This window comes from Corynebacterium macginleyi, assembly GCF_003688935.1.
Classification (GTDB): Bacteria; Actinomycetota; Actinomycetes; order Mycobacteriales; family Mycobacteriaceae; genus Corynebacterium; species Corynebacterium macginleyi.
The window spans coordinates 115,344-173,014 of record NZ_REGE01000002.1; the positions used below are offsets into that span (position 1 = coordinate 115,344).

Consider the following 57,671-nt stretch of genomic DNA (forward strand, 5'->3'; position numbering starts at 1 on the left):
GCAGGCAGCAAATGCCTTCCTGGCAGAAGGCTCTGCAAAAATTCCAGCGCGCGACAGCGTCAGCGTATCGGTCAATAAGCCTACCTTGGTAATCGTCTCGAAACCTGTACTGTCGGCGCCCGCGGCGGCGTCCCTTTTGGGGCCGCCTTGGTCACCCGCACCAGCGCCGTTGTCGGATTCTGAAGCGCCGTTGCCCTCTCCGGATTTTGCTTCCCCGCCCGCGTTTCCAGAGAGCCAGCCGGGACGAGCGGTCGCGGAATCTGCCACCTTGAGAACCCCCTTATCCGCAAGTCTGTGGGCATCGGCAGTATTCGGCCAAATGACGACGTGCTCCAAGGCAGGCTGGTCACCGCTATATTGCTCGTTGGCTTTTAAAAAAACCTCGCCGGAATCGCCGACCTTATCCGCGGTGAAAGGCCCATAAGAGACCTGTAGCTCGGGGTCAAATTCATCCTTGGCGGTGGAGAAGCCATAGCGCCACAATTCAGCTACTGGCTGCAGCGTCGCCATATCTTCCGCGTGCAAGGCAGCGTTGAGTTCTTCCATGCTCATTTCAGTCTTCTGCGCGAGCGCATGCGCAGGCATAACGGTGCCAGGGCCGAACATATGACGCCATCGATGTCCCTGGTCCTTGTGGAAAATCAGTGTAAAGGCCTTGCTGTGCGGTGCGCATTCGATATCGGCGATATCCTCCATCAGCGGCATATGCGAGCCAAATTCGACCGGATGCGTCCCGGCCGTATAAGCAAGCAGATAATCATCGCAGGTAACGGGAGCGCCGTCAGAGAAGGTGGCGTCATCAGAAAGCGTTAAACGCACACTTTCCTGCTCACTATCTGCCGCAGGCGGGAGCTGTTCAGTTTCTACCAAATCTGCATTGGGAATAAGCTGTCCGGAAGGCCCCGGCACAAATAGGCCGGGATAAAGGCGCGTCGAGAGTTGCGCCGCCGAGGTGGCGCTACCAAAAGCGGTGCCGGCATTCGTCGTCACCAGCTGGGAGTTGACCATATAACCGGTGTAGTTATAGGACTCCGGATCACCGGGCACTGCTTGGCCACCGCTTTCAGCTTCCTCACTACTGCATGAGGCCGCTACGAGCGCGAGAGCAGAAAGCCCAGCCGCGACCGCCGCGATTTTGGGGCGAAAACCCCACCACCGTGTGGTGTCTAGTTTACGTTCCACGGTACGCACAACCCCCTTGTTCCTTGACAGACCGAGCCTTACGCTGCCTGATTATGGCATGTTTAGGACTCTCAGCGGCCCGGGCGCCACGTGGGACCGGTAGGGCCAGAGGCACTCCTGCCGTAATCAGATTGTCCTTTTGCTACTTCGTTGCGCGTCTTAACCCCGGCTTCGGAGGCCGAAACCACCTTACGTTTTGCAAACTCACCTTCCGTGGATTCACTATCCTCGGACTTGCCCGCACGGTAATCCAGTACACGCTGCGTGTGCTGGCGGACTTTCTTGGTTTTATTGGCAAACGTTACAACCAGCGGGGTAGCTAGGAAGATCGAGGAGAAAATTCCCTCGACGACGCCGATAAGCTGAATCAGGGCCAGATCGCGTAGCGTGCCGATCCCCATGAGCCATACGGCAATGACGAACAACGCGATAATAGGCAACGCGGAAATAATGGACGTAGAAATAGAGCGCATGACAGTCTGGTTAATCGCCAGGTTGGCCAGCTCCCCGTAGGTCTTCGAACGCTGGCCTTCCAGCCCCGCCGTATTCTCGTTGACCTTGTCAAAGACAATGACGGAGTCATAGATAGAGAAAGTCAAGACGGTAAGCAAACCGATGATGACTGCAGGGGAAACCTCAAAGCCAAAAAGCGCGTAGATACCGGCGATGACGATGCCATCGATAATAAGCGCCAAGATAGCAGCAAAAGCCATAATCTTCTGCAAGCGCAACGCCACATAGATGGTCGCTGCAACGAGGAATACAACCATTGCCAGAATCATGCGCTGCGTAATGGAAGAGCCCCAGGATTCGGACACGGTAGAGGAACCGATGGCATCTGGGGTGGCCTTACCGTTTTCATCCTTCGGTTGGAATTTCTCGTAGATGGCAGACCGGGCGCTATCTACTTCTTTTTGGCTCAAGCGCTGCGAGGTAATCTCAAGCGTTTCAGAATCGCCGGCCCCCACGATGCGCACCTGCTCAGCTTCAACGCCAGTAGAATCCTCAAAAACGGCGGCTACCTCGTCTTCTTTCAAATCCCCAGCGGGCATGGACAAGGTGGTACCTCCCTCAAAGTCAAGAGAGAGTGTGAAACCACGAATCAAGATGGCAGCGATAGCACCGAGGAGAAGCGCGGCGGTAACCGCGTACCACCTTTTGGTGTGGCCAATGAAATCATAGCCACGCTCGTCTTCATAGAGGCGATCTAAACGCGAAATCTTATATTTAGTCGATAGGGCCATGGTTATTTCTCCTCATCTTCCGCAGCCGCTGAGGCGGAAGGACTCTCAGACGAACCGGCGCCAACGGATGCCGAATTTTCACCAGTGCGCGCCCGCACCCCAGCACCGGCAGGGCGGGACTGACTGTAGTAACCACGCTCGCGCCGCTCCTCGATCAGCGCGTAAATTCCGCCTAAACCATTCATCGGCGGCTTGGCTGCCGCGGGTCGGCGGCCAATGATCTGCATTAGCGGCGCCATGACCAAGAAGGACACGACCAAGTCGAAGATGGTGGTCAGGCCTAAGGTAAACGCGAAGCCCTTCACTTCGCCGATGGCGAGGAAGTAAACAATGACAGAACCGATCAATGTCACCGCGTTACCGGTCACGATGGTGCTACGCGAGCGTTCCCAGGCCTTCTGGGTTGCTGACCTAAAGGTTCTTCCCTCTAGGAGCTCATCCTTGATGCGTTCATAGTAGACCACGAACGAGTCCGCGGTCGCACCAACGCCGATGACCAAACCTGCAATACCGGAAAGGTCAAGCGAGTAACCAATCCAGCGTCCCAGCAGCACAATCGCGCCGTACGTCAACAGGCCGGAGCCGAGCAGGAAGATAATAGCCACACCACTTAGCGCACGGAAGTAGTACAACGAGTAGAGGATGACCAAAGTCAAGCCCGCTAAGCCTGCCCACAGGCCGGCCTCCAGTGCTGCCTTACCCAATGTCGGAGGTATGGACTCCACCGTGCCGCCGGGTTCACCGTTTTCGCCGGCAAAGGACAGAGGCAATGCGCCATAGCGGAGGTTATTGGCCAAGTTATTGGCTTCTTCTTGGCTAAAATCTCCGGTAATGGAGGTAGCGGAACCATACGGGGTAGCGCCCTGAATAACCGGTGCTGAAATAACGGCAGAGTCAAGCGTGATAGCAATCTGATCTTTGAGGTGCTCGCGGGTTAGGTCAGCCCAAGTCTGGGAACCATTCGGTCCGCTGCCAGTCTTGAAGGAGAAGTTAATCTCCATCTGGCCGGTCTGCGGATTCAGGCCGCCGTTAATTGGGGAATTGGTATCAATCTCATTACCCGTCAAACGGGTACCATCTTCGTCCTCGATGCCGCTGAGCAACGGCACCGGCTCTAGGACATAGGGAGTCCCACTGTCATAGTCGCACGTAACGAAAGGCTTGGACGGATCATCCGCGCCCGCTAACAGCGAATTGGTGCCCTGGCAGGTTAAGAGCGAAGAGGCCGCGGCTTGCGTCGTCGGATCAGTCGATTGCCGGTCCTTCAACAACATCGCGATAGTTTCTTCGCGGCGCTCGGTGCGCTCAATGGAGTTGGAAGGCTCGTCCAAAGGCTTAGCGGAGACCTTCGGTGCCTTAACGTCCTTCGCTTCCTTGCCCTCAGCCTGCGCTTCTTGCTGGGCAATGGCTTTGGTAACATCCTCCAACTTCTGGTTGGCCTCGTCTTTATCGAGGACGCCATATTTGACCCAGCGGTTGGCCATGTCCTCCAGCTCTTTAGCGAGCTTATCCATATCTGGAGCGGCGGGTTGTGCCACCGGGCGGAAGTACAACTGTGAGGTCTGCCCCACTGCCTGGGCCTGTGAGGCATCCTCGCCCGGGACGGTAATGACGAGGGTATTACCATTGATGACGACCTCGGACCCTGAAACACCCATACCGTTCACGCGCTGTTCCAAAATGTTGCGTGCTTGCCGTAGCTGGTCCTGGGTGGGTTGTTCACCTTGTGGCGCCAAGGTAACTCGGGTGCCGCCCTGCAGGTCGATGCCTAGCTTAGGGGCGGGTTCACGGTTTCCGGTAAAAAAGACCAGCGCATAGATAACGACCACGATGAGCCCGAAAAGCGCGAGGGCGCGTTTGGGCCATTGTCGGTTGCTATTTTTCATAGCGCCTCGAGATGATGCGGACAACGATATTCTCCTGTGCACTGCAAAACAGGGTGATTAGACAATGAATACGGCCCGACCAATTCGGCGCGGGCACGTTAACAAAGCACAATCGTACGTCATGGAACCAGATTTTCCGTAACGGGGTCCTCGTTTCAGCGAAAATACGCTCAGTTCGATGTTTTTCACAAGCCAAGTGCGGGCTCATAAACGCTCCTAGTATGCACAACGATGCGCCCTGCCGTGCCTCCCCTGAGGGCGCGGGCGGTAACGAGGATCTAACGGTCGGAGGACTGCTCGCCTTCTCCGCCGTTGAATCCCTCATGATTATTGTGCTCACCGTTTCCGTGCTGCGGCTCTACGCCATCGTCTGTACTAGCCGCTGCACTGCCTCGGTCGAGGTTCCGAGCATCACTTTCGGTGCGAACCACCGCCATCTTGTCAAAGGTGAGGATAACTCCCGGGGAAACCTCGAGGTCCACACTATTATCAGTCGTCCCTCGCACCACGCCATGGACACCCCCAGCGGTCACGATGCGGTCGCCATTCTGCAGGGAGTTTTGCAGCGATAGCATTTCATTCTGGCGTTGGCGTTGCTTACGCATCGCCATCATGGACGGAATGATGAACAAAGTGACAATGATGATGAGAAAGATGATTTCCATAACGTTCCAGTATGCCAGACCGCTTGGTGCACAAAAACCATAGGCTGGTTCCACCTCTCCGGCCCCACCGGCGAGTTACCCAGGCTGTCTTAAAACAAACCAATTGCTCCATCGGGAGGCGTTAGGCCCAGGTGCTGCCAGGCGGCTGCGGTAGCTACCCTGCCCCGTCCGGTGCGCGAAATCATGCCAGCTCGAACCAAGTATGGCTCGCAGACCTCTTCCACAGTGGAAGGTTCCTCGCCCACGGCAATGGCCAGCGTGTTAACCCCCACCGGCCCACCACCATGCCCATTAATTAGGGAATTGAGGACGGCGCGGTCCAGCCGGTCCAGACCCATTTCATCGACATCGAATACCTCCAAAGCCCCCTGCGCGGCAAAAAGATCGATGCGCCCAGTGCCGTTGACCTCGGCATAGTCCCGCACGCGGCGTAATAGGCGGTTGGCAATGCGCGGGGTGCCGCGCGAGCGCGAGCCTATTTCTACAGCAGCATCGTCATCGATGGTGACGTCCAAGATATGCGCCGCACGCTTGATCACACGGGTTAAATCCTCAGTGCTGTAGTACTCCATCTGAGCAGTAAAGCCAAAGCGATCCCGCAACGGACCCGTGAGCATTCCCGCTCGCGTTGTGGCCCCCACCAACGTAAACGGCGGGATCTCCAAGGGGATCGATGTAGCTCCCGGCCCCTTGCCCACAATCACGTCGATGCGAAAATCCTCCATGGCCATATAAAGCATTTCTTCCGCGGGCCGGGCGATGCGGTGGATCTCATCAATGAACAGCACATCTCCCTCCATAAGGTTGGAGAGCATCGCCGCCAGGTCACCCGCCCGCTCCAGCGCCGGCCCGGAGGTCATGCGCAGCGAAGTCCCCAGTTCCTGCGAAATAATCATGGCCATCGTGGTCTTACCCAGACCAGGCGGCCCCGATAAGAGGACGTGGTCTGGGGTAACCCCGCGGTTCTTCGCACCCGTAAGCACAAGGGAAAGCTGTTGCCTGACCTTTGGCTGCCCAATGAATTCCGTCAGGGATTTGGGGCGCAAGGAGCGCTCAATATCATGTTCTTCAGCGTGAGCGGTGGGCTCCACATCACTGTTGTGCTGGGAATCGTGCACCTTATTCATCCCCTTCGGGAGGTTGAACTCGGTGCGCTCAATATCGGACATGCTTTAGCCTTTGTGTCGTCTTGCGTCTTTATCTTTTAGACCTGCTTGCCCAGCTGGGCGAGGGCCGCGCGCAGCAAGGCCGACGTATCCGCCGCGGGCGATTCAGCATATACCGCTTCCACCACGGGCAGAGCCACCTTCTCAGTAAATCCTAGACCCACTAAGGCTTCAGTCACGCTGTTAACAACGGGACCACCGCCGCTTGGCGCCGCCGCTGCAGTATCGGCCGCGGGAGCCCCAGCAAAGGGCGCTACCTTATCTTTTAGCTCCAGGGTAAGGCGTTGCGCCATCCGCTTGCCGACGCCCGGAATCGTCTGCAACGCCTTGACATCCTCGCCGGCGATCGCCGCTGCCAGATCTTCTGCCCCCATGACGGACAACGCAGCCAAGGCGAGCTTGGGCCCCAACCCGGACACGGACTGCAGTACTTGGAACATTTCACGGTCATCATCGCTGGTAAAACCAAAAAGGGTCAAGGCATCTTCCTTGACCACCAAAGTGGTGAGCACACTGGTAGTTTCTCCGCAGCGCAAGGTACCCAATGTCCTTGCTGTGGCCAAGAACTTATAGCCCACTCCACCGCATTCAATAACGCCGTAATTTAAACCTACGTGGAGTACTTCTCCTCGCAATGCCGCAATCATTTTCTACTGTGCCTTCCTAACTTCGTACACATCCGGCATGACCTGATTAATCAATAGAACTTAGCTTGTGGCCGGTGCATTAGAGTTAAATCCGGTTCCACGGCCACGGACTCCACTGGTTTTCGCACCCAGGCCTAAACCAGTGCTATCCATCCTTACGATCGCCGGGGCTCGCCAGCAATGGCAGACGGCTAGTGCTAGGGCATCTGCCGCGTCCGCTGGTTTGGGTGGTTCCGTCAGTCCCAGGATACGGGTAATCATGGTCGTCATTTGTTTTTTATCCGCGCGCCCGTTGCCAGAGATGGCTTTTTTCACTTCCGACGGGGTGTACATATACACCGGAATATCCCGCTCTGCGGCCGCCAGCACGAGAACGCCCACCACGTGTGCGGTCTGCATGACGGTCGATACCTGACCGCGTTCAAAAACGCGTTCTACAGCCACTACATCCGGCGAATAGTCGTTCATCCACTCCTTGGCTGCCACAGACAGACGCAGCAGGCGCTCGGTCAAATCTTTATCACTTGGAGTCCGCACCACACCCACAGAAACAGGTAGAATTGCGCGCCCGCGCCCCGCTTGAACTACAGACAAACCGCAGCGAGTGAGGCCGGGATCAATACCCATCACACGCATGTCTTCAATATTCACACCTGCCCACTCCTGTTCCGCGGCCCCGCCGGCACCAACCCTGCTCCCCCATTATGTCCTACACACACATGTTCTACAACACGGCGCCAAGCTAAAGCGCACTCAGAAACACGCAATAAAAAGCTCGGCGTCGCCATCTCCGCATGCACGAAGAGCCGCCACCGAGCTAGCGCCCAATAAGTACAGGATGTTTATTCTGCGTTGAGTTCCGCTAGTACCTCATCAGATAGATCCATGTTGGTGTAAACGTTCTGGACGTCGTCGGAGTCTTCCAAAACATCGATGAGACGGAAGATCTTCTTCGCATCATTGGCATCGAGAGAAACCTCAACGGAAGCACGGAAATCATTATCGGCCTCATCGACCTCGATGTCGGCCTCCTTAAGAGCCTCCTTTACGGCCTGTACGTCTGTCGGTGCGCAGACGATCTCAAATTTCTCGCCTTGGTCTTGCACCTCTTCGGCACCGGCGTCCAAGACCGCCATCAAAACGTCATCCTCACTCAGCTCACCCTTTTCCACGAGGACATAACCGGTCCGGGAGAACATATAAGCGACCGAGCCGGATTCACCCAAGTTGCCGCCATTCTTGCTCATCGCAGTGCGAACATCGGTAGCCGCGCGATTGCGGTTATCGGTCAAGCATTCAATCAGCATTGCGACACCGTTGGGACCATAGCCCTCATACATGATGGTCTCCCAATCGGCACCACCGGCTTCTTCACCAGAACCGCGCTTACGAGCGCGTTCAATATTGTCATTGGGAACGGAGGCCTTTTTGGCCTTCTTAATCATGTCATCGAGCGTAGGGTTGGCCGCAGGATCACCACCGCCGGTCCGTGCTGCCACTTCAATGTTCTTAATGAGCTTGGCAAATTCCTTGCCGCGCTTGGCGTCATTGGCAGCCTTCTTGTGCTTGGTAGTTGCCCATTTTGAGTGGCCTGACATTAAGTCCCTTTCTAATTGGGTTCTAAATCTGCTAGCAATTATACGTGCCCTGCACAAACTGGGAAAAGCGACCCCACGATACGACGGCGTTTCCGGGCGTTGTGCCACTTATCACATGCGCGGTGAAAGCCAGCCAGCAGGGGTAGCCCGTGCAGAAGAACCGAATTCGAACTACCCATCGCCGGAAAATTTTCCCTAGAATCTTTCAAGTGAAAAGAATCGCGTCAGTTCCTGCGGTATGGGTGGGCTGGGTACTCGCCCGCTTGTTACTGGTCTATTTTATAAAAATAGACCACGACCCACGCGGCGATGTTGCCTATTATTTCTTTGGTGTCTTTGACACCGATACCACGCACATGACCGAATACCCCCACGCGGGCACATGGCCCACCGTCATCTTAAGCTATTTCACCGGTGAAGAACTCAGCGTATTCTACATCGGCTTTACCATCATGGCTCTGCTTGTTGATGCCACCTTCCTTGCCCTCCTGCTACGCCACCATGGAGGCGTTGAACGCATTTTTCTCGCCGGTTGGTTCTGGGTCTTTTTTGGCACGGCAGCAGGACATGTCTTGGTCTGGCGACTCGATATCTTCCCCGCGGTTGCCGTCGCCGGTGCTGCGACGCTACTTATTTCGCATCCCAAAACCGGTGCCGCCGTATTGGGATTCGCCACCGCCATGAAGCTCTGGCCGGGCGTTCTCGCGGCTGGACTAGTCGGGCGGTTTAATAGCTCTAATTCGTGGCTGCGCTTAGTGTCCTTTTTCGCCTCCGTTGCCGCAGTATCGGTGCTGACAGTTGTCACTTCCGGCGTGGACCGGCTTCTTTCCCCCCTGAATTATCAGGGGGTGCGTGGCCTGCAAATCGAATCCGTTCCGGCGACATACTTGCTCCTACAAGCCCACCTTAACCCAGGTAAGTGGCATCTAGGTTATGCGGAGTCGAAAAGCTTCGAGATTTCTGGCCCTGGCGTCGATACCGCCATCATGTGGAGCTCCGTCGCAACAGCCGGGATGTTAGTCTTCGCCCTGGGCTGGGCGCTATACCGTTTCGTCGCCGGCGGATGGACCTCGCGAACAACCGTCGCTTTCTTTACCGTCATGGTGTTATTGCTCATTGCTACCAATAAAGTATTTTCTCCCCAATACATCATCTGGCTCGGCCCGCTATTTGCGGTAGTCTTACGCCAACAGCTCCCCGCCGGGAGTGTACCCATCAAGATTTGTCAGGGCCTCCTCGCGCTATGTGCGATTGTCACCGCCGGGCTTGGCACCTACATCTACCCGTTTCACTATGACTACCTGTGGAAGTTTGTGGGCGAAGACCTCACCCCAGTCTACGTCCTTCTTGCCCGCAACACACTGATTGTCGTTGCTGTCCTCATCGCGCTCATTTGGTTCATCCTTGAGGTGAGCCGGGAGTCAGGTCGAATCAATGCCTCAGACTCCTCCAACTCTGCTGAGCCTGCAGGCAACAACGGTGCTACTGCGCCGACACCGCTGGACTAAGCTTTTAATCAGCCAGCATGTAGTCGAAATACTCGGGCAATTTTGCGGTTCCTCCGAGATGGAAAAAACGCACCGCCGGACGCAAACGCAGTGCGCGCGTATCGCTAACGGCCTCGTTATAAAAGCGATGCGCCAATTGGATGCGGCCTTCTGCATCAGCCAAAGCGGCCGGGCGCTGACCTACCGGGAAATCACGCACAATAGCGGCCGAAAGTTCGCGCTCGACCAAAGTGCGGGCATGAAAATGCCCCTGCGAAAGCTCAATGGATTCAGCCTTTTGCGCCAAGACGGCAAGCCCCGGCGAGACCGCCGCCGTTACCGCCGCGCGGCGATCCAGCGCCGCCTGCAGCTGCGCCAGTGCGGCATCGGTCCGAATATGCAGGAAATTTAGCCGTTGCGCGGTAAAAATAGCCCACGATGCCAACAGGATCAGTATGACCAGCGCGATGGCTATTTCTATCGCCACCATCGCTTCGCCCTTACCTTGCTACCATCTTGTACCGTTTCATAGACCTGCATAACTTCCGCGGCAACATGATCCCAATCAAACATCCGGGCGCGTTTCACACCATTGCTTACCAATCGCCGCCGATAGTCCGCATCATCTAACACGTGGTTGAGCACGCGCGCCAAATCGGTAGCATCGGCAGTGCGAAAGAGCGCGCCCGCTGGCTCATCCGAATCCGCGTTGCACACCGCCCGAAAGGCTTCCAAATCGGACGCTACGACGGCGGCACCGGCGGCCATGGCCTCTACTAGCACGATGCCAAAGCTTTCCCCGCCCGTATTAGGCGCCACATAGACATCGGCCCGGCCTAAAATCTGCGCCTTTTCCGCATCGCTGACGCGTCCCACGAAATCCACACCCTCAACCTCGCGCGCCCGGCCTCCGCCCATAATGGTGACGCGAATATTCTTGTTGACCTGACGCACCGCGGATAACAAGATGTCCAGGCCCTTCCGTGGCTCGTCGAGGCGGCCTAAGAAAACGACCTCTAGTGGGGCATCGGCAAGCGCAGGCTGGTTTTTTTTGCGCGCTACGGCGTAGACGGAGGTATCGACGCCATTAGGAATCAAGACAGGATCACCACCCAATTGCTCCACCTGCCAGCGCCGCGCCATATCCGAGACGGCAATGCCGCCGCGAATCTTTTCCAGAAAGGGAACGAGGAACGGCTTTGCCAAAGTGAGGATGAGAGAATTGGACGCTGAGGCATGGTACGTCGCCACCAAAGGGCCATGCGCCACGGCTAAAGCGGTCATCGAAAAACTTGGCGCATTGGGCTCATGGATATGCAGGACGTCAAAGTCGCCGGCGCGAATGAAGCGCTTGACTTTGCGGGTTACCTTTGGCCCCACTGACAAGCGTGCGACCGAGCCATTATACGCAATCGGGAAAGCCGGGCCACCTTTCACCACAAAGTCAGGCAGCGGTGTAGCCTCCCCAGCAGGCCCAATGACTTGGACAAAGTGACCTTGTTCTATAAACACAGTGGCTAAATCCAGAATATGGGCTTGCACGCCACCCGGCTCGTCAAAGGAGTATGGGCAAATGATACCAATGCGCATTAGTCGGAACGTCCCTTTCGCCCTTTTCGGCGCCGCTCCACATCCGCATTCCACTGCGGCTGCAGCATGTGCCAGTCTTCCGGGTGGAGCCGGATATTAGCCGCAAAACCATCCGCCATACGCTGGGTGGTTTCCTGAACATCGGTAACCTCTACCTCCGGTGACACTGACAACCCCCAACCATCGTCCTTGAACCAGGAGTGGACTACGTGGAGTGCCGCGCCGGTTTCGATGGCCAGCTGCGCCGGACCGGCAGCCATAGCGGCTTCCTCGCCCATGAAATCTACCGTGACCCCACTGCGGGTAATATCGCGTTCTGCCAACAAACAGACCACCCCGCCTTCTAGTAGAGCTTCCTTTAGGCGAGGAAAGGGCGTGGCCGCGCCACCGGTAAGCGGCAAAACTTCGAAGCCCAATTTCTCGCGGTAATCCACGAAGGCATCAAAAAGCACCTCCGGCTTTAACCGCTCTGCCACGGTGGTAAATCGCCCGTAATGACCCACCAAAAAGACCCCAGCCATATCCCAGTTTCCGGAGTGCGGCAATGCCAAGATAACACCGCGGCCGGACCGTGCTGAGACGTCGAAATGCTCAAGCCCCTCCAGGCCGGTCAAAAGGAGCTCGTGCAGCTCGGGATCCGCGTGAATCGCGGGAAGGCGAAACGCCTCCAGCCAATAGCGCATATATGAACGCATGGAATCACGCACCAGTTCGCGCGTAACGTTTTCTGCCCCCACCACGCGCGTGAGGTTTCGCCGGAGGTTATCCATGCCGCGCCCGTGGTCGCTCGCAAAATCCGCGCCCCACCGGAAGAAAATGCGAGCAACCGGCTCGGGTAACCGGCGAACGACTTTCCAACCCGCCAAATACCCGCCCGCTGCTACGTCTTGTTTATCCCACATGGTGCCGGATCCTCCAGAACAGTATGTGCGCAATCGGCGAACGGGCCGAAACGAACGCCCCCACTGCGCTTTTATTCGCTTAGTTACATCTCAGGGTCTTGGCGCGCTGCTATGGCAATGCGCTGGTATACGGTAAAGATCGAGCCTACCGCCAAGATCCACAGTGACACCGCCGCAGCATAATCTACCCCCAAACCCTCTAGGCCGATTCCGCCCAGAGCCAGAATAAGGCGCTCGGGGCGCTCAATCAGGCCACCGACCATCGTGAAACCGGACGCCTCTCCCCTAGCCTTGATATAGGAAATGACCTGGGAGCATACCAACGTAATGAGGCAGGCCGCCACGGTAAACTTGGACGCATCTGCGGTATAAACCAGCCACCACGCGATGGCGCAGAACAAGGCGCCATCGGTAATGCGGTCACAACTGGCATCGAGAGTGGCGCCAAAAGCACTGGATCTACCGGTCAGGCGCGCCATCGTACCGTCAAGCATGTCAAAGGCGGCGAAGAGACCGGATAATACGGCGGCGATGAACAGGTGGCCGGTAGGAATAAGGATGACCGAAATGGCGATAGTCACAATGGTGCCCGCAACCGTGACCACATTAGGTGTTAGCCCCAACTTCAAAAAAGTCTTGGCTACAGGTTCAACTACCACGGCGGCGGTCTTTCGCCCATGCACGCTAAGCACGCGAGTCCTCCTCTTCCATTTCACGCCAACCCTCTGCCAAGACACGACGGGTGTCTTGCAGCAGTTGCGGTAATACCTTAGTCCCATCGAGGACAGTCATAAAGTTACTATCCCCGGGCCACCTTGGCACCACATGCAAATGCAGGTGGTCCCCCACCGAGCCGCCGGACGCGCGCCCTAAATTCAAGCCCACATTAATAGCCTCGGGTTGGGACACGCGCTTGAGCACCCGCACGGCCTTTTGGGCAAAGGACATGAGCTCAAGGGACTCTTCCTCAGTGAGGTTTTCCAGCTCGGCCTCCTTGCGGTAGGGCACGACCATCAGATGACCAGCATTGTAAGGAAACAGATTAAGCAGCGCATATACAGTCTTACCACGCGCGATGATGAGGCCGTCTTCATCGCTGCCCTGGGGTGCTTCCAGGAATGGATCCTCTGACCGCCGCACAATATAAGCCATCCGGTACGGCGCCCACAATCGCTGCAGCCGGTCCGGCTCGCCGGCACCGGTATCGACGAAAGTCTCCTCGCTATGGCCCTTCCGCGGATTAGCGCCGGGCACGAAGGAGCTCTTCTGTCGGCTGGTCATTAATACGGTCTGCTACCCAGGTGGCGATGAGACCCACGGCCTCCTCAACAGGCACGCCGTTGACCTGTGTGCCATCCAAGAAACGGAAAGACACTGCACCGGCTTCTACATCACGGGCGCCGGCGACCAGCATGAAGGGGACCTTGCCCGTCGTGTGATTGCGAATCTTCTTCTGCATGCGGTCATCAGATGTATCGACATCCGCGCGAATGCCCTTGCTGCGCAGCCTGGCGGCAACATCTTCCAAATGCGGGGCGAAGTCATCCGCGACCGGAATACCCATAACCTGGTGCGGTGCCAACCACGCCGGGAATGCACCCGCGTAGTGCTCAAGCAGCACACCAAAGAAGCGTTCGATGGAGCCAAAGAGTGCCCGGTGAATCATAATCGGACGCTTCTTCGTACCATCGGAGGCGGTGTACTCCAGTTCAAAACGCTCAGGTAAGTTGAAGTCCAGCTGCACCGTGGACATCTGCCAGGTGCGGCCAATGGCATCGCGGGCCTGGACGGAGATCTTCGGCCCGTAAAACGCCGCCCCCTCTGGGTCAGGAACGAGCTCGAGACCAGACTTTTCTGCCACAGACTGCAAGATCGTGGTCGATCGTTGCCATATTTCATCAGAGCCGACGAACTTATTGGGGTCCTTGGTAGAAAGCTCCAAGTAGAAATCGGAAAGGCCGTAATCCTCAAGCAGCGAAATGATGAAGTCTAGAACCTGGGTTAGTTCTTCTTCCAGCTGCTCTTCGGTGCAGTAGATGTGGGCATCGTCCTGAGTAAAACCGCGCGCCCGCGTCAGACCGTGCACCACCCCGGATTTCTCGTAGCGGTAGACCGTACCGAATTCAAAAAGCCGCAACGGCAACTCACGATAGGAACGGCCGCGGGATGCAAAAATCAGATTGTGCATCGGGCAGTTCATCGGCTTGGCGTAATAATCCTGTGGCTCTTTGACCGTTTTTCCCTCGGCGTCATACTCGCCATCGAGCTGCATCGGCGGAAACATGCCGTCAGAGTAAAAATCAAGGTGTCCGGATTTGCGAAAGAGATCACCCTTGGTGATGTGCGGGGTATTAACAAAGGAGTATCCACCCTGCACGTGGCGATTACGGGAGTGGTTTTCCATCTCCATCCGCACGGTAGCGCCATTGGGGTGGAATACCGGGAAACCGGAGCCGATCTCATCCGGGAACGAAAACAGGTCCAACTCCTGGCCCAGGCGGCGATGGTCGCGCTTTTCCGCCTCTTCCACCATGGTCTGGTAGGCGGCTAATGCGTCCTTGGACTCAAAGGCAGTGCCGTAGATGCGCTGCAGGCCAGCGTTGGCCTGGTCCCCGCGCCAGTAGGCAGCAGACGAACGAATCAGGGCAAAAGCTGGGATATATTTCGTGGTAGGAACGTGCGGGCCGCGGCACAGGTCGAACCACTCCACCTCATTGGTCCGCGGGTTCACGTTGTCATAGTGCGTCAAATCGCCAGCGCCCACCTCGGCGGCCTCATCGGAACCGGGATCCACATTGCCCTTGTCCTGGATAAGCTCCAGTTTGAAAGGCTCATCCTGCAAGGCCTGTTCTGCCTCGGCCGTGGAGTTATAGGTGTGGCGCTCGAAACGCTGGCCGCCCTTGATGATCTTCTTCATTCGCTTTTCCAAGGCCTTGAGGTCCTCCGGGGTGAAGGGTTCAGCGGTCTGGAAATCAAAATAAAAGCCGTTTTCAATGGACGGGCCAATGCCCAGCTTGGTGCCGGGAAATTCAGCCTGCACGGCTTGAGCCATGACGTGGGCACAGGAGTGGCGAATGACGGCACGGCCGTCTTCCTCGCAGGCGGCAACCGGGACAAATGCAGATTCCTCATCCGGTGTATGCGAGAGGTCAAAAAGAGTACCGTCTGCGCCACGGACTACCACCACTGCCTCAGGACCCTTGTTGGGTAGGTTCAGCTCGCGGAGGGCCGCGCCAACCGATTGCCCGGCCGGCACGGTGAAGGATTCGTAATTTACCGGTGCTGCAGGAATAAGTTCCGCCATATTAGCGCTCCTTTTTGCGCTCGCGCAGATACGGCATACCTGGCCGCATCCACTAGTTAAATTTACGGATCGTCATTCTACAGCCCAGCATGCGTGCAAAGCGATTCCGCCCACCATGTTTCTTTACCATCGCTACCCTTGGTTCCCGGTGGGCAGAAATACATCGCCGAACCGATGTGCGTCAGCCACTCATTCATCAGGTCGGCCTCATCGAGGCGGGCTTGGATGGGTTCGAATTGCTTGGTGGGATCCTGCTGGTAACAAATGAAGATTTGGCCGATATTGGATAATTGGCCATCCTTGCCGTCCGGCGGCAACTCGTAGTTATAGGGGCGGCGCAAAATCCTTTGCTCCGGATGGTCCTTTGGCGCAGTCGCCCGGGCCATGTGAGAATTCTTATCGATGACGGGCAGGCCATACTTATCCGTGGCCTCAAAGTCCGCCGCATCGAATTCTTTATCCCCAGTAAGAGGTGCCCCATTGTTCAGCTTGCGGCCCACTGAATTTTCGCGGGACGAGCGGTCCAATTTTTCCCAGGTGTCCAGGTTCATGCGAATGCGACGCACTACCATGGCAGAGCCTCCGCGTTGCCACTTCGGTCCATCTTCAATCCACACCTGGTCCGCGAATTCTTCCTCGCTGTGGGGGTTGACGGTGCCGTCTTTTTGGCCAAACATATTCCGTGCGGTCTCGCCCTTTTCTTGGCTACCGTAGGCGTTGATAAATCCCTGTTGCAGCCAGCTAACTTGGGCGTAGTGCGCACTTGAACGCACCATATGCCGCAGGGCGTAGGTATTCATCAGGGGATCATCACTGCAAATTTGCAGGACAATGTCAGTTTGACCCCATTTATCTTCCAATTGGTCGCGGGAATAAGCGCGGACATCGCCCAGCCAGTCCGGCTTATCCACGCCCAATAGCGAGAAAATAGACTCACCCAGCCCGCACGTGATGGTTGCATTCGCAGGTTGGCGCACCATTTCCGGCTCCAAGGTTCCCAGCGGAGCTTGGCCTGTGCACAGGGCACGCGCGTCCTCGGTCCACAATTTCATCAGGCGGGCAAAGCCGTGTTTGCCGACGCCTTCTTTGAGATCAAAGCCCACCAAATTGAGGTGTGCTTGTTTGGCTGTGGCTATGCCGGCCTGGTGAGGGCCGTCGAAAACCACTGTAGCACCGGCAAGCGGGGTGTATTCCTCCTCTTCAGCGGTCGGTGTAGTTCCATCCGAGTTGCACCCCACCAGCGCGAAGGCGCTGGTAGACACTGCAGCGCCGGTGAGAAATCCCCTTCTGCTGAATCCCGTCATGATTAGTGCTTGTGGTTTCCTTTCTGGTCGCTATTATCGGAGTGGTCATGACCTGCATGGTCGTGGCCTGCATGGTCGTGGCCTGCGTGGCCGTGGCCTGCATGGTCATGGCCTGCGTGATCGGAGTGATCGTGACCAGAGTGGCCCATGCCTTCCATGTCGCCGTAGTTTTCGTCGCCGGCGCCCATTGTGCGGGCCTGAATGGTGCCCAAGTCAATCTCATCGCCGCCTGCCAGGGTCACCATCAGCTTGAGGGAATCACCGGGCATAATGCCTTCTTTCATGCCCATCAACATGAAGTGGTCGCCGCCTGGAGCAAGCTCGTAGCTCTCGCCAGCCTTAATAACCAACGGGCTGGACTTTTCGCGCATTTGACCATCGACGGTCTCGTGAATCTGGTTCATCTCTGCGTCCAGATCCGTAGAGAAGCCAGTGATCTCGATGTCTTCACCCGAGTGGTTGACCAAGGTGCCGAAAATGGCAGTCATATCTTTTTCTTCGTTGGCACGCACAACAGCGTCCTCAAAGGTCAGAGCTTTATCTGCGGCAGCGGTGGATTTACTGGTTTCAGCGGAAGAAGGCGCGGTCGAAGTGGCCTCCGAATTGCTGGAATCATTCTCCTTATCCGGGGAACAACCGGCAAGAACCAGAGCGCTGAGGGATACACCGACAATCAGGTGGGAAATTTTCTTAGTCATTATTTGTGACCTTTCAAGTTGTTTCGACGGGTTTTAGCAATCAACAAAGCTAGAACGGCAGCTATGGCCAACACACCGCCCACACCTAGGATAATTTTCACCGAGGTAGGCATGTCGTTCAAGGACTCCGTATCTGCAGCGTCGGTGGAAGTGGCATCATCGCCGTCTTCACCTGACACTGTAAATGACACTCCACCGCGCGTAGCGTGACCATCCGAGGAGGTGATGTTGTAACCCACCTGGTAGCTACCCGGACCGGGATCGACATCATCAGGAGTCGTTATTGTCAGATAACGTTCATCGAGCTCCGGCTCCTGGCTGAAGATTTGCTCCCCCGTATCTTTATTGGTCACTGCGAAAGTGTTGAACTGGTCTTTCGGGATGCCAGAAAACTCCAAGGTAATTTCTTTAGGAAACTCCTCAAGCTGGTCGCCTTCCTTTACGGTTCCGCCCACGACAGAATCATGCGCAAGTGCTACAGGCGCAGATCCGCCCGCTATAAGCGCGGTAGCTCCCACTGCCACTGTCGCACGACGCAACCACGGTATGCGCTGGCCCATTTTCAGCTCCTTCAGCTTTGAATTTTGCGTATACGTGCATAGACATCCTAGTACCAACGATTATCTTGGTGACAATCTCGGTGCTCAACATCTCTAGAATAGTCGGCAACCGGGTCCCAATAGTTCCATACCGGAACTACAAAGTGTGAGATATCTATCGCAACGACGGCACGGGCTGAACCAGATGGGAAAAGCCGCCCCAGTATAGGGCGGCTTAAATAGAGCGGATGACGAGACTCGAACTCGCGACCCTCACCTTGGCAAGGTGATGCGCTACCAACTGCGCTACATCCGCTAGCAAATCACGCGATTTACACGATTCACATACGTGAATCTCGTGCGCGATACTGGGATTGAACCAGTGACCTCTTCCGTGTCAGGGAAGCGCTCTCCCACTGAGCTAATCGCGCCTAATGCGCTAAGGCATTAGAGCATTGAGGTGGAAACGGGAATCGAACCCGTGTGCACGGTTTTGCAGACCGTTGCCTCACCACTCGGCCATTCCACCGTGACGATACCGCCTGACACAATACAGTGCTGGAGCGGATGACGAGACTCGAACTCGCGACCCTCACCTTGGCAAGGTGATGCGCTACCAACTGCGCTACATCCGCATGCGAAACCAGGCCCGGTTTCTAGGACAAAGTCCTTGTGCGCGATACTGGGATTGAACCAGTGACCTCTTCCGTGTCAGGGAAGCGCTCTCCCACTGAGCTAATCGCGCGCTACTCATTTGAGTTCACTTTTCTTGTGGCGTAACACCCTCCAGAAAAGCGTGGAGCGGATGACGAGACTCGAACTCGCGACCCTCACCTTGGCAAGGTGATGCGCTACCAACTGCGCTACATCCGCACAACGCCGCGGTACTTAATGCTCCGCGGTGCGTGAACAAACATTATCGTGCTCGCCGCCAGTTTCCAAATCCCCAGCCCAGCACGCCTATTACTCGACTTTAGCCCTGCACTCGTGCGCGCCTTGAATTTTAAAGGTGTCATTTAAGGCTCTATCCAGACGATCCAAGGAGATTTGTTTCCTAATCCCATCGTCCATGCCTTCATCCAGCCGATTAGGACAATATAGAGCACCGGGTGTAAGTTTGTCCCCCGAAAGGTCCTATAGCTCAGTGGGAGAGCGTTCCGTTCACACCGGAAAGGTCACTGGTTCAATCCCAGTTAGGACCACCACCGCCCACCTAAGCCTAATCTTCCTCGCTTAGGTGGGCTTGTCGTATTGGAGTAGGCTTTTGGCTTATCCGAGTAAAATGTCCACGCACGTTGTGGATACTTTTGGGAATTCTTGCTGGACTGGTCTTACGCATTGCTGGACAAGTCTTGATAGGGCTCAGAGTAGACTACGTCGGACTCTTCGAGTCCCCTCAATCTTCTTTGGCAGAACTGCGCTGCGCCGGGGTCTTAATTGTGCTTGCTTTTACCGCGAGCCAATCCTCCATCAACGGCCGCCTCGGCCAGGTGCCAGAGTATCCGGTCAGTGCTGCACTCATCCCACAGATTGGAGCCGGTCTCACCGTCGTCGCCGGCCCCTTTGGCTCACTGCTGGGCTCGCTCATCATCGACCACGTGAATGGCGAGCCGATTAATTCTCGTCAGATTCTTGGCATCATCTTCCTTGGGGCCGGTGTTGCGCTGAGTCGACTGATGTAACTGCCAGGACGATTCAGACCAACATAACCGTTACACTGACAGCATATGGACATAGCTTCACTTTTAGGGCCCGAGCCTCCTCACCTACCCGCTGTTCGGGCCAATATGGTTTCCACCCTCACCGGTTGCGCTACCATCAACGATCTGTCTGAGACGATGGGCAATGACACTGATGGACAGCTTTTCCAGGCCCTCCGGGGCTGGGCAGACGTCATCTTCGTTGGCGGACAAACGGTCAGGTCAGAAGATTATGGTGGGGTGGAGCGGCACACTTCTGACTCACTGCCTTGCCCCATTGCCGTGCCTACGCGAAGCTTGAATTTTGATCCGAGCTCGAAATTCTTAACACACTTCATTACTGCCCCGATCTTCCTTGTTCCCCACGCGGCACTGCAGAGTCCAGCGGTCGCTGCGAGAAAGGGCACGCTCGAGGAAACAGGCGCAGAGGTAATTGATGCAGGTGAGGGCACCATGCACGACTATCTCCGCGTATTGCGGGAGCAAGGATTTGAACGAATCCTCTGCGAGGGTGGGCCAAGCATACTCGGCCAGCTAGTGCATATCGATGCCATCGACCAAATGTATTTAACCTTGGATCCCCGCCTTTCCACCGGCGTAGAAAAACCGTTGGCTAGCTTTCATGGCACGCAATCCCACCGCCGAATGCTCCTCGAAAATGTTGCCGCAGACACAGATGGCACGGTGTTTCTGCGGTACTCGCGCGCAACTGACCCCGTAGACTAACAGGTCGTGACTGCTCGAATTAACGCCGCCGCATGGCCTATTGCCGTACTCCTTGTCATTCAGCGCGTGTTCATCGTAGCGCGCAATGGGACGTTAACTGATGATTTCACGACGGTCTATAGCGCGCTAAGGCGCATGGTCGAAGGCATCCCAGTGTATGAACAGGCTTATAATCATGTGGATCCGCTGTATCTCTACACTCCGGGCGCGACGCTATTCTTATCGCCTTTAGCGTGGCTCGATTTCGGCCTAGCACGCGACGTTTTCATTATCGTCAATGCCCTGGCCATCATCGCGGCGCTGGCAATACTGACCCACGTAGTGGGAAGAAAGCTCACCTCGCCAATATTTCCGGTCTCGATTGCTCTCGCCTTCGCCACTGAATCTGTCACCAACACTTTGGCATTTACCAATATCAACGGTGTGCTCTTATTCTGCATGGCCCTGTTCCTGTGGGCTTTTATAGAAGCAGAACGCACCCCGCAGCTCGCCTGGGTCTCCGGCATCGCCATTGGGCTAGCCATTTTGATTAAACCCCAATTTGCACCCCTCCTCCTCTTACCCCTCGTCAAGATACAGTGGCGCAACCTCCTTGCGGGGCTCGGGATTCCGGTAGTCCTCAACACCCTCGCGTGGCCGCTAGTGCCGGGTGCTAGCGGTTACCTAGACAAGCTGGTCCCCTACCTATCGACGACCCGCGATTATGCCAATTCCTCCTGGGCTGGATTGCGGGCCTATGTAGAATTTGGCCCGGTCCTCTACCGGGTAGTGTGGATAATCTTCGCTATCTTGGTCGGATGCGCGGTACTTGGGATGCTGCGATGGCGACATTCCGAACCGGTATTTTGGGCGCTAACGTCAAGTGGCACGATTATGCTCGGAATATTCTTCTTATCCTCGCTAGGGCAACAATATTATTCCATGTGGCTATTCCCGCTCATATTCACCGTGGTCCTGCCGCGCTCGGTGTTTCACTCGGTAGGCGCCTGGGTGGCCGCATTCCTGTTCTTGGCACCAGTGACATGGACGGCGCACGCGCACCCGAATGCGGGGCGGTGGATGAACTTTTTCTCTAGCACCGTGGGGTGGAGCCTGCTCATCGTCATCATCTTTGCCTGCGTCGCTGGGTGGTGGAGGGCTGCGCAAATAAAGGATTAAACTAAAGCCATGACTGATTTTAAGCTCATCGCTGATGCCGAGTGGCGAAAGCGTCTTAGCCCCGAAGAATATTACGTATTGCGCGAAGCTGGTACCGAACCGCCCCACGTGGGCAAATACACCGATACCACCACAGAAGGCGTTTACTCGTGCAAGGCCTGCGGCGAAGAGCTATTTCGCTCCACCGAGAAATTTTCTTCCCATTGTGGTTGGCCGTCCTTTTTTTCCCCTTTAGCTGGTGACAAGATCATCGAGCGGGAGGATAACTCCTTGGGCATGCGCCGCGTAGAGGTGTTATGCGCTAACTGTGAGTCTCACTTGGGGCACGTTTTCGAAGGCGAAGGCTACGATACCCCGACTGACCTGCGCTATTGCATCAACTCTATCTCCTTGAACCTGGAAGAAAAGCCCATCGAGGATAACTAGTCATTCACCACCAAGCACGGTGGCATGAAAAAACAGCGCTGAAAGCACCTCCCCTTACCCGTGCTCACAGCGATGTTTTTGTCCCACTTTTAGGGCAAGATCTTGATGAGTTCCGCAATGTCTTCAACGCGGCGCCCGGTGTGGAAAGGAATTTCCTCACGGACGTGGTGGCGGGCTTCGGTATAGCGCATCTTATACATCAGATCCACGATGCGGTGTAGCTCATCAGCTTCGAAGGCAAGGATCCACTCGTAATCCCCGAGAGCGAATGCTGGCACCGTATTAGCGCGCACATCCGGGTAGTCGCGTGCCTGCATGCCGTGCTCCACCAAAATGCGGCGACGCTTCTGCTCATCCATCGTGTACCAATCATACGAACGCACGAATGGGTAAATGGAAATCCATTCCTTGGGTTCTTCTCCCATAATAAATGAAGGCAGGTGGGATTTATTGAACTCGGCCGGCCGGTGCAGGGCGTTTCCAATCCAGGTTGGTTCGCTTCGCTGGCCCAAGTCGGTCTCCCGCCGAAAATCGCCGAAGGCTTTTTGGATATCGGAGAATTCCTTAGCATGCCACCAGATCAAGAAGTCTGCAGAATCACGCATCCCGGTGAGATCGTAGACGCCGCGGACGGTTACCTTATTGTCCTTTTCTAGCTCCGCAAAGAATTCCTCGGCTTGGGAGATGATCTCCGCGCGCTCGCTGCCCAAGCCGCCTGGTACCACTTTAAAGACCGCGTGCTGGGAGTATTGCTGTACCGCGTTGAGTTCCTTGAAATCGAGCTTCGCCATTACTTTCTCCTTTGCAGAAGCTTATTCGAATATCCAGACATATCCATCATAAGTTGGACAAAGACCGATTGTCATTTCCCTTCCCTGCGCACCGACCCGCTATCGGCGCGCCTCCGCCAGCTTAAGGTTGCTAAACTATAGCTTTATCAAGGTGAGTAATTCCGAATCGACCACGCCCAGCGCCGGTAGAAATGCCGGAAGCAACACCGGAGATGGTACAGCTTTTACCTCCCTACACCGCAACGGCGAAGCACAGGCGCCGAGGACGCCGCCGGCTTTTACCCAGGCAGCAGAGTCCATGCACGCGGCAACTCTCCGGCCAGAGATTAGCCTCGGGTCTATTCGCCCACCACAACGACTAGCACCCTTTAGTCACGCCATTGGGCTCGAGGTGGGCACGGAAGAAGAGCCGGATATTATCGCCACCGATTCGGAAGGCGATGCCTTCGGGCGTCTCATTCTCCTCCATGACCCCGGTGCGGAAGAGGCCTGGGAGGGGGCGATGCGCCTGGTGGCCTATATCCAGGCCGATATGGACGATTCGGTGGCCGAAGATCCGCTGCTACCGGACGTCGCCTGGCAATGGCTTAATGAAGGCCTGGAAAAAGAGGGTGCGGAACTTACTAACCTCGGGGGTACCGTCACCTCCACCGCGTCGGTCCGCTTCGGGGAAATCGGCGGTCCCCCGCGTGCTTATCAGCTTGAAATGCGTGCATCGTGGACAGCGGAAGGACTGGATTTGGCGCCCCACGTGCGAGCATTCGCACAAGTCTTAGCCAACGTCGCAGGGCTGCCGCCCGAAGGCGTTACTGAACTCGGTCGCTAAAGTGGTGGAATGTCGAAAGCAACCGAAAGAAGGTATTCCGAAGGTCTTATCCACCCCAGCAGAGTTTGTCGCTGCGGCCGCGCAGCTGCAGGCGGGTACTGGGTCGTTCGCCATTGACACCGAACGCGCCTCGAGCTACCGCTATGATGACCGGGCCTTTCTCGTCCAGATCCGGCGCCGCGGCACCGGGACGCTCCTGTTCGCCCCGGAAGGCTACCGCGAGGAATTGACCCAAGCGCTGGCTCCGGTACTCAATGGGCAGCACTGGATTATCCACGCCGCGCCCTCGGATCTCCCGGCCTTGGGGTGGTTGGGTCTTTTTCCCGGCACCCTTTTTGATACCGAATTAGCCGCCCGGTTTGCCGGTTTTCACCGCACCAATTTGGGTGCCATCATCGCGGAGCTTCTCGATGTCCAGCTGGAAAAAGACCACGGCGATGATGACTGGTCCGTTCCGCAGCTGACCGAGGAAATGCGCGCCTATGCTGCACTCGATGTCGAGCTCCTGTTGGAATTGGCTACGACGCTTCGCGATATCCTGGCCGAACAAGAAAAGCTGGACTGGATGGAGGAGGAATCCGCGGCGATCGTCGCCATGCACGCGAATCAGACCGCCCCGCAACCGCAGTCTTGGCGCGATATCAAGGGCGTATTGAGCTTAAAGAACGGAAACCAGCGTGCCGCAGCCCAATCACTGTGGAACCTGCGCGATGACATTAGCCGGCAGACCGATACCGCGCCCGGGCGCGTGCTTCCCAATAAGGTACTGGTGGAAATAGCCCGGCGTTTGCCCACCACGCAGTCCCAGTTAGCCCGCATCGAAGGGTTTCCACGGCGGCGCAAAGGTGCCGCGCAGCGCTGGTTCGAGGCCGTACAGCAGTCCCAGAAAATTCCACCAGGGAGACGCCCAAGCGCACTCCGTAAGGAAAAGACCGTTCCCTCCAAATCGGTATGGTCCAGGCAGTATCCGCATCAGTGGGAGAAGTATCAGCAAATTCACGCCGCCGTTGGAAATATCGCCGAAGAGCTCGCATTACCACCGGAGCTTTTGCTTCGCCCCGCTACCCTCCAAGCCACTGTGTGGGCAGCCATTGGCGGGAGCGGAACTATCAACCATCCGGACGACGTGCCTACCTTCCTAGAGCGCCAAGGCGCGCGGTCATGGCAAGTCAACCTCGTTGCCCCTGTTGTGGTCGCGCGGCTGTTTCCCCTGCCGCATTAAGCGGTGAGGTTATATACCCATTCAGTAATCGAAGCAGAAATGAGCTCTGGGCTTAGGCCGAATTCTTCCAAAACCTCACCGCGGGAACCGTGCTTGGGAAAATAACCGGGAACGCCAAGGCGACGCACTGGAGTGTCTACCTCTGCGGCACCGAGGGCCTCAGCAATCATCGATCCGATGCCGCCGCGTATGAGGCCATCTTCTACCGTTACGACGACATCATGATCTGCTGCCATCGCGATAACGGAGCTTGCAACTGGCACCACCCACCGCGGATCAATCACTGTGACGTTAAGCCCCCGCTTCTCCAACTCTTGTGCCGCCTTAATGCTGCGCGCAGACATTGCACCGATAGAGACGATGAGGACCGCAGGTGTCTCTTCACCCGCATCGGGCTCGCCGTAATAGAGGATATCGACGCCATCGGCAAGCGTATGCACGGCTTCCATATCGGGCAGCAAGTTTCCCTTGGGGAACCGGACCACTGAAGGCCCAGAATCGATATCCAGCGCCTCGTGGAAGAGTTCGCGCAGGCGCGCACCATCGCGTGGGGCGGCAACGTGCATTCCAGGAATAATGCTCATTAAGGACATATCCCAAATTCCGTTGTGAGAGGCGCCATCAGAGCCCGTTACGCCCGCGCGGTCCAGCACGATGGTCACCGGAAGCTTGAGAAGGGCAATATCCATAATAACTTGGTCCACGGCCCTGTTAAGGAACGTAGAATATACAGCTACCACGGGGTGCATCCCACCCAAAGCCAAACCAGAGGCAGAGGCCATCGCATGCTGCTCGGCGATTCCCACGTCAAAAAACCGGTCCGGGAATAGCTCTTGGAAGGGAGCCAGCCCTGTGGGACCAGCCATAGCGGCAGTAATCGCGACGATGTCTTCGCGCTTTTTTGCCGCTGCCACCAATTCTTCAGAAAATGCGGCCGTCCATCCCGGTTGCTTAGAGCCCTTAGCTATGCCGGTCACTGGATCGATAGCACCGGTCGAGTGCATCTGGTCCTTTGGTTCATTGACCGCTGGTGCAAACCCATGGCCCTTCTCCGTAACCACATGTACGATTATGGGGCCTTCATAATCGCGGGCATACGAAAGCGCGTGCACCAACCCATCGATATCGTGGCCGTTGATGGGGCCAATATATTTAATCCCCAGCTCTGGGAATATCTCCGTGGGCATAACGGTAGACTTGACGCCTTCTTTCATGGCGTGGAGCGCATCAAAAGCGCGCTCTCCTACCCACCCCATAGATTTCAGGCGGCGCTTGCCTTGCTCCATGAGCTCGTCGTAACCATGCTGGGAACGAATCCGCCCCAGGTTTTCAGAAATGCCGCCGATTGTTGGCGAATAACTGCGACCGTTGTCATTAACCACAATGACCGCATTGCGTTTTTTATCTTCGGAGATGTTATTGAGTGCCTCCCAGCACATGCCACCGGTAAGAGCACCATCGCCGACAATACCAATAACGTTGCGATGGCCTTGCCCCCGAATCTTAAAGGCCTTAGATAGTCCATCCACCGTCGATAGCGAGGCGGAAGCGTGCGAGGATTCTGTCCAATCGTGCTCGGACTCGCTGCGATCCGTATAACCGGAAAGGCCGCCCTTTTGGCGCAGGGTATCGAATTGGTCTGTACGCCCAGTGAGCATTTTGTGCACATAGGACTGGTGGGAGGTATCAAAGATAATCGGCTCGCGCGGGGAATCAAAGACCCGGTGCAGGGCAATGGTCAATTCCACCACACCCAAATTGGGCCCCAAGTGCCCACCGGTCACCGATACCTTGTCGATGAGGCGCTGGCGAATATCCGCCGCAAGTTTCTCCAACTTATCTGCAGGCAGTGCCTTCAGGTCTTGCGGCGAGTTAATGGTATCCAAGATAGTCATGGAGCGGCCTTCAACTCCTTCTGTGCTTAGTTCTTCCTCTCTACCGTACCCGTGGTCCGTATTTTCTTTCATATCGGCTTATTAGTTCAGACGAGGCATTTTCACGTCAAACGGAATTCTGCTCCGATTTATCCGCCGCCTCATCTGGGGTAATAAGAGCGATTACCTCAAAATGATGGGTTCCGGGAAACGCATTGACCAGCGCCATATTCCCAGGCTTATACCCAGCGCTTTGCCATAGGCACAGATCTCGGGCAAAGGTCGCCGGATCACATCCCACGTGCACCACAGCCTGCGGCTTTGCCTCTGCCACGGCACGAATGACCTGCTCGCCTGCCCCGGTTCGCGGGGGATCGAGCACCACGGCACCTGGTTGGGGCAATTGCGCCGCAACCTGTTCTACCTTGGCGGACTTCACTGCAATATCGATATCTCGCAACCCCGGCTGCATGGTCGCCGTTGCTGCGGGCGAATAGTCTACGGAAATGACTTTTCCACCGGTTGCTTCTGATAGCGCGGGTGCGAACAATCCCACCCCGCCATACAAATCCCAGGCGATATCGTGTTGGTAATCCCTGCCGCCCAGCCACTGCCTCGCCACAGCGCTATAAAGCTCCGGTGCCGCCACATGCGCTTGCCAAAAAGCCGTGGCGGGGAAGGAAAATTCGCGACCATTAACGTTTTCGACCACGGTGCCAGAGCCCTCAATGACCTCGCGAATGGTTTCCACGCGCCTGCCTCGTGGTGCCTTACGGGTAGCCACCACATGTCGGTTTCCCGCGCCATCAAGAACCGCGACGATTTCCGCCCCGGGGGTAAAACCCCGCGCGCCATCCCCCACCAAGCCATCGATAAGGCCGTCCGCCAATTGGGTACACCCTACCGATGTCACCAGTTCATTCGAGCGGTACTTGCGCAATCCGGCGCGGCCTTGCTTGTCAACGCCCAACCGAACCCTAGTCCGCCAGCCACGTACCGGCGCCAAGTCGTGTTGCTCAATGGTGAGGGACTCAAGCCCCTCTATGCCACTGCGGCGCAGCTGTTCGCGGAGGATCTCCATTTTGATGTCTGTTTCTTCCGTGGGATCCAATTCGGCGAAATCACAACATCCCGTGCCCAGCTCCGCGGCGGGGCAACGACTAGGCACGCGCAGCCGCCCTGCAGTGACAATACTGTCGAGATCGCCCTTGATAAAAGACTTTTTCACCTTACTCGCGGTTGCGCGAACCGTGTCCCCGGGAAAAGCCCGGGGCACAAAAACCACGCGCCCGTCCGGTGCCTGACCTATGCCAAGTCCACCATGCGCCATACGGTCAATGGTGAATTCCAAAGTGTCTCCGCGAGAAAGTGCGGACTCATTCATGTTCAGCCTCGAACTCTTGAGTACTGCGACCTGAATTTGTGGCACGCAAGGTTTCTTCTACCGCAGCATCCGCACGGCGCACCATCCACACGGTCAATGCGGTCACCAACAGCGTCAAAGGCCAGCCCATAACGATTCTGGTAATCCCCAATGCGGTAGTCTCCCCGGCGTCATAAATCGCTCGCTGGACGATAAACCGCGCTAAGAAAATTACGGCCCATCCGGCGGTTGCGATGGAATATGCCCGCCGCGCGACCTTTACTTTCTTCCAAGCCATATCACCGCCGTTCACGCCCTTCCAGATGACGCCCACAGCCGGCCACCGGAAAAGAATAGATAGCGCTGCGGCGATAAATAAGGCCAGCGACATCCAAATACCATATAAAAAGTAGCCTTTAGCATCCCCGGTAAACCAGGCAATGGCGGCGCAAATGGCCACGCCGATAAGGCCAGATATGGCCGGCTGAATCGTTTGTTTACGCACGATGCGCCACATGGCGATCACTACCGCGACGCCCAGCGCAGAGATGAGTGCCGGGGTTAGTCCATAGAGGCTATTAACTGGAATAAGGACGACGATGGGCAACGTAGCCGAAACGAGTCCGGGAAGGCCTCCCATTTGTTCCAACAGAGTTGGCTCATTATCGCGGTTCGGGTCATCGCCTAGCTGAGGAGCCTGTGGCTCTGGCAAAGAGTTACTCACGTAGCGTTCTACTTTACTTATTTATCGGTGTTTGGGTTGTTATCGGTGTTTGGGTTAGAACCCTTGTCTTGGTCATGTGCAAGAGATTCATTGTCCCTTGGGTGTGGCTGCGCGCCCACATCGCGAAGTTGTCTTTCCGCCTCCGCTACAGCGGAGGGATCAGGTCCGCCTGCCCCGTTCTCTGGGTGGCTCTGAGCCGACTGACCTAGGGAATTTGCGTCAGTTTGTTCCTGCTGACGCGTTTCCATGGCCTGTTTAACCTGCTCCACCAGCTGCTTTGGCATGATGACAGACAGTGCATTGCCCGCCAAAATAGGATCCTCACCACGGTAGACAAAGGTACGCGATGCTACATCGCGCGCGATCTGCGTCAGGTTTTCTTCAAGGCCGGTAGGTGCTGCGAGAGTTAAGCGCAGCATCCACCGCGGGCCTTCGGCACCTATCACGCGGAGCTGACCATTGTCATTTTGGCCGACGATTTCCACCCCCCAGGGGCCTTGCTCTGTGGTGACGCTTAGCCCATCGCGGCTCATGCCTTCCTTGATCTCCTCCACGGATTCTGCCCACTGCCCTGGCTTGCGCGGCGCCGCGAAGGCAACAGGAGTAATCCGGCCCGCCTTGGTCACAATATGCAACATCTTCGGACCTTGTTCACCCATTTCCACTTGGACCTGGGAGTCCTTAGGAAGCGGTATACGCATCGAGCCAAGATCAAGGATCCCTATGGAAGAATCAGAAAAATCAAAGGTGTCAATATTGACAGAATCCCCATCGAAGGGGCCGGTTTCGCCGTTCACGGCATCGTGGGCAAACTCCGTTGACACCTGCCCCGATGCTGCGTCGGCATCGGCTGCAGTATCTTTTGCGGATGCAAAGGAACTTGAATCGGCAGAAGCCGCTCCTGTGGCATCGACAGCAGGCTCTGGCTGCTGAAACTGCCGTGAGTTCTCTGGCTCTTCCTTTCGGTGGTCATCGTTTTTCTTTTTTCCAAATGGCCAAATACCCATGCATTTAATCCTTTCTATACCCCGGTGGATCCGTAGCCGCCGGTGCCGCGGTCGGTCGCATCTAAATCTTCTACTTCGCTAAAATTCACTAGTTCTACACGCTGTACCACGAGTTGAGCGATGCGCATGCCCCGCTCGATCTCGATCGGGGTGTGGGGATCGTGGTTAACCAGGCAGACCTTAATCTCCCCGCGGTAGTGAGCATCCACGGTACCCGGCGTATTGACAATAGACAGCCCATGTTGAGCTGCCAATCCGGACCGCGGATGAATTAATCCCACGGTGCCCAGCGGCAAAGCCATGGCGATACCGGTGCCGACGAGGGCACGTTCGCCAGGTTGGAGAGTAAGCGTCTCTGCGGCGTAGAGATCGGCGCCGGCGTCACCTCGATGCGCCCGAAATGGCATCGGAAGCCCTTTATCGAGGCGCTTTATTTTGACGTCTCCTACTGGCGTCAGTTCCTGTGGTAGCGAATTCGAATCAGTCACTTAGCCCATCCTACCTGCCCCAGCCGGTTCATTCTGCACCTGGAGTGGACTAGAATGCTTAGGCGTGACTGATTTTTCTGCTCCCCCACCCGCTGCCCCAAAAGTGCTATATCGCGAACGCCAATGGGTCCCGTGGTACTTCTGGATTTTTGCAGCAATCGTAGTGGCCTTAACCTCAGCTACGGCCGGACTCAACCGCTCTGTGTGGTGGACGGTTATTCCCGCAGTCCTGCTTACAGCTACCGCCATCTGGGTGCTCATCACGTGGTCTGGGACCGTCGTTCAGGTAGAACAAGATGAAGATGGCACGCGGTGGTTGCTCGTCAAGGATGCGCAGTTGCCAGATGAAGTAGTCTCTCGGTCAATTACCGTTCCAAAATCCGCGCGCCATAAAGCGCTGGGCCCGCAATTCGATCCGGCCGCATTCCTAGTCTCTCACGCCTGGATTGACGGGCACGCCATGATGGTCCTCAATGATCCTGAGGATGACACCCCGTATTGGCTCGTTGCCTCGAAAGATCCAGACCAACTGCTACGCGCCTTTTTGCCGGAGCAGCAGGCATAGGTTCCTCGGATTCTAAGGGTCACCGCTATTTAGCAAGTATCTCCTGAGCTTGCCGTTGGTCTTTTCGGTGCTACTCCGTCCCCCGGCAAGCTCATAAGGCAGAAATTGTGGAGACTTTCGGTCGATCGTTACGCGGGTTCTTGTGCTGTCAGTGAAAAGTCAAACCAAAAGGATATCAAAATGGGTTTCGGAGGAGCTCTACGCAGAACTAAGAAAAATGGAAAACCCTGGATACCTCCGTGGTGGTTTTCCTTGGTATTACTGCCACTGATGGTGATCGCTGAATTCTACATAAGCCAGGTAACTGGGTGGCGTGGAATGTCCTCGTCAAACATGGAGGGGGTTTCCTGGAGCGAAGTGACCTCTGACGGCATCTTCGTTCATGTAGTGGGGTACATGGCCTTTTACTTTGTTCTGGTATTGCCCATCTTCCTGGTTCGTAGGTATCTATGGGAGAAACGGCGAAGGCAAGGGGCCGCACCGGATACGGAGAACAAAGATGGACAATCTTAGATAGAAATTGATGGCTGAGGGCTTGAACTTAGAAAATAGACACCCCAAGGAGTTAGATCCCGCGCGCATTGGCTGTCTGCTAGCCAGGGAAAACCTCAAACCCCGCCGCGTTTACTGTGGAAACTGCGACGGGGTGAATCTTTTCTCAGGCTGTGCGCAACAACGCCTAGCGAGGTTAGCACTGGCTTTTAGGCACAATCCTTACAGACGGCCATGCCATCTTCTTCGTGCGAATAACGCTTATTGGACTGGACCAAAAAGCAGGACCCGCAGGTAAATTCGTCTTCCTGGCGCGGAACTACTTGGACGTTGAGCTCTTCACCGGTGAGGTCAACTGATGGCGGTTGGAATGCCTCAACGATTTCACCATCGTCATCCATACCATTGCTCTCGGAGTCAGCTGCTTTCAATCCCTCGAGAGAGTCGGTTTCAAGTTCGTCTTCTGCGCCGCGGCGCGGTGCGTCATAATCGGTGGCCATACTGCACGCCCCTATTAGTCGAGTTTCTTTAGGAATAGTTTTTTATCGATCGCGCATAGTAAAGGACAAACACCGATATGTCATCCCGCCATTGGAAAATTCTTACTTCAGTCACCCCCGCATCGCTTCCTTAGCGCCATGTTCTGCCAAAAGGTCCTCAAATGCGGGTGCCAACTTTACCCCCGCCGCCCATGTTAATTCCCCATCAGCAGAACCCTTGTCCAACCCTGGGTGATGTACTTCAGCTCCGGCCTCGCGGGCAATGAGAGCACCAGCGGCAAAATCCCAGGCGTTAATGCCGTGCTCGAAATAAGCATCTACACTACCCTCCGCGACGCGGCACAAATCAAGGGCTGCTGCGCCGATACGGCGGATATCGCGTACCTGCGGCAACAACCTAACCAGTAGCTCTGCCTGTTGCTTGCGCCGATGTGCGCCGTAACCGAATCCCGTCGCTACCAAAGAAAGCGCGGGATCATCTTGCTCACCGCACCGTATGGAGGACCGCGTACCATCCGCAGTAATAACCGTGGCCCCCTCACCTGCCGCTGCGGAATACACCAGCCCCTGCGCCACGTTGGCCACGGCTCCTGCTACGAGGTGGCCATCATATTCCGCGCCAATGGAGATAGCATAGTCCGGTATGCCGTAAAGGAAGTTGACGGTTCCGTCGATAGGGTCCACGATCCACCTCACCCCGGTCGTCCCGTCGAAGCTTGCTCCCTCCTCCCCTAATAAGCCATCGCCCGGGCGGCTTTCTCTGATTGCGTGCGTAATAAATTCCTCGGTAGCAGTGTCGACTTCCGTAACTGGGTCAACGGCGCTTGATTTGGTCTGAGTATGTGCCGCAATGCCATCGCCTGCGACCAAGTCCGCGCGGCGCGTGCGAATGAGTGTTGCTGCACGCACAGCGATAGATTCCGCGAAATCTCGCAGCTGCAGAACATCTATGTCATGAACCATGCTAACCATTGTGCCTTCTTCTACACTTGCGAGCATGACTACTCATACTGGCCACTCTTTTGGCATCGATATCGGCGGTTCCGGCATCAAGGGCGCAGAAGTCAACCTCAATAACGGGGAATTCGTGGGTCCGCGGCTAAAGATCCCCACCCCGCGGCCATCCACACCGCATGAGGTAGCCACGGTGGTCGCCCAAATTGTGCGCGAGAGAGAATGGGACCGGCCTGTCGGCATCACCTTGCCCTCTGTCGTGTCCAACCATACGGTCCACTCCGCTGCCAATATTTCATCCGAGTGGGTAGGTGTTGATACCACCGAGTTGTTTTCGCGGTATTTAGACGTTGATTTCGTGGTCTTAAATGATGCCGATGCCGCAGGCCTTGCGGAAGTAGCATATGGAAACGACTTGGCTAAAAGCGGAGCTGTCATCTTCTTAACGCTTGGAACCGGCATCGGATCGGCCTTCTTCCTCAACGGCCAACTCTTTCCCAATACTGAGCTTGGCCACCTGACCGTGGGGGCCGACGAAGCCGAGGCGATCGCATCCTCTGCCGCTAAAGAACGCGAAGGCCTGAAGTACAAGGAGTGGGCGATTCGGCTCAACCGCGTGCTAGAGGAATACGAGAAATTATTTAACCCCCAAGCTTTCCTCATTGGGGGTGGCATATCTCGCAAATTCCACAAATGGGGGCCCCACTTAACTATTGACACCCTCGTTATGCCTGCACAACTGCAAAATCGCGCAGGTATTATCGGTGCTGCGATGGCGGTAGTAAAAGACCTAGAGCCATAAAATCACAATTGCATTAACCCTAGCTACCGGCATTATGTAAAAATCGCCTATACTGGGCGGTCGATCCAAAATTGCATGGCTCTCTGGCGTGTCCGACCTGCATAAGGCCTACACACGCTAGCATTACATAATGCTATTGCCACCCTGTACGGGGGCGGTGAGCTATTTCCATCAAGTAGTAAGTCGAAAGGGCGTACGTGGCAGCCACTGATTCTTCAGACCAGGCACTCGGCGAGGACGATAAGTCAGCCGGGGCATCTACTCCTGCAAAGAAGACCGCCAAAAAGACAGCAAAGAAAGCGGTGAAGAAAGCCGCTAAAAAGTCAGTGAAAAAGACTGCCAAGAAAACGGCTAAGAAAACCGCCAAGAAAACGGCGAAAAAATCAGCCAAGAAAGCTGTCAAAAAGGCCGTGCAAACCCCTGCAGCGGAACCACAAGAGGCCCCCGCAAACTCCACAGGACAAGCACAGTCGGAGGTTGAGAACGCGGAGGACCAGCTCAGTCCCATCGAGCACAGTGCGCCCGCGGATGACGTCGACTTCGACCCCTCCCATGACGACATCGAAGAAGACGACTTCGATGCCCCCACTGGCCTCGATGAAGAGGATATCCAGGATGAGTTGGGCGAGGAAGAAAAGGACGAGGATGAAGCAGAAGATTCATCCTCGGTCTGGGACGAGGAAGAGTCCGTTGCTCTGCGCCAAGCTCGCAAGGATGCACAGCTGACCGCCTCCGCCGACTCCGTCCGTGCGTACCTCAAGCAGATAGGCAAGGTAGCCCTGCTGAATGCGGAGCAGGAGGTCTCATTAGCAAAACGCATTGAGGCTGGCCTGTACGCTCAGCACCGCATGGACGAGATGGAAAAGGCTCGCGCGGAAGGCGATAAGGCTGCGAAGCTCTCCCCTATGGAAAAGCGCGACCTGCGCATTATCGCAAGGGATGGGCGCAAGGCTAAAAACCACCTGTTGGAAGCCAATCTTCGCCTTGTGGTGTCCTTGGCCAAGCGCTACACCGGGCGCGGCATGGCTTTCTTGGACCTGATCCAGGAAGGCAATCTGGGCCTTATCCGCGCTGTTGAGAAGTTCGACTACACCAAGGGCTATAAGTTTTCTACCTACGCTACGTGGTGGATCCGCCAGGCCATTACCCGCGCCATGGCTGACCAAGCCCGTACGATCCGCATCCCAGTCCACATGGTGGAAGTCATCAACAAACTGGGCCGCATTCAGCGCGAACTGCTCCAGGACTTAGGCCGCGAGCCCACCCCACAAGAGCTGGCTAAGGAAATGGACATCACCGAAGAAAAGGTGATGGAGATTCAGCAGTATGCGCGAGAGCCCATCTCCCTGGACCAGACCATCGGTGATGAGGGCGATTCACAGTTGGGTGACTTCATCGAGGACTCTGAGGCCGTCATCGCTGTCGATGCCGTGTCCTTTACTTTGCTGCAGGACCAGCTCCAGGACGTGCTGACTACGTTGTCCGAGCGTGAAGCCGGCGTTGTGCGCCTGCGCTTCGGTCTCACTGATGGCATGCCGCGCACCTTAGACGAGATTGGCCAAGTCTACGGGGTCACCCGCGAACGCATCCGCCAGATCGAATCCAAGACGATGTCGAAACTGCGCCACCCCTCTCGCTCGCAGGTATTGCGCGATTACCTCGACTAGATAGCCCACCCACTATAGGGCAGTAACAAGGCCGCACCGTCGTGGTGCGGCCTGTTATATATGTGCCTATCTCCCCTTCCGGCCTGCGGGCTGGCACAGCGAAAGCGACACAGCCATCCGGCCAGAGAACCAGACGGCCAGCCGCCCGCCACCGACAAGGAGGGCGGCTACCACCTGCGCAGGTAGTTGATGCGCTCGCGCAGTTGGGCCGCGCTGCATAACGCAGTGGGTGGTCCACCGCAGGCCTTGCGGACCTCCGTGTGGATGGCACCGTGCGGCCGACCGGAGCTCTGTGCGGCGATGGAGACCACGGTGTTAAGTTCCTTGCGCAGCGCGCCGAGCTCGTCGACCACGCCGGTATTGTCCGCAGAACCGGCTACTTGTGGTGGCGAGGCAGACGCGTGCCCTATGCCGTACATCCTGTGGCGGTGAGCCTGTTCCGCCTCGGCGAGCCGGCGCGCTTTTTCCTTGGCCTCACGGCGGTCCATTTCCTCGGATTGTTTCTTGCGCAAAAGGTCTTTGACCTGGTCGGCATCGAGAAGCCCGGGAATGCCGAGGAAGTCGGCCTCCTCATCGGAGGTTACATCGCCGGTATTAAATTGCGAGCCGTTATAGAGCAGGCCAGAAAATTCGGCTTCGGCGCCTAAGGACTCATAAGACTTTTCCAGCATATCTGGTTCGGTCTTTTTCTGGTTTGCTTGCTCGAGTAGCTCGTCGTCCCAGCCTTCTTTCTCAGTCTTTTCTTTGCCTAAGACGTGGTCGCGGGATTTTTCCATGTGCTCGGCAAGGCCGAGCAGCACAGGGACGGAGGGCAGGAATACCGAGGCGGTTTCGCCAGGCATGCGGGAACGCACGAAGCGGCCGATTGCCTGGGCGAAGAACAAGGGGGTCGACGCGGAGGTAGCGTAGACGCCCACTGCGAGGCGGGGAACATCGACGCCCTCGGACACCATGCGTACAGCAACCATCCATTCATCGGTAGAGTCCGCAAATTCTTGAATGCGGTCAGAGGAGCCTGGGTCATCGGACAAAATCACCGAGACTGGGGTATTGGAGAGTTGCTTGAGGATTTTCGCGTAGGCGCGGGCGGTGGTGGTATCGGAAGCCAGCACGAGCCCGCCGGCATCCGGCATATTGCGCCGCATCTGTATCAAACGGGTATGAGCCGCTTGCAGCACAGCTGGGATCCATTCGCCCTTGGGGTCAAGTGCGGTGCGCCAAGCGCGCGCAGTCTGTTCTACGTTCATGATGTCACCCAAGCGCGCGGAGTGCTCCTCTCCGGCTGAGTCCCGCCAGCGCGCCTCGCCGGAGTAGGACAAGAAGACGACGGGGCGCACGACGCCATCGGCAAGCGCATCGCCGTACCCGTAGGTATGGTCGGCGCGCGAGACCTTATGGCCTTCCCCATCGTCCTCATAGCGAACAAAGGGAATGGGGGATTCATCGGAGCGAAACGGCGTACCGGTCAGTGCGAGGCGGTGGTTAACGTCGTCGTAGGCCTCCTTGACGCCGTTGCCCCAACTTTTAGCATCGCCGGCGTGGTGAATCTCGTCCAAGATCACCAAAGTGCGCCGCGCGGAGGCAACGGCGCGGTGTTTGAAGGGGTGCATGCCCACCTGGGCATAGGTCACCACGATGCCGTCCATGCTGGGGTTGACCGCCGAGGAGTTCGTGAAGGCAGGGTCCAAGGCCAATCCCACCCGCGCGGCTGCGGCGGACCACTGGGTTTTAAGGTGCTCGGTAGGCACCACGACGATGACGCGCTCTACCGTGCGGTTTTCCATGAGCTCCGTCGCGATGCGCAGGGCAAAGGTGGTTTTACCCGCACCTGGGGTCGCCACGGCCATAAAGTCTTGTGGCTTGGTGGCGAGGAATTTATCGAGGGCTGATTGCTGCCACGCGCGGAGATTCGTCTTCTTAAACGTCCTCACTTGCGGCGAAGACCCTTAAAAACGCGTTCGCAATCGGGGCAGACCGGCGAGCCCGGCTTTGCTTGTTTGGTTACCGGGAAGGTCTCACCGCACAGGGCAACGACAAACTTGCCGTTGACCGCGGAATCGAGGATCTGATCCTTTTTGACGTAGTGGAAGAACTTCGGCGTGTCATTATCCGTCGTCGAGGTGTCTTCGCGAATATCTGGCCGTTCAATTGTCTTCGTAGTCGTAGTCACGCACCCCATTTTGCCGCATCAGCATCGAACTTTGCGAGTCATGCGTCTACCCTTGGAGAACATGCACACTCTACGCAAGCCAACGCCGGCTTTCCCGTCCCCTGTTGAAGGGGTACACGCCGCGCTCCAGGGAGGTGCGTAATTTAAGTGTTTGGCAAAAAGGAACGTTTTCTCATCACGGATGCCAAGCTTTCGCCCGCACAAGATCGCAGGCGCCGGGAGTTATGGTACGGCTTTTTTCAATTCTTGCGCGTGCCATCCCTGCTCATTGCCGGGGTCTTTTTATACCTGCATTGGTGGCTGCTCGCGGCGATTATCGTGGGCGTGACTTTTCCTCTGCCGTGGATCGCCGTGGTGATTGGCAATAGCCGCGGTGAGAAGACGGACAAACGGGATAAAAATGTCTATAAGCCGGCGATGAATCGGCAGTTGTATTCGCAATATCAGAACCAGCAGATTTCCCCCAGCGGCTCCACGGCAATCGAAGCTCATCATCCCATCATCGACCATGATGATATTGCCTCCGACTAGCCGCATCATCAGCTTAAGTAGCACGACTGGAAAGGATCTTCACCCAGCATGACGCCCTTTGGCCCTCACTTCGATGCCGCCGCTCTGCGCGATCTGGCCCCAGAGTTAGCGGAGGCTTTCTCGCATGCCGGTTTTACTACCGATGGTTTAGCAGGGCATTTGGGCCCGGAACTTACGGAGGCGCTCTACCGTGGTGAGCCTGCCCCAGTGGCGCGCGGAACCGCGAGCGATTCCCAGCTCGATGTACTCATTCGCTTCTTCCTGCTGCATGAGCATTTGCCTGCCACGCTGCTTGCCGATGCCCTCGGGGCCCGCCTTGCCGCCAAGCTGCTGGATGCCAGCGTGGCGCTTTCCGATGATCGCGGCAATATCTACATCGCCCTTGATATCCGGCCCCATATCATCGTTGGATCCAATCGCCTCGTTTTTTCCGATGTCGATGCCTCGCTGGTGGAACACGTCCCCGGCGCGGATCACGTCTTGGGCGTCGGAGCGGCGAGCCTCTCGCTACTGCAATCGACGCCGGTGAGCCCGGTATCAACGGTACTTGATCTGGGCACCGGGTCAGGCGTGCAATTGCTGGGTCAGCTCGAGTGCGCGCGCAGCATTACAGCGACGGATGTCCACCGGCGTGCGCTTGATTTGGCCGCAGCAACCGTTGCTGCTGCGGGATCCAGCACCGAGGTAGAGCTTGTAGAAGGCTCGTGGTTCGAGCCCGTTGCGGGACGCACCTTTGACCGCATCGTTGCCAATCCCCCGTTCGTCGTTGGCCTGCCCGAGGTGGGCCATGTCTATCGCGATTCTGGTCTGAATTTAGATGGGGCTAGTCAATTGGTGGTATCCCAGGCAGTTGAGCACCTCACCCCGGGCGGAACAGCACATTTGCTCGCCGCCTGGGTGCACACCAGTGGGCACACCTGGCAACAGCGCGTGGCCTCGTGGCTGCCGGATAAGGGTATAGCTGCCTGGATAATTCAACGCGATATCGCCGATCCCTGCCTCTACGTATCCACTTGGCTCAAGGATGAATCTTTGGATGTGCGCAGCGATGAGGGCAAGGCCCGCTCCACGGCTTGGCTGGATCATTTCCACGACCACGAAGTCACAGGTGTCGGGTTTGGATTCGTCGCCATCCAAAAAATCGCCGCTAATGAGCCCTCCGATATCTTGGCCGAAGAAATGCCACAGCACTTTAGTGATCCATTGGGACCCGAAGTGGAAGAATACTTCGCCCGCGTGGCGTGGCTGCGCGACTTGGTGCCTGGTGAGTTGGAAGGCAAGCACTTCCAGGTGCGCCCTCAGCTGGCGCAGGAAGAAATCAGCGTGGCCGATACCGATAACAAACAAGGATTTAGCCGGGCGGTCATCCGGCTCACCCGTACCGATGGACCCCGGTGGAGCCACGAAGTCGATGAGCACTTGGCCGCAATCGTTGCAGGCCTATCTCCCCAGGGGCTCAACCTTGGCGATACCGTGAGCCTTTATGCTGCCGCGCACGGCTTCGATGAAGCAGAGCTGACTGCGGGCGCGCTTCCCGCCATTATCGATATGGTCCGTCACGGCCTGCTTATCCCCGCCGATCTGCTGCTCGAGGATAAGGTTTCCCCGGCTGCCCACACCGATTAGCACTTAATAGCCTTAATAGCACCGTACAGCCAAGAAAGGAAGGTTCTTTCATGCGCGCAGTACTAACCCGTGTGTCCGAAGCCGCGGTCACCGTAGCGGGCGAAACCGTCGGCGCCATCGACTGCCCGGAAACCGGCGGGATTTTAGCCCTCGTCGGTGTCTCTAGAGAGGATGTGGTGGATTGGAAACCGCGGGCGGAAAAGATGGCCCGTAAGATAGCGGAGCTGCGCATCCTCGAGGGTGAAGTATCGGTTGCCGATGCCGGAGCGCCGGTGCTAGTAGTAAGCCAGTTCACACTTTACGGCCGCACCGCCAAGGGGCGGCGCCCATCGTGGGTCGATGCAGCCCCCGGAGAAGAGGCCGAGCCGGTCATTGCGGCGATCGTCGCAATGCTGCGTGAGCGCGATATCACGGTTGCAACAGGCCGATTCGGGGCGGTGATGCGCGTATCCTCTGTCAATGAAGGCCCCTTTACGGTTGTGGTCGAGACCTAATGCCCTCTCCCGTATTCTCTCATCACCAGGCGCTTCCTTACTCGCGTGCATATTCACGCCCGCAATTGACGAGGAACTGGCCCGCAACGCACCTCAGTCTATCTAGCTATACATATTGGAGGGCGCAGCGCAAGTTTTGAGAGGGTGATAATTAACCTACTCAGAATGTAATAATTTATTATCACCTTGCATCGTTGTGGGCTTATACTTGAGACGTAACGAAGCGAATGGGCTGGACAAGAGCGAAAAAAATTTATTTTCAACCCCTTGGCCGCACACACTGGTAAGAGAAAACTTTTTCTCACTCCAGGGTGGCAGGAGCCCGCAAGCTTCGGTCAACCCCATGCAGAGGAGGAAAGAAAATGTCCCACAAGCTCTTGCGCCACGGACAAGTCGAGCACCCAAAACACGGCGCACAAATTGCAGAACAACTACCCGCGGAAGAAATGCCCCCCGCGGAGGGGATAGACACCCCCTTCGAAGGTCGAAAAAGCGCCCCAGCGTGGAACAAAGAAGACACCGTATGGATGCTCTCGCTGTTCGGCACCGCCATTGGCGCAGGCGTACTCTTCCTTCCTATCAACGCTGGCATCGGCGGCATCATCCCGCTGCTTATTATGACGGTCGTCGCCTTGCCGATGACCTATTGGGCCCACCGCGGCATGACTCGTCTGGTCCTTTCCAGCTCAAAGCCGGATGGCGATCTCACCGACGTCGTGGAAGAACACTTCGGCGTGAAAGCCGGCGTGTTGATGAATATCCTGTACTTCCTCTCCGTCTACCCCATCCTATTGGTGTACTCGGTAACAATCACCAACACGGTCAATTCCTTCTTGGAAAACCAGCTGGGTATTAATCCTCCGGACCGCTGGCTTACTTCGCTGATTCTAGTAGGCGGCCTCATCCTGGTGGTGCGTATGGGTAAAAACGTGGTTGTCCACGTCATGTCCTACTTGGTCTATCCGTTCATCGGCATCCTGGTCTTGCTCTCGCTGTACCTCATCCCCAAGTGGAATACCGCACTATTTGATACCTTCGACCTCAACGTCGCGCGCGAAGCCTCCGGCCACAGCATGGGCGTTACCTTGATGCTCTTGGTGCCAGTCATGGTCTTTTCCTTCAACCACTCGCCCATGATTTCTTCCTTCGCCGTTGACCGCCGCCAGACCTACGGCAAGTACGCGGAATACAAGTCCCGCAACATCTTGCTCCGCGCGGAAATACTCATGGTCGTCGTCGTAATGTTCTTCGTCTTCTCCTGCGCGCTGAGCCTATCGCCCGCAGATATGGCGGAGGCCAAAGAGCAAAATATCACCATCTTGTCGTACTTAGCCAACCACTTTGATAACCCCGTCATCCAGTGGATCGCCCCCATCATCGCCATGATTGCCGTAGCTAAGTCCTTCTTGGGCCACTACCTGGGCGCTGCCGAAGGTTTTGAGGGTCTCCTAGTCAAAGGCAACAAGAACGCAAATAAAAATGATGCGGAATCCAGCCACAAGCTCGATACCATCACGCTCATCTTCATGCTGGTTACCGCATGGCTCATCGCCTGGGCAGATCCTTCCATCCTCGGCATGATTGAAACCCTGTGTGGTCCGACCATCGCTATCATGCTGTTCCTCATCCCGATGATTGCTATCCACAAGGTCCCGGCGCTCGCCCGCTTCAAGGGCAAGGTCTCCAACTACTTCGTCTTCATCATGGGCCTTGTCGCCCTCGCCACCATCATCTACTCCATCGTGCAGGCTTTCTAAGTAGCCCTGACTACTCAGGATTTTCCAGGAGAAAACCATGTTCATCAGCATCTTCGATATGTTCAAGATTGGTATCGGCCCCTCAAGCTCACACACGCTCGGGCCAATGAAAGCCGGCAAAGCTTTCGTCGACGAACTTAAAGAAAAAGGCCTCATGGATAAGGTCACCCGCGTCCAGGCCAACGTATACGGCTCCCTCTCGCTGACCGGTGTGGGCCACTCCACTGACAAAGCCATTCTGCTGGGCCTGGCAGGCGAAGAACCAGAAACGGTCGATATCGATGGCATCTCCGCCTTCATGAAAGAGATTAACCAGAGCGAGACGCTACTTCTCGGTGGCACCCACCAGGTGAGCTTTCCCAAAGACGGCGGCTTCTACTTCCACGATGATTACCTCCCCATGCATGAAAACGGCATGTGCCTTATCGCCTTTGCCGGCGAGGAGGACATCCTGCACAAGACCTACTACTCCGTGGGCGGCGGGTTCATCGTCAAGCAAGAAGACTTCGCCACGCGCAGCCAGGATACTGTCGATGTTCCATTCGCCTATTCCAGCGCGGAAGAATTACTCGCGCTGTGCGAGACTCATAATATGACCCTTCCGGAGCTTGGAAGGGCCAATGAAATGGTGCTGCACAGCGAAGAGGACATCAACGAGCACCTGCGCAAGGTCCGCGATGTTATGTACACAGGCATCAAGCGCGGCTCCACCACCGATGGCCCCCTCCCTGGTGCCTTGCTCGTACCGCGCCGCGCCGCTGCCCTCAAGCGCAGGCTGGAGCAATCAGACCCTCACGATGGCCTCAACATTTTGAGCTGGGTAAATATGTTTGCCTTGGCCATTTCGGAGGAAAACGCCTCCTGTGGCCGTGTCGTCACCGCACCTACTAACGGCGCATGCGGCGTCGTGCCTGCGGTACTAGCTTATTTCGATGAATTCGTCGAGCCAGTCACCCCAAGCATGTTTGCTGACTATATTTTCGCCTGCAACCACATCGCTGCTCTCTACAAGATGAATGCCTCCATTTCCGGTGCAGAAGTAGGCTGCCAGGGAGAAATTGGCGTCGCTTGCTCCATGGCTGCGGCCGGGTTAGCTCAACTCATGGGAGCGACACCGGAACAAGTCTGCGTGGCTGCCGAAATCGGCATGGAACACAAATTAGGCCTAACCTGTGACCCAGTCCTAGGCCAAGTTCAAATCCCCTGCATCGAGCGCAATGCAGTAGCCGCGGTAGATGCGATTACCAGCGCACGTATGGCTTTAGACCGCGAAAGCAAGCCCTGCGTAAGCCTCGATGAGGTCATTTGGACCATGTACAACACCGGTAAGGAACTCAACGCTAAATACCGGGAGACCTCCCAAGGTGGCCTCGCCCTAGCGGTGCACCCGCCAATTCCGGTATGCGGTTAATGCCGGCAACCTAAGCTCCGGAGAGGGCGCCTTTAAAAACGAGGGGGTGAGTACTTGGGCACGGCCGGGTACTCGCCTCCTTAGTCGTTTCTTTGCGGTGTATTCTCAATAATCTGACAGGAATTAAAAGGACATGCTTCAGCTAATGAATCTTTCTAGCAGCCATGCCCCCGAAGAAAACTTCCTCGAGCAATACATACCACTCGTCGATTTCCTCGGTCAGGCCATGGGCCCCAACACCGAAATCGTGCTCCATGATCTCGATGTACCCGATAAATCCATCATTGGCATTGCCAATGGACACATCTCCGGTCGCGAACTCGGTGGCCCGGTCACAGACTTTGCCCTCTGGTTTATGAAACAAGGCGACGCGGCAGCCGTTCCTATGATGACCGGATACCGCGCAGTCAATGGCGAAGGAAAAGTCTGCCGCTCCTCGAGCTATTTCCTCCGCGACGCCACCGGCCATATGCGCGGCATGCTATGCATCAATGTGGAACTATCCGAGCTTATCCAGATCCGCGATGCCGCTGATACGTTGATTGGCGGCGCCGAAGCCCCGGCTCTCGATAAGGCGAAGGCCTTCGGTGGCTACCCCGGCACCACCGCACCGCCAAAAACTCCCGCATTGGAAGCGGCTGCGAATAAAAAGCCGGAAGAACCCTATAGCGAATCGCTGCGCTCCAACGTCGAGCACCTGTTGGACTCCATGCTGGATTCCGCGATTTCCACCCATTCCACCCCGGTCACGTCCATGCAGCGCCATGAACGGCTTGAAGTCATCGCTACCCTGGAAGATGATGGTTTCTTCCTTCTCAAAGGTGGTATCGCCGCAGCAGCCGCTCGGCTCGGAGTATCTGAACCCACGGTATACCGTTACCTCGTCCAAGTCCGCGGCTAAGATTTTCGTTCCACGTGGGCGTGGCAATCTTGCTACATTCACGTGGTGCATGTGCTGTCCGGCGCCCCTAAAAAGGTAGGATACAACAGCCGGCGAGTCGCTGTTTTTTACCAGTGCGAGATACGTGGGAACTAAATGCGTCCCGACACCGTTGTAGCTTATGAAACAGGCGACAATTTCAGGAGGCTAAGAGATGACGAACCCATCTGCCAACACCGCCAATGGTACTTCGACTGCCCCTACTGATGAGGAACAAGAAGTAGACCGTGGGTCCCGCCGCAATCAAACCAATGACAATCCCTCTGCGGACCTGGTACGCGTCTACCTCAACGGAATTGGCAAAACCGCCCTACTGAGCGCCGAAGACGAGGTTGAACTCGCGCAGACGATTGAAGTGGGCCTGTATGCAGAGTACAAGCTCAATAACGCAGATAAGCTAACACGCGCGGAAAAACGCGACTTGAAAATCTTGGCCCGCGAGGGCAAGAAGGCCCGTTCCCACCTGCTAGAGGCAAACCTCCGCCTCGTCGTCTCCCTGGCCAAGCGCTATACCGGCCGCGGAATGCCGCTTTTGGATCTTATTCAAGAGGGCAACCTTGGCCTTATCCGTGCTATGGAAAAGTTCGATTATGCCAAGGGCTTTAAGTTCTCTACCTACGCCACGTGGTGGATCCGTCAAGCTATTACCCGCGGCATGGCGGATCAGTCGCGCACCATCCGCCTTCCGGTTCACTTGGTGGAGCAGGTGAATAAGCTCTCCCGTATCAAGCGTGAGATGTATCAGTCCTTAGGCCGCGAGGCGACCAATGAGGAGCTGTCGGAGGAATCCGGCATCGATGAGGACAAAATAGAGATGCTGCTGCGTCAGTCCCGTGATCCGGTCTCGCTCGACATGCCCGTTGGTACCGATGAGGAAGCCCCGCTGGGTGATTTCATCGAGGATGCTGAGGCTACCGATGCTGAGACTGCTGTTGTAGCCTCCATGCGCCACTCCGATATCCGCGGTGTCATCGATACACTAGAAAAGCGCGAGCAGGATGTCATTCGCCTGCGCTACGGCTTGGATGACGGCGTGCCACGCACCCTTGACCAGATTGGTCGCCGGTTCGGACTCTCGCGCGAACGCGTACGCCAAATCGAGCGCGAGGTCATGGCGAAATTGCGGGATGGCAACCGTGCTGACCGCCTGCGCGAGTACGCGCTATAAAATTTTTCGCCCCCTAGACACTCTTTAATCGCGACCTCGAATATGCCGCCGAAGATTTCTCAATGCACTTTCGAGGTCGCGTTTTCCATGCAAGCGGCGAGCTCAATTCAGTCTCCTAATATCGCTCCAGCAAACTTAGGGCCACTTAAGCTAGTCTAGATACAAAATGTAAAAACACAGTCTGCCTTGTGCACGGCACGCATTACTGTTTTCGAAGAAAGGTATGCCCACGTGAGGGACCTCGTTGATACTACTGAGATGTACCTTCGGACCATTTATGAATTGGAAGAAGAAGGCATCACTCCCCTGCGCGCCCGGATCGCCGAACGCCTAGAGCAATCCGGACCTACTGTGTCCCAAACCGTAGCTCGCATGGAGCGCGATGGCCTCCTTCACGTTCGTTCGGATAGGAGCTTGGACCTTACTGAAAAAGGACGCGAATTGGCTACGGCGGTTATGCGCAAGCACCGCCTCGCAGAGCGTTTGCTTACTGATGTCCTCGGGCTCGAGATCAGCAAAGTCCACGACGAGGCCTGCCGCTGGGAGCATGTGATGAGTAAAGAGGTGGAAAAGCGCGTGGTAACAGTCCTCGATGATCCCAGTCGTTCTCCTTTTGGCAACCCAATTCCGGCGCTGTCAGATTTGGGGGTTCAGGTCCCCGAACCATCGATTGGTACACGGGCTATTGATCTCCCCAATGGGGAAGAAAAAACCGCCAAGATTATTCAGATCAATGAAATATTGCAGGTAGATGAGGCTACCTTCCGGGAACTTGTACGAGCTGGAATCCGAATCGGTACCGAAGTCACCGTGGTCAATAATGACGGCACTATTTCGCTTACCACTGACGAGGGCACGACCGTCACCTTGGCAGATAATCTGGCACACGCAGTGCGTGTGGAGGTCTAGGCCATGAAGCTTCTGGTTACTGGCGGTGCCGGCTATGTTGGCAGCGTATGTTCCGCAGTCCTCGTGGAGCAAGGCCACGACGTCACCATCATCGATAACTTTTCTACGGGCAACCGGGATGCGGTGCCGCACGCGGCTCGCGTGGTCGAAGGCGATGTGGCAGACAAGGCCGCAGAGGTACTGGGGGAAGGCGAGTTTGAGGGCGTCTTACACTTCGCCGCTCGCTCGCTCGTTGGTGAATCCGTGGAAAAGCCGGACGTATACTGGAAGCACAACGTGGTGACTACGCTGCGCTTGCTCAACGCCATGCGCGATAACGATGTGAAAAGCCTTGTCTTTTCTTCCACCGCGGCCACCTACGGCGAACCGGAACAGGTTCCTATTACTGAGGACATGCCGGCCCAGCCCACAAACCCCTATGGTGCTAGCAAACTAGCTATCGACTACATGATTTCATCTTTTGCACAGGCATTTGGGCTCGCAGCCACGTCCCTGCGCTATTTCAATGTAGCCGGTGCCTACGGCTCCATCGGTGAAAACCGCAAAATTGAAACCCACCTTATCCCCATTGTCCTGCAAGTTGCATTAGGGCACCGCGATAAGATTTTCATTTATGGCACGGATTGGGATACCCCGGATGGAACGCCGGTGCGCGACTACATCCATGTCTGCGATCTTGCCGATGCCCACGTGCTAGCTCTCCACAGCAACACCCCCGGGACCCACCAAATCTATAACTTGGGTTCCGGCGAAGGATACTCCGTCAAGCAAGTCATCGAGATGTGTCGCAAAGTAACCGGCCACGAGATTCCGGCGGAAATCGCCCCACGTCGTGCCGGAGACCCAGCCACGCTTATTGCGTCCTCGGAAAAAATCAAGCGGGAATTGGACTGGAATCCCCGACACACTGACTTAGAAACCATCGTGACCGACGCATGGAATTTTACTCGTCAACTCGGCGACCGGGCTCATTCAGCACACCGCTAAGCAATGCCACCGCCAGCAATTCCCGCTGCCTCCCGTGCGGCGTCACAACCGCGGATCAAGCTAGCAACGAGGCGTTCCCCCATTCCACTGCGATATGCTTGGGCAATGAGCTGGCTCAGATTGTGCCTCGGAGCCTCATCAATGGCGACGGTAAGCGCTGGGCCTGCATAAACCCCAAATCTCTGCGCCACCTGAGTCGCTGCATATAACGCCAAGGCGTTGGAGCGGATAATGCCGCCAAAAGTGCGCGCCGTAGCTAAGAGCAACGTACCAGCCGCATGCGAAGATTCAACAAGGTTCCGGATAACCAGGTCGCGCATCCACGTCGTCGACATCCACATCGCAGCCGCGCAGAGTAATTCTTCGTTTTCCAAGGTCTCTTCCAAAGTTTCTACCTCGCTGAGCACATACTGCACATCCGCAATGAGGCGCTGGACAACACGGATGGGATCCGTGATGCCATAGCCATGGCCGGCTCGCATCTGCCGGGACAATTCCTCTGCGCAGCGCTGCATGGATGCGATTTCATCTTGCCCGAAGTAAGGGTTATGCGGGGCGAATTGCTGGACGAGCTCGTCACGGGAAAGCTCTGGTAGGGTGCCGTTTTCTACGCAGGCGCGCATGGAGGAACTAGTGGAAATAGCCGGAATTATTCCTTCGGTCCAGGCTGGCATAGGGCCTTCGCCGTTTTCAGTACTACAGCCGAATACCAGGTCATAGGCAGTCGATGTCGCAATCTCTTCCACCAACCAGCAGGCATCGATTCCGGTACCCTGGTCATCTTCGAAATGATAGAGCGACTCGATTACTTCCCAGAGCTCCACTTCGGCGCGCTGAGAAATAATAAAACATAGAATGGCTTCTGGACTTCCACAGTGAAAGGCATTCATGATCTCGGGCAGGGCCGCGGGAACATCGGAAAGGTCGAAACGGGCAACAGGTCCCATGCTGCGACCCGTTGAAGTTGGTTCGATAGAGATGAGGACGATGGATTCGGCTGGGAAGAATCCGAGAATTCCTGGAATATTCGCAAGGATGTCCCCGGGTGTACGGATGGGTTGTTGTGGTGTTGTGATCTTCATGGCTCCTAGATTCGTGGCCTACGGCAAGTACCGAAAGCCCAGAACAGACCGATGGCCGAAATCTGTGGACAAGGTAGGCGGAGGGAGACATCGGCAAGCAGTTATGCACAGGCTCGCCGCCGTAACCCTGGCGCGGGCTGTTTCGTTAGGGCATAATGATTTATTTAGCTATTTCGCGGACGCTGTACTGAATACCGAACGCGCGTGGGAATAGTGCGGTCCTGGCGGTCGTTGATCTAACTTAAGAGACCAAGGAGGTAACACATCATGCACGAACAAGAGCGCAGCATGTACGAATTGGAGTACCCCGCTCCGGTGGTCAAAGACAATTCCGGTGAAGGAAAGGGCCCAACCATGGTCGTTGCCATGCACGGCTATGCCGATGCGGGCCAGGCCGTGGAGTCGAGCGCCGATCATCTCAAGGCTGCACTGGGAAACCGCCAACTAGCCTCATTTAACTCGGACGAGCTCATTGATTACCGCTCCCGCCGCCCCGCCGTCACCATCGATAACGACCGAGCCCTCGAGATAGAACCGATGGACTTGGGACTGAAGGTACTCCGGGATAATTCCGGCAAGTCTTTCCTCCTTTTATCCGGTCCTGAGCCAGATTTGCGCTGGGAAGCTTTCACCACGGCGGTGGTGAAGCTGGTTGAGAAATTCGATATTGAAGACACCATCATGCTCTACGCCGCGCCGATGCCCGTGCCGCACACGCGGCCCACCGTGGTCACCGCGCATGGTTCTTCCTCCCGCCTGACGGAAGGCATGGTCTCGATGGATTCGACAATGATGGTTCCCGGTGCCGCCGCGCTCTACATCGAAAAGGCACTCGCGGATAAAGGTCGAACTGTAGCGGGCTATACCGCGCACGTGCCGCACTACCTGGCCGCCTCCCCTTACCCGCAGGCAACCCTAGAACTCCTTGATTCCGTGGCCAAGGCAGCCCAACTCAATATTCCGCTGGGCAGCATTGAGGCGGATATTTCTCGCGTCGAGGGCCAGCTGGAAGAGCAGGTCACCGGATCGGAGGAGATTGAAAGCGTCGTCCAGCAATTGGAGCAGCAGTACGATGCCTTCATGGAACGCTACCGCCAAGAGCACCCGCAAGCCATCATGCCAGGTGAAGAACCCTTACCCAGCGCAGAGGAAATCAGCGAAGAATTTGAGGCCTTCCTCGCCTCGCTCAATGAGGAGGATAGCAAGGGGTTTATCCACACAGATTTTGATGACCGCGAAGGCTCTGTCGATGACAGAGACTTAGGCGACGATATCTAACGAACTCGCCCCTATCGCCGCTAAGGTGGTAGGGGTGAATTTATCTCAACAGCTGCCAGATTTAACGGAAGTACCCGAGGCCTTCATAGATGAGGCGATTTGGGATACTTTTAACTCGTGGACCGCCAGCAAGGGAATCAATTTATATCCCGCGCAGGAGGAAGCCTCGCTCGGCATCCTGGCCGGAGATAATGTGATCCTCGCTACCCCTACTGGCTCGGGAAAATCCATGGTAGCCAACGCCGCCCACTTTATCGCCCTAGCCCGCGGTCAACGCAGTTTTTATACCGCGCCCATTAAAGCTCTGGTAAGCGAGAAATTTTTTGCGCTCTGTGAAATCTTCGGCGCGGAAAACGTAGGTATGATGACCGGCGATGCCACCGTGAACGGCAACGCCCCCATCATCGCCGCCACGGCCGAGATCGTTGCTAATATCGCGCTTCGCGATGGCGCCGCGGCCGCCATCGATCAAGTAGTTATGGACGAATTCCACTACTACTCCGATCCAGATCGTGGCTGGGCGTGGCAAGTTCCACTCCTAGAGCTACCCAAGGCACAGTTTCTCTTGATGTCTGCCACCCTCGGTGATACCGACTGGCTGCAGGAGGATCTCACCCGCCGCACGGGGCGCGAGACCGATCTCGTGGCCGGATCCACCCGGCCGGTGCCGCTGGACTTTTCTTATGTTTTCAGCGCGGTGCACGAAACCATCGAAGAGCTACTCGCTGATAAAAAAGCTCCCATATACGTCGTGCACTTCTCCCAACGCGAAGCAGCAGAGCGAGCCCAGGCCTTGACCTCGCTTTCTAGCATCATAAGCACAAAGGAAAAAGAAAGCATCGCTGAAGAAATCGGCAGCTTCCGCTTTACCACTGCCTTTGGCAAAGACCTTTCTAAGCTATTACGTAAGGGCATCGGAGTCCACCATGCGGGAATGCTGCCCAAGTACCGACGCCTAGTAGAGCGCCTCGCGCAACGCGGTCTTCTCAAGGTTATTTGCGGCACCGATACATTGGGTGTGGGAATCAACGTGCCCATCCGCACCGTGTTGATGACCGGTCTAGCCAAGTTTGATGGGCAACGCCAGCGCATCTTGAAGTCGCGTGAATTCCACCAGATTGCGGGGCGTGCTGGCAGGGCGGGCTATGACACAGAAGGTACCGTGGTCGTCGAGGCGCCTGAGCACGAGATTGAAAATGCTAAGGCCCGCAGGCGCATTGGCGATGACCCAAAGCGGCTGAAGAAGCTTAAGAAGAAATCCGCGCGCGAAGGCGAAGTCTCGTGGTCCGAGAAGACCTTTGCTCGGCTGACGCAAGCAGAACCGGAGCAGTTGACTTCGCAATTCCGGGTCTCGAATTCGATGCTACTCAATGTCTTAGCGCGCCACGGCGATGGCTACGCGCATATGCGCCAACTCTTGCGCGATAACCATGATCCCCGCAGCAAGCAAAACAAGCATATTCTCACCGCCCTCGACCTATTCCGCGGATTGGTTGATTCCGGCGTGGTCCAAAAATCCACCAAAGGGCTAGATATCTACGGCCGCCCCTACCACCTAGTGCGGGAGTTACCGCGAGACTTTGCCCTGAACCAACCCCTTGGCCCCTTTGCCTTGGCCGCGCTCTCCTTGTTGGATCCAGAGACGGATAGTTATCACCTCGACGTAATCTCGGTCTTTGAGGCCATCCTCGACGATCCTCGGCAGGTGTTGCAGGCTCAGCAGAAGAAGCGGCGCGGGGAAGAAATTGCCGCGCTCAAGGCGGACGGAGTGGACTATACCGACCGCATGAATATCGTGGAAGATATCACCTGGCCCAAGCCTCTAGAAGAGCTACTCGAGCAGGCCTACGATACCTTTGCTGAAACCAATGCGTGGATAAAAGAATTCGAGCTGCGGCCGAAATCCGTCGTGCGTCACATGGTAGAAAATGCCATGACGTTCTCGGACTTGGTGTCCACCTACGGCTTATCCCGGTCTGAAGGAGTTATCCTCCGCTACCTCACCGACGCATGGCGGACGCTGAAGCAGTCCATCCCGGATGAATACACAACACCCCACATTGAAGACATCATTGTCTGGTTAGGCGAGCTTATCCGCCAGGTGGATTCCTCGCTTGTCGATGAATGGGCACAAATGGCAGGTGACGATTCCCCCATCGATCAAGATACGCTCGACCGCGAACTAGCCTTTGGTGTCGAAGACCCTACTGCTCTGACTGCCAACCGCCGGGCCTTTGGCATTATGGTGCGCAATTACATGTTCCGACTCACCCAACTCTTCGCGCGGGAGGAAGAAGACCACCTCGCCGCGGTATTGGATTATCTAGACCAGGTTCCCGATTTTGGTGCCATCCTGGATGACTATTTCGATGAATACGACGATATTGATACCGGCCCCGAGGCCCGCGGACCAGAATACTTCCAGTTAAAAGAATCAAACTCCCGCAGCTGGCCCGTGCGGCAGATCCTCAAGGATCCGGCAGGGGATCGCGCTTACCACTTCGTTGCCATAGTCGATCTGGACGCGTCCGATCAAGCAGGTGAAGTCCGCCTTTCAGAGTTTCACGTCGAATACTAAGCACACCCGAGTTGAGTATAACGGCGTAAGCAAACTCTCCCCTGCAACCAGAATCCTAGGAAGAGAAAGGAACCAGTAACCGGGATGGTAACCGGCTGATTAAGCAGGGTCCTTAGCGTGCAGCCTCGATCTGGACTGCCTGCGCGACTGCTTGAATAACAGAAGCAACCTTGATGGCCTCCCAGATCTGTTCCTTCGTCACGCCGGCATCGCTAATCTTCTGGGTATGTGCGCCCAAGCAGTGCTCGCAGCCATTAATAGCGGAAACGGCGATGTTCCACAGCTCGAAGGTAGCGTCCTCCACCCCGGGCTTAGAGATGAAGTTCATCCGCAGACCAAACTTGACCTGTGCATAGTCATCGCCCAACCACCCCTTAGCGCGGTAGGCAACGTTATTCATTGCCATCACAGTGGCAGCGCCGTAGGCAGCGTTGATAGCTTCCTCAGAGAGGTGCTCTTGCGCTTCCTCCGCAATTTCAGAAATCACGGTGTCATTGCGGGTAGCTGCTGCCGAGGCCAATAAGGCACCCCACAGCTGCTCTTCATTCAGCTCGGTCGTGCGGGTCAAGGCACCGAGGTTGAGCTTCTGATCCTTGGCGTATTCCGGCAGTGCCGACTTCAAGTTTTCGATAGACACGGTCTCTCTCCTTCTAAATTTTTGCTCAGTGACTTAAATTTCAAGAAAGATGCGTGCTTACCCGCCTTACGGGCCGAGAAGCACGCACACTTAACTGAGGTTTAAAGCTGGGCCTGAACGACATCCATCTTGTCGATGTTCTTGGTTGGGTCGTTCTTTTCCCAGTTGCAGGCACAGACCTCTTCGGACTGCAGTGCGTCGAGGACGCGCAGGACCTCGTCAACATTGCGGCCGACAGCATCCGGGGTAACGGAGACGAACTGGATGACACCATCTGGATCGATGATGAAGGTCGCGCGGTCAGCAACACCGTCAGCGTTTTCTACACCCAGCGCACGGATCAGGTCGTGGCGCACATCGGAGAACATTGGGAACGGAACTTCCTTGAGCTCTGGGTGGGTTGCACGCCAGTTGAAATGAGCAAACTCATTATCGGTGGAGCCACCCAGTACCTGGGTGTCGCGGTCCTGGAACTCCTCGTCCAGCTTGCCAAAGGCAGCGATCTCGGTGGGGCAGACGAAGGTGAAGTCCTTAGGATAGAAGAAGACGACCTTCCACTTGCCTTCGTACTTATCCAAAGAAACCTGCTCGAAGTAGTCCTCTGGCTGGCTAGCGTTAACATCGTGCAAGTCGCCACCGGTCAGGGCGGTGAGGTTGAATTCTGGGAACTTTTCACCAACGGTCATAATCGGCATGTTCTTCAACTCCTAGTTTATAGGGTAATCTTTTATGTTTACGGCGGTCCCATACCTAGGACCTTGGGCCGGACCCGCTCCGGCCCGACACCTAAGACAATACCATTAAATTCGGTCCCGTCAATAGCAAATCCTATAGATAGATGTTAGAGTGATAGGCATGTATAATAAAGAATATCGACCAACACTAGCCCAGCTGCGCACGTTTGTCACCGTGGCTGAGAATAAGCACTTCGGCACCGCGGCCGCCAAACTGGGGATTTCTCAGCCTTCCCTCTCCCAAGGTCTGGTAGCACTCGAGCAGGGACTCGGTGTGCAACTCATCGAGCGCTCCACCCGCAAAGTAATTGTCACCTCAGCCGGCGAAACCCTCTTGCCTTATGCCAAATCCACCCTCGAGGCCGCCGACACCTTCCTCGCCCACGCCCGCGGCGCTCATGGCACACTGGCTGGCCCGCTCACCATCGGCGTTATCCCAACTATCGCCCCGTATATACTCCCCGACTTGCTGGCGATGATTTCGGCAACCTACCCGGAGCTTCAGCCGCGCTTTGTGGAAGAGCAAACCCAGCACCTTATCGCGCGCTTGCGCAACGGCAACCTCGATTTAGCCGTCCTCGCCCTGCCTTCTGAGGCCACGGGCATGGTGGACAGTCCCCTGTATACTGAGGACTTTGCCATCGTCAGCCCGCCCGATCACCCCATTGCCGGGCGTACCGACGTCCGGGTCGCGGAGTTGCGGGACTTGGACTTGCTGCTGCTTGACGATGGCCACTGCCTCCGCGACCAAATCGTCGATCTCTGTCGGCACGCCCACGTCAACCCGGCAGAGGCAACAAATTCCGTCACGCGCGCCTCGTCCTTGACCACAATTATGCAGCTGGTCATGGGCGGGCTCGGCTGTACCCTTATCCCCAAGTCCGCGTTGGCCACAGAATGTCACGGTAAAAACCTCGGCGTGGCACACTTTGCCCCCGATGTCACAGCCGAACGCGAAGTCGGCCTCGTCTTCCGCTCCTCCGCCGCACGCAGTGGAGAGTTTCGCGAATTCGGAGCCCTCATTACGGCAGCCTACAAAAAGGCCTTGGACCGCTCGATACAGAGCCAAAACTAAAACGCCTCTATATTCTCGCTGACGTTCGCTCGGCCCTCGGTGCGATCGCAGCGCTACGCACGTTTAAGGTCACCGAAGCCGTGCCTCGGTGACCTTAAAACGATGGTGTTAGGATTGTGTGGGTTGACCGGTCGCGCGACCGGCACATTGGCGGAATAAATAAGCCGTAGACAATAAGCTAACCGGTATGGCCACAATCAAGCCAACAAAGAATAAGATGGCGCCGCCAATCGTAATGAACACGTTGAGCACGGTCAGCAATATAAGCTGGCCATAATTTCTTCTACCGGCGTCAAATCCGTTCTTGATGGCCTGGCCTAAGCCATCGCCATCGGCCGCAAACCACTGCATCAACATATAAAGCGGGTGGATTAACAAGCCGATGAGAGCCAATACAGCCAGGGTTCCGAGGAAGCCCGCCAGGGCTTCAAATACTTCTTCCACAGAGGCGTCAGCCCCCAAGTCTGGTCCGAGGAAAATTGAACCACCAACAAAGATGAATACAATCGCTGAGGTGATCACTCCGATGATGATCATGATCGCCAGCGGCTGCCACCACCGCACGTCCTTGCCCACATAATTCCACCCAGTGCGCTGGTCATCGATCTGGAATAGTGCCAGTCGCATCGCAAGCAGGCTCACCACGGCCGAGATTACATAGGATGCGATCTCTACAAACACTCTCCCGCCAGAGGCATACACCCCCTCTGCCGGAGTAACGGCACCGCTCACAATGGCAAGAGCTGTGAGAATAACGCCAGCGAGCAAGGAACCTAGTATCCACAATTTCCAGTTTTTAAACACCGTGCTAAAGGCCCACGAAATCGAATCCATGGCCGAGGGTTTACCGGTGAACTCTGCGGAGTTTGCAGAGTAGTTTTGTGCCTGGTATCCCGCATATCCTTGATTGTTAAAACTTTCTTGGCTTCCGCCGTAGGACGGCAGGTTATTGTAGCTCGGCTGGTCCTCCGGGTGTTCAGTTGGTTCGTAGCGTGGAAAATCATTATTTCCACCGAATTTGTCATCGTTCATCAGCGGTGCCTTCCTTCTGCATACGATGTGAGGGCAACGAGAAAAGTATCGTTCGGACAAGTATTTTCATGGTATCAACTTTTTCGACGCCACGTAGCCGGGGTAAGCTCATAGATTAGCCATGACACAGCATGAAACCACTACGTCGCCGGTCTCTAGCCGCGACGAACTTTTTGCAGCATTAGATAACGTCACCATCGCCGAGGCCCGCAACTTACGCCGTCGCCTGTCGAAGGCACGTGATCCCAGGGCCCTGCGTCAGATCGGCCGGGATATCCAGGCTGCCACAGACCGCCTTGCGCTTATCGATACCGCCATCCCTCAACTGACCTACCCCGATTCCTTGCCAGTCAGCAGGCGCGTAGAGGATATTGCCGCCGCAATTAAGGAAAACCAGGTCGTCATCATTGCCGGCGAGACCGGTTCCGGTAAAACCACGCAAATCCCCAAAATCTGCCTCGATATCGGCCGGGGCCGCCGTGGACTCATCGGCCATACACAGCCACGTCGTATTGCCGCGCGCACCGTCGCCGAACGCATCGCTTCCGAGCTCAACCAAGATATCGGGGAGTCTGTAGGCTACGCCATCCGCTTCGATGACCGCGTCTCTGAAACCACCGCCGTAAAACTCATGACGGACGGCATCCTGCTCGCAGAAATGCAGCGGGATCGATTACTCAATCAATATGACACCATCATTATCGATGAGGCGCATGAGCGCTCGCTTAATATCGACTTTCTCCTCGGGTACCTTAAGCGGCTGCTTCCCAAACGGCCCGATCTCAAGGTGATTATCACCTCCGCGACGATCGATCCGGAAAGTTTTGCCGAGCACTTCGCTCAACCGGATGGCACCCCTGCGCCCATTATCGAGGTATCCGGGCGTACTTACCCGGTGGAGATCCGTTACCGCCCCCTGGAATTCGAGGCCGATGGAAAGCTAGTGGATCAAGACCCGCTCGACGGCTTAACAGAGGCTATTGCGGAGCTTATGGCAGAAGGCGACGGCGATATTCTCTGTTTCTTCCCAGGCGAGCGCGATATTCGCGATGCCATGGAGGCCATCGAAGCCAAGAAATGGAAAAACGTGGAGGTCGCTCCCCTCTTCGGGCGCTTGTCTAACCAGGAACAGCACCGCGTTTTTAGCGATCACCGCGGGCGACGCATCGTTTTGGCCACCAATATCGCCGAAACCTCACTGACCGTGCCTGGAATCCGCTACGTAGTGGATACCGGCACCGCCCGTATTTCACGTTATTCCACGCGAACCAAGGTGCAACGCCTGCCCATTGAACCGATTTCCCAGGCCTCTGCCAATCAGCGCTCCGGTAGGTGCGGCCGCGTCGCCGATGGCATCGCCATCCGGCTCTATAGCGAGCAAGACTTTCATAGCCGGCCGGAATTTACTGACCCTGAAATCATCCGCACGAACCTGGCCAGCGTTATTTTGCAGATGGTCTCGCTCAAACTTGGCGATATCGAGCAATTCCCTTTCCTCCAGCCACCCGAGTTCAAATCGATTCGCGATGGCCTGACCCTCCTCCACGAGCTCGGGGCTCTCAAGGACAAGCACAAGGAACCGGCACTAACCGAAACTGGCCGCACATTGGCCCGTATCCCACTCGATCCTCGCATGGCGCGCATGCTTGTCGAGGCCCATACCAAAGGCTGCCTCCACGATGTGATGGTCATCGTTGCCGCCATGACAATCCAAGACGTGCGGGAGCGCCCACTGGAGTACCAAACGCAAGCCGATCAAGCTCAC

The 57,671-nt window shown here is 56.3% G+C and carries 54 protein-coding genes and 7 tRNA genes (2 of these 61 cut by a window edge); 24 read left to right on the plus strand and 37 right to left on the minus strand.

Translation table 11 applies throughout. The features are described 5' to 3' along the window. From D9V82_RS02260 to D9V82_RS02295, 8 genes are all read right to left on the minus strand, one after another. Positions 1-1,182, minus strand: partial view of an ABC transporter substrate-binding protein gene (locus D9V82_RS02260; RefSeq protein ID WP_121910960.1) — the 5' portion only. The gene continues 594 nt to the left of window position 1, outside the view; 1,182 of the gene's 1,776 nt are visible here — the first part of the coding sequence; it begins with the start codon at positions 1,180-1,182; its stop codon lies off the left edge, out of view. A 71-nt stretch (positions 1,183-1,253) separates the two neighbouring features. Continuing rightward, positions 1,254-2,426: a protein translocase subunit SecF gene (gene secF / locus D9V82_RS02265; RefSeq protein WP_121910779.1), complete on the minus strand. Its 1,173-nt coding sequence runs from the start codon at positions 2,424-2,426 to the stop codon at positions 1,254-1,256. Positions 2,427-2,428: 2 nt separating this feature from the next. After that, complete coding sequence (gene secD / locus D9V82_RS02270) at positions 2,429-4,312, minus strand: protein translocase subunit SecD (protein ID WP_121910780.1); 1,884 nt, start codon at positions 4,310-4,312, stop codon at positions 2,429-2,431. 278 nt (positions 4,313-4,590) lie between these two features. After that, entirely contained in the window at positions 4,591-4,977 is a 387-nt protein-coding gene (gene yajC, locus D9V82_RS02275; RefSeq protein ID WP_121910781.1) for a preprotein translocase subunit YajC, read from the minus strand. Positions 4,978-5,066: 89 nt separating this feature from the next. Next, positions 5,067-6,146, minus strand: a complete 1,080-nt coding sequence (gene ruvB / locus D9V82_RS02280; RefSeq protein ID WP_121910782.1) for a Holliday junction branch migration DNA helicase RuvB — start codon at positions 6,144-6,146, stop codon at positions 5,067-5,069. Positions 6,147-6,181: 35 nt separating this feature from the next. Beyond that, positions 6,182-6,790, minus strand: a complete 609-nt coding sequence (ruvA, locus tag D9V82_RS02285) for a Holliday junction branch migration protein RuvA (protein WP_121910783.1) — start codon at positions 6,788-6,790, stop codon at positions 6,182-6,184. A gap of 60 nt (positions 6,791-6,850) precedes the next feature. Beyond that, positions 6,851-7,441, minus strand: coding sequence for a crossover junction endodeoxyribonuclease RuvC (gene ruvC, locus D9V82_RS02290; protein ID WP_121910784.1), 591 nt, complete (start codon positions 7,439-7,441; stop codon positions 6,851-6,853). Positions 7,442-7,632: 191 nt separating this feature from the next. Further along, positions 7,633-8,388, minus strand: coding sequence for a YebC/PmpR family DNA-binding transcriptional regulator (locus tag D9V82_RS02295; RefSeq protein WP_121910785.1), 756 nt, complete (start codon positions 8,386-8,388; stop codon positions 7,633-7,635). A gap of 209 nt (positions 8,389-8,597) precedes the next feature. Between D9V82_RS02295 and D9V82_RS02300 the strand changes: the two genes are divergently transcribed. Beyond that, positions 8,598-9,896 (plus strand): DUF2029 domain-containing protein, encoded by a 1,299-nt coding sequence (locus D9V82_RS02300; protein ID WP_239088643.1) that lies wholly within the window; start codon positions 8,598-8,600, stop codon positions 9,894-9,896. A gap of 4 nt (positions 9,897-9,900) precedes the next feature. Here D9V82_RS02300 and D9V82_RS02305 read toward each other — a convergent pair whose 3' ends face one another. The 15 genes from D9V82_RS02305 to D9V82_RS02375 form a co-directional block, all read right to left on the minus strand. Then, positions 9,901-10,362: a hypothetical protein gene (locus tag D9V82_RS02305; RefSeq protein WP_121910961.1), complete on the minus strand. Its 462-nt coding sequence runs from the start codon at positions 10,360-10,362 to the stop codon at positions 9,901-9,903. Next, complete coding sequence (locus D9V82_RS02310; protein WP_121910786.1) at positions 10,353-11,465, minus strand: glycosyltransferase family 4 protein; 1,113 nt, start codon at positions 11,463-11,465, stop codon at positions 10,353-10,355. Before D9V82_RS02310 ends, D9V82_RS02305 begins: the two co-directional genes overlap by 10 nt. Beyond that, positions 11,465-12,367 carry a phosphatidylinositol mannoside acyltransferase gene (locus tag D9V82_RS02315; protein ID WP_121910787.1) on the minus strand — a complete coding sequence of 301 codons (903 nt, stop codon included), beginning with the start codon at positions 12,365-12,367 and terminating at the stop codon, positions 11,465-11,467. The genes D9V82_RS02310 and D9V82_RS02315 overlap by 1 nt, the downstream gene beginning before the upstream one ends. Positions 12,368-12,450: 83 nt before the next feature. Continuing rightward, positions 12,451-13,059: a phosphatidylinositol phosphate synthase gene (pgsA, locus tag D9V82_RS02320; protein WP_121910788.1), complete on the minus strand. Its 609-nt coding sequence runs from the start codon at positions 13,057-13,059 to the stop codon at positions 12,451-12,453. Further along, positions 13,052-13,648: an HIT family protein gene (locus tag D9V82_RS02325; RefSeq protein ID WP_239088642.1), complete on the minus strand. Its 597-nt coding sequence runs from the start codon at positions 13,646-13,648 to the stop codon at positions 13,052-13,054. The genes pgsA and D9V82_RS02325 overlap by 8 nt, the downstream gene beginning before the upstream one ends. After that, on the minus strand, positions 13,608-15,671 hold the full coding sequence (thrS, locus tag D9V82_RS02330) for a threonine--tRNA ligase (protein WP_121910790.1): 2,064 nt from the start codon (positions 15,669-15,671) through the stop codon (positions 13,608-13,610). The genes D9V82_RS02325 and thrS overlap by 41 nt, the downstream gene beginning before the upstream one ends. Before the next feature lie 77 nt (positions 15,672-15,748). Beyond that, positions 15,749-16,975 (minus strand): Dyp-type peroxidase, encoded by a 1,227-nt coding sequence (locus D9V82_RS02335; RefSeq protein WP_121910791.1) that lies wholly within the window; start codon positions 16,973-16,975, stop codon positions 15,749-15,751. A gap of 2 nt (positions 16,976-16,977) precedes the next feature. Continuing rightward, positions 16,978-17,673: a copper chaperone PCu(A)C gene (locus D9V82_RS02340; RefSeq protein WP_121910792.1), complete on the minus strand. Its 696-nt coding sequence runs from the start codon at positions 17,671-17,673 to the stop codon at positions 16,978-16,980. After that, positions 17,673-18,233 carry a copper resistance CopC family protein gene (locus D9V82_RS02345; RefSeq protein WP_121910793.1) on the minus strand — a complete coding sequence of 187 codons (561 nt, stop codon included), beginning with the start codon at positions 18,231-18,233 and terminating at the stop codon, positions 17,673-17,675. The genes D9V82_RS02340 and D9V82_RS02345 overlap by 1 nt, the downstream gene beginning before the upstream one ends. A gap of 222 nt (positions 18,234-18,455) precedes the next feature. After that, positions 18,456-18,528, minus strand: a tRNA-Gly gene (locus D9V82_RS02350). Between the two features lie 43 nt (positions 18,529-18,571). Then, positions 18,572-18,643: transfer RNA gene (locus D9V82_RS02355), tRNA-Val, on the minus strand. A 27-nt stretch (positions 18,644-18,670) separates the two neighbouring features. Next, a tRNA-Cys gene (locus D9V82_RS02360) sits at positions 18,671-18,741 on the minus strand. Positions 18,742-18,771: 30 nt separating this feature from the next. Then, positions 18,772-18,847 (minus strand) — tRNA-Gly (locus tag D9V82_RS02365). A 38-nt stretch (positions 18,848-18,885) separates the two neighbouring features. Further along, positions 18,886-18,957 (minus strand) — tRNA-Val (locus D9V82_RS02370). Between the two features lie 52 nt (positions 18,958-19,009). Further along, positions 19,010-19,085, minus strand: a tRNA-Gly gene (locus tag D9V82_RS02375). A gap of 257 nt (positions 19,086-19,342) precedes the next feature. On the opposite strand from D9V82_RS02375, the gene D9V82_RS02380 reads away from it, so the two are divergent. The 5 genes from D9V82_RS02380 (at position 19,343) to msrB (ending at position 22,222) form a co-directional block, all read left to right on the plus strand. Then, a tRNA-Val gene (locus tag D9V82_RS02380) sits at positions 19,343-19,417 on the plus strand. A 102-nt stretch (positions 19,418-19,519) separates the two neighbouring features. Beyond that, positions 19,520-19,894, plus strand: coding sequence for a DMT family transporter (locus tag D9V82_RS02385; RefSeq protein WP_279629635.1), 375 nt, complete (start codon positions 19,520-19,522; stop codon positions 19,892-19,894). A 45-nt stretch (positions 19,895-19,939) separates the two neighbouring features. After that, entirely contained in the window at positions 19,940-20,638 is a 699-nt protein-coding gene (locus tag D9V82_RS02390) for a pyrimidine reductase family protein (protein ID WP_121910795.1), read from the plus strand. Between the two features lie 6 nt (positions 20,639-20,644). Then, positions 20,645-21,796: a glycosyltransferase family 87 protein gene (locus D9V82_RS02395; RefSeq protein ID WP_121910796.1), complete on the plus strand. Its 1,152-nt coding sequence runs from the start codon at positions 20,645-20,647 to the stop codon at positions 21,794-21,796. A 9-nt stretch (positions 21,797-21,805) separates the two neighbouring features. Then, positions 21,806-22,222 (plus strand): peptide-methionine (R)-S-oxide reductase MsrB, encoded by a 417-nt coding sequence (gene msrB, locus D9V82_RS02400; protein WP_121910797.1) that lies wholly within the window; start codon positions 21,806-21,808, stop codon positions 22,220-22,222. Between the two features lie 89 nt (positions 22,223-22,311). Here msrB and hemQ read toward each other — a convergent pair whose 3' ends face one another. Further along, entirely contained in the window at positions 22,312-23,013 is a 702-nt protein-coding gene (gene hemQ, locus D9V82_RS02405; RefSeq protein WP_121910798.1) for a hydrogen peroxide-dependent heme synthase, read from the minus strand. A gap of 151 nt (positions 23,014-23,164) precedes the next feature. Between hemQ and D9V82_RS02410 the strand changes: the two genes are divergently transcribed. Both D9V82_RS02410 and D9V82_RS02415 read left to right on the plus strand, forming a co-directional pair. Next, positions 23,165-23,839 (plus strand): DUF3000 domain-containing protein, encoded by a 675-nt coding sequence (locus D9V82_RS02410; RefSeq protein ID WP_121910799.1) that lies wholly within the window; start codon positions 23,165-23,167, stop codon positions 23,837-23,839. A 1-nt stretch (position 23,840) separates the two neighbouring features. Beyond that, positions 23,841-25,061: an HRDC domain-containing protein gene (locus tag D9V82_RS02415; protein WP_121910800.1), complete on the plus strand. Its 1,221-nt coding sequence runs from the start codon at positions 23,841-23,843 to the stop codon at positions 25,059-25,061. On the opposite strand, the gene dxs is transcribed toward D9V82_RS02415, so the two are convergent. The 5 genes from dxs to dut all read right to left on the minus strand — a co-directional run bounded on the left by dxs (position 25,058) and on the right by dut (position 30,517). Next, positions 25,058-26,956: a 1-deoxy-D-xylulose-5-phosphate synthase gene (gene dxs / locus D9V82_RS02420; RefSeq protein WP_121910801.1), complete on the minus strand. Its 1,899-nt coding sequence runs from the start codon at positions 26,954-26,956 to the stop codon at positions 25,058-25,060. The genes D9V82_RS02415 and dxs overlap by 4 nt on opposite strands. Before the next feature lie 106 nt (positions 26,957-27,062). Next, a complete protein-coding gene (locus D9V82_RS02425; protein WP_121910802.1) occupies positions 27,063-28,319 on the minus strand; it encodes a class I SAM-dependent RNA methyltransferase in 1,257 nt (418 codons plus the stop codon). After that, positions 28,312-29,010 carry a DUF3159 domain-containing protein gene (locus tag D9V82_RS02430; RefSeq protein WP_121910962.1) on the minus strand — a complete coding sequence of 233 codons (699 nt, stop codon included), beginning with the start codon at positions 29,008-29,010 and terminating at the stop codon, positions 28,312-28,314. The genes D9V82_RS02425 and D9V82_RS02430 overlap by 8 nt, the downstream gene beginning before the upstream one ends. 29 nt (positions 29,011-29,039) lie before the next feature. Continuing rightward, positions 29,040-30,029: a DUF3710 domain-containing protein gene (locus D9V82_RS02435; RefSeq protein WP_121910803.1), complete on the minus strand. Its 990-nt coding sequence runs from the start codon at positions 30,027-30,029 to the stop codon at positions 29,040-29,042. 14 nt (positions 30,030-30,043) lie between these two features. Continuing rightward, a complete protein-coding gene (dut, locus tag D9V82_RS02440; protein ID WP_121910804.1) occupies positions 30,044-30,517 on the minus strand; it encodes a dUTP diphosphatase in 474 nt (157 codons plus the stop codon). Positions 30,518-30,620: 103 nt separating this feature from the next. Here dut and D9V82_RS02445 point away from each other — a divergent pair, with 103 nt between their 5' ends. Continuing rightward, positions 30,621-31,082 (plus strand): DUF3093 domain-containing protein, encoded by a 462-nt coding sequence (locus D9V82_RS02445; RefSeq protein WP_121910963.1) that lies wholly within the window; start codon positions 30,621-30,623, stop codon positions 31,080-31,082. A gap of 701 nt (positions 31,083-31,783) precedes the next feature. On the opposite strand, the gene D9V82_RS02455 is transcribed toward D9V82_RS02445, so the two are convergent. Together D9V82_RS02455 and D9V82_RS02460 are read right to left on the minus strand one after the other, a co-directional pair. After that, on the minus strand, positions 31,784-32,074 hold the full coding sequence (locus tag D9V82_RS02455; RefSeq protein ID WP_121910805.1) for a DUF4193 domain-containing protein: 291 nt from the start codon (positions 32,072-32,074) through the stop codon (positions 31,784-31,786). Positions 32,075-32,185: 111 nt separating this feature from the next. After that, entirely contained in the window at positions 32,186-33,073 is an 888-nt protein-coding gene (locus D9V82_RS02460) for an inositol monophosphatase family protein (RefSeq protein WP_121910806.1), read from the minus strand. Here D9V82_RS02460 and ppgK point away from each other — a divergent pair. Next, positions 33,072-33,830, plus strand: a complete 759-nt coding sequence (gene ppgK, locus D9V82_RS02465; RefSeq protein WP_121910807.1) for a polyphosphate--glucose phosphotransferase — start codon at positions 33,072-33,074, stop codon at positions 33,828-33,830. The two genes, D9V82_RS02460 and ppgK, sit on opposite strands and share 2 nt — an antisense overlap. Positions 33,831-34,027: 197 nt before the next feature. After that, positions 34,028-35,497 carry an RNA polymerase sigma factor gene (locus D9V82_RS02470; RefSeq protein ID WP_121910808.1) on the plus strand — a complete coding sequence of 490 codons (1,470 nt, stop codon included), beginning with the start codon at positions 34,028-34,030 and terminating at the stop codon, positions 35,495-35,497. A 167-nt stretch (positions 35,498-35,664) separates the two neighbouring features. Here D9V82_RS02470 and D9V82_RS02475 read toward each other — a convergent pair whose 3' ends face one another. Then, the gene (locus D9V82_RS02475) at positions 35,665-37,428 is read right to left on the minus strand and encodes a DEAD/DEAH box helicase (protein WP_121910809.1); all 1,764 of its coding nucleotides are present in this window, start codon (positions 37,426-37,428) and stop codon (positions 35,665-35,667) included. After that, entirely contained in the window at positions 37,425-37,676 is a 252-nt protein-coding gene (locus D9V82_RS02480; RefSeq protein WP_121910810.1) for a DUF3039 domain-containing protein, read from the minus strand. The genes D9V82_RS02475 and D9V82_RS02480 overlap by 4 nt, the downstream gene beginning before the upstream one ends. A 138-nt stretch (positions 37,677-37,814) precedes the next feature. Here D9V82_RS02480 and D9V82_RS02485 point away from each other — a divergent pair, with 138 nt between their 5' ends. The 9 genes from D9V82_RS02485 (at position 37,815) to galE (ending at position 47,490) form a co-directional block, all read left to right on the plus strand. Further along, positions 37,815-38,198: a DUF3099 domain-containing protein gene (locus D9V82_RS02485; RefSeq protein ID WP_121910811.1), complete on the plus strand. Its 384-nt coding sequence runs from the start codon at positions 37,815-37,817 to the stop codon at positions 38,196-38,198. A 48-nt stretch (positions 38,199-38,246) separates the two neighbouring features. Continuing rightward, positions 38,247-39,824 carry a DUF7782 domain-containing protein gene (locus tag D9V82_RS02490; protein WP_121910812.1) on the plus strand — a complete coding sequence of 526 codons (1,578 nt, stop codon included), beginning with the start codon at positions 38,247-38,249 and terminating at the stop codon, positions 39,822-39,824. Between the two features lie 50 nt (positions 39,825-39,874). Next, on the plus strand, positions 39,875-40,318 hold the full coding sequence (gene dtd / locus D9V82_RS02495; RefSeq protein WP_121910813.1) for a D-aminoacyl-tRNA deacylase: 444 nt from the start codon (positions 39,875-39,877) through the stop codon (positions 40,316-40,318). Between the two features lie 446 nt (positions 40,319-40,764). Beyond that, positions 40,765-42,075, plus strand: coding sequence for an SLC5/6 family protein (locus D9V82_RS02500; RefSeq protein WP_183122424.1), 1,311 nt, complete (start codon positions 40,765-40,767; stop codon positions 42,073-42,075). 37 nt (positions 42,076-42,112) lie between these two features. Beyond that, on the plus strand, positions 42,113-43,486 hold the full coding sequence (locus D9V82_RS02505) for an L-serine ammonia-lyase (protein ID WP_121910815.1): 1,374 nt from the start codon (positions 42,113-42,115) through the stop codon (positions 43,484-43,486). A 133-nt stretch (positions 43,487-43,619) separates the two neighbouring features. Continuing rightward, complete coding sequence (locus D9V82_RS02510) at positions 43,620-44,387, plus strand: helix-turn-helix transcriptional regulator (RefSeq protein WP_121910816.1); 768 nt, start codon at positions 43,620-43,622, stop codon at positions 44,385-44,387. A gap of 193 nt (positions 44,388-44,580) precedes the next feature. Then, entirely contained in the window at positions 44,581-45,594 is a 1,014-nt protein-coding gene (locus tag D9V82_RS02515; RefSeq protein WP_121910817.1) for a sigma-70 family RNA polymerase sigma factor, read from the plus strand. A 231-nt stretch (positions 45,595-45,825) separates the two neighbouring features. Next, a complete protein-coding gene (locus D9V82_RS02520; RefSeq protein ID WP_121910818.1) occupies positions 45,826-46,503 on the plus strand; it encodes an iron-dependent transcriptional repressor DtxR in 678 nt (225 codons plus the stop codon). 3 nt (positions 46,504-46,506) lie between these two features. Further along, positions 46,507-47,490 (plus strand): UDP-glucose 4-epimerase GalE, encoded by a 984-nt coding sequence (galE, locus tag D9V82_RS02525; protein WP_121910819.1) that lies wholly within the window; start codon positions 46,507-46,509, stop codon positions 47,488-47,490. Here galE and D9V82_RS02530 read toward each other — a convergent pair. Further along, entirely contained in the window at positions 47,487-48,572 is a 1,086-nt protein-coding gene (locus D9V82_RS02530) for a DUF4192 domain-containing protein (RefSeq protein WP_121910820.1), read from the minus strand. The two genes, galE and D9V82_RS02530, sit on opposite strands and share 4 nt — an antisense overlap. Before the next feature lie 267 nt (positions 48,573-48,839). Here D9V82_RS02530 and D9V82_RS02535 point away from each other — a divergent pair, with 267 nt between their 5' ends. Both D9V82_RS02535 and D9V82_RS02540 read left to right on the plus strand, forming a co-directional pair. Continuing rightward, a complete protein-coding gene (locus D9V82_RS02535) occupies positions 48,840-49,850 on the plus strand; it encodes a proteasome assembly chaperone family protein (protein ID WP_121910821.1) in 1,011 nt (336 codons plus the stop codon). Positions 49,851-49,884: 34 nt separating this feature from the next. Continuing rightward, the gene (locus D9V82_RS02540; protein WP_121910822.1) at positions 49,885-52,428 is read left to right on the plus strand and encodes a DEAD/DEAH box helicase; all 2,544 of its coding nucleotides are present in this window, start codon (positions 49,885-49,887) and stop codon (positions 52,426-52,428) included. Between the two features lie 112 nt (positions 52,429-52,540). Here the strand turns inward: D9V82_RS02540 and ahpD are convergent, their stop codons facing one another. Both ahpD and D9V82_RS02550 read right to left on the minus strand, forming a co-directional pair. Further along, positions 52,541-53,065: an alkylhydroperoxidase, AhpD family gene (gene ahpD, locus D9V82_RS02545; protein WP_121910823.1), complete on the minus strand. Its 525-nt coding sequence runs from the start codon at positions 53,063-53,065 to the stop codon at positions 52,541-52,543. 101 nt (positions 53,066-53,166) lie between these two features. Beyond that, positions 53,167-53,760 (minus strand): peroxiredoxin, encoded by a 594-nt coding sequence (locus tag D9V82_RS02550; RefSeq protein ID WP_121910824.1) that lies wholly within the window; start codon positions 53,758-53,760, stop codon positions 53,167-53,169. A 160-nt stretch (positions 53,761-53,920) separates the two neighbouring features. On the opposite strand from D9V82_RS02550, the gene D9V82_RS02555 reads away from it, so the two are divergent. Then, positions 53,921-54,874: a hydrogen peroxide-inducible genes activator gene (locus D9V82_RS02555; protein WP_121910825.1), complete on the plus strand. Its 954-nt coding sequence runs from the start codon at positions 53,921-53,923 to the stop codon at positions 54,872-54,874. A gap of 108 nt (positions 54,875-54,982) precedes the next feature. On the opposite strand, the gene D9V82_RS02560 is transcribed toward D9V82_RS02555, so the two are convergent. Further along, positions 54,983-55,906 (minus strand): DUF2189 domain-containing protein, encoded by a 924-nt coding sequence (locus D9V82_RS02560; protein ID WP_121910826.1) that lies wholly within the window; start codon positions 55,904-55,906, stop codon positions 54,983-54,985. 121 nt (positions 55,907-56,027) lie between these two features. Here D9V82_RS02560 and hrpA point away from each other — a divergent pair, with 121 nt between their 5' ends. Continuing rightward, positions 56,028-57,671, plus strand: the 5' portion of a protein-coding gene (gene hrpA, locus D9V82_RS02565) for an ATP-dependent RNA helicase HrpA (protein WP_121910827.1). 2,259 nt of this gene lie beyond the right edge of the window; only the first 1,644 of its 3,903 coding nucleotides appear in the window; the start codon lies at positions 56,028-56,030; its stop codon lies off the right edge, out of view.

Excerpts from the sequence above, each read along its gene's own strand:
- D9V82_RS02535 (WP_121910821.1), top strand. The coding sequence starts at position 48,840 with ATGCACGAACAAGAGCGCAGCATGTACGAATTGGAGTACCCCGCTCCG.
- D9V82_RS02460 (WP_121910806.1), bottom strand. The coding sequence starts at position 33,073 with ATGCTCGCAAGTGTAGAAGAAGGCACAATGGTTAGCATGGTTCATGAC.
- D9V82_RS02510 (WP_121910816.1), top strand. The coding sequence starts at position 43,620 with ATGCTTCAGCTAATGAATCTTTCTAGCAGCCATGCCCCCGAAGAAAAC.
- D9V82_RS02550 (WP_121910824.1), bottom strand. The coding sequence starts at position 53,760 with ATGCCGATTATGACCGTTGGTGAAAAGTTCCCAGAATTCAACCTCACC.
- hemQ (WP_121910798.1), bottom strand. The coding sequence starts at position 23,013 with ATGGCGAAGCTCGATTTCAAGGAACTCAACGCGGTACAGCAATACTCC.
- ruvA (WP_121910783.1), bottom strand. The coding sequence starts at position 6,790 with ATGATTGCGGCATTGCGAGGAGAAGTACTCCACGTAGGTTTAAATTAC.
- D9V82_RS02295 (WP_121910785.1), bottom strand. The coding sequence starts at position 8,388 with ATGTCAGGCCACTCAAAATGGGCAACTACCAAGCACAAGAAGGCTGCC.
- D9V82_RS02480 (WP_121910810.1), bottom strand. The coding sequence starts at position 37,676 with ATGGGGTGCGTGACTACGACTACGAAGACAATTGAACGGCCAGATATT.
- secF (WP_121910779.1), bottom strand. The coding sequence starts at position 2,426 with ATGGCCCTATCGACTAAATATAAGATTTCGCGTTTAGATCGCCTCTAT.
- secD (WP_121910780.1), bottom strand. The coding sequence starts at position 4,312 with ATGAAAAATAGCAACCGACAATGGCCCAAACGCGCCCTCGCGCTTTTC.
- ruvB (WP_121910782.1), bottom strand. The coding sequence starts at position 6,146 with ATGTCCGATATTGAGCGCACCGAGTTCAACCTCCCGAAGGGGATGAAT.
- D9V82_RS02340 (WP_121910792.1), bottom strand. The coding sequence starts at position 17,673 with ATGACTAAGAAAATTTCCCACCTGATTGTCGGTGTATCCCTCAGCGCT.
- D9V82_RS02435 (WP_121910803.1), bottom strand. The coding sequence starts at position 30,029 with ATGGGTATTTGGCCATTTGGAAAAAAGAAAAACGATGACCACCGAAAG.
- dtd (WP_121910813.1), top strand. The coding sequence starts at position 39,875 with ATGCGCGCAGTACTAACCCGTGTGTCCGAAGCCGCGGTCACCGTAGCG.
- D9V82_RS02500 (WP_183122424.1), top strand. The coding sequence starts at position 40,765 with ATGCCCCCCGCGGAGGGGATAGACACCCCCTTCGAAGGTCGAAAAAGC.
- D9V82_RS02505 (WP_121910815.1), top strand. The coding sequence starts at position 42,113 with ATGTTCATCAGCATCTTCGATATGTTCAAGATTGGTATCGGCCCCTCA.
- D9V82_RS02515 (WP_121910817.1), top strand. The coding sequence starts at position 44,581 with ATGACGAACCCATCTGCCAACACCGCCAATGGTACTTCGACTGCCCCT.
- D9V82_RS02345 (WP_121910793.1), bottom strand. The coding sequence starts at position 18,233 with ATGGGCCAGCGCATACCGTGGTTGCGTCGTGCGACAGTGGCAGTGGGA.
- yajC (WP_121910781.1), bottom strand. The coding sequence starts at position 4,977 with ATGGAAATCATCTTTCTCATCATCATTGTCACTTTGTTCATCATTCCG.
- msrB (WP_121910797.1), top strand. The coding sequence starts at position 21,806 with ATGACTGATTTTAAGCTCATCGCTGATGCCGAGTGGCGAAAGCGTCTT.
- D9V82_RS02490 (WP_121910812.1), top strand. The coding sequence starts at position 38,247 with ATGACGCCCTTTGGCCCTCACTTCGATGCCGCCGCTCTGCGCGATCTG.
- D9V82_RS02325 (WP_239088642.1), bottom strand. The coding sequence starts at position 13,648 with ATGACCAGCCGACAGAAGAGCTCCTTCGTGCCCGGCGCTAATCCGCGG.
- D9V82_RS02310 (WP_121910786.1), bottom strand. The coding sequence starts at position 11,465 with ATGCGCATTGGTATCATTTGCCCATACTCCTTTGACGAGCCGGGTGGC.
- D9V82_RS02315 (WP_121910787.1), bottom strand. The coding sequence starts at position 12,367 with ATGTGGGATAAACAAGACGTAGCAGCGGGCGGGTATTTGGCGGGTTGG.
- thrS (WP_121910790.1), bottom strand. The coding sequence starts at position 15,671 with ATGGCGGAACTTATTCCTGCAGCACCGGTAAATTACGAATCCTTCACC.
- ppgK (WP_121910807.1), top strand. The coding sequence starts at position 33,072 with ATGACTACTCATACTGGCCACTCTTTTGGCATCGATATCGGCGGTTCC.
- D9V82_RS02335 (WP_121910791.1), bottom strand. The coding sequence starts at position 16,975 with ATGACGGGATTCAGCAGAAGGGGATTTCTCACCGGCGCTGCAGTGTCT.
- dxs (WP_121910801.1), bottom strand. The coding sequence starts at position 26,956 with ATGACTATCTTGGATACCATTAACTCGCCGCAAGACCTGAAGGCACTG.
- D9V82_RS02530 (WP_121910820.1), bottom strand. The coding sequence starts at position 48,572 with ATGAAGATCACAACACCACAACAACCCATCCGTACACCCGGGGACATC.
- D9V82_RS02560 (WP_121910826.1), bottom strand. The coding sequence starts at position 55,906 with ATGAACGATGACAAATTCGGTGGAAATAATGATTTTCCACGCTACGAA.
- D9V82_RS02390 (WP_121910795.1), top strand. The coding sequence starts at position 19,940 with ATGGACATAGCTTCACTTTTAGGGCCCGAGCCTCCTCACCTACCCGCT.
- galE (WP_121910819.1), top strand. The coding sequence starts at position 46,507 with ATGAAGCTTCTGGTTACTGGCGGTGCCGGCTATGTTGGCAGCGTATGT.
- D9V82_RS02455 (WP_121910805.1), bottom strand. The coding sequence starts at position 32,074 with ATGGCCACCGATTATGACGCACCGCGCCGCGGCGCAGAAGACGAACTT.
- D9V82_RS02555 (WP_121910825.1), top strand. The coding sequence starts at position 53,921 with ATGTATAATAAAGAATATCGACCAACACTAGCCCAGCTGCGCACGTTT.
- D9V82_RS02425 (WP_121910802.1), bottom strand. The coding sequence starts at position 28,319 with ATGAATGAGTCCGCACTTTCTCGCGGAGACACTTTGGAATTCACCATT.